52 protein-coding genes, 1 tRNA gene and 1 pseudogene (1 of these 54 running past the window's edge) are annotated in these 56,138 nt (G+C 66.2%); 20 read left to right on the forward strand and 34 right to left on the reverse strand.

Annotated elements, in window-relative coordinates; translation table 11 throughout:
• Positions 1-111: 111 nt before the first annotated feature.
• A pseudogene (gene tnpC / locus AC13CR_RS01520) lies at positions 112-1,616 on the reverse strand (IS66 family transposase).
• Between the two features lie 60 nt (positions 1,617-1,676).
• Positions 1,677-1,970, reverse strand: coding sequence for an IS66 family insertion sequence element accessory protein TnpB (gene tnpB / locus AC13CR_RS01525; RefSeq protein ID WP_292958045.1), 294 nt, complete (start codon positions 1,968-1,970; stop codon positions 1,677-1,679).
• Between tnpB and AC13CR_RS01530 the strand changes: the two genes are divergently transcribed.
• Complete coding sequence (locus AC13CR_RS01530; RefSeq protein WP_292958047.1) at positions 1,969-2,262, forward strand: hypothetical protein; 294 nt, start codon at positions 1,969-1,971, stop codon at positions 2,260-2,262. The two genes, tnpB and AC13CR_RS01530, sit on opposite strands and share 2 nt — an antisense overlap.
• Here AC13CR_RS01530 and AC13CR_RS01535 read toward each other — a convergent pair.
• A tRNA-Gln gene (locus tag AC13CR_RS01535) sits at positions 2,248-2,322 on the reverse strand. The genes AC13CR_RS01530 and AC13CR_RS01535 overlap by 15 nt on opposite strands.
• 94 nt (positions 2,323-2,416) lie before the next feature.
• Between AC13CR_RS01535 and AC13CR_RS01540 the strand changes: the two genes are divergently transcribed.
• Positions 2,417-3,601, forward strand: a complete 1,185-nt coding sequence (locus tag AC13CR_RS01540) for a BaiN/RdsA family NAD(P)/FAD-dependent oxidoreductase (protein ID WP_292958049.1) — start codon at positions 2,417-2,419, stop codon at positions 3,599-3,601.
• A 3-nt stretch (positions 3,602-3,604) separates the two neighbouring features.
• On the opposite strand, the gene AC13CR_RS01545 is transcribed toward AC13CR_RS01540, so the two are convergent.
• The 4 genes from AC13CR_RS01545 to AC13CR_RS01560 are packed head-to-tail and all read right to left on the reverse strand — an operon-like array spanning position 3,605 to position 8,241.
• Complete coding sequence (locus tag AC13CR_RS01545) at positions 3,605-4,918, reverse strand: mechanosensitive ion channel family protein (RefSeq protein ID WP_292958051.1); 1,314 nt, start codon at positions 4,916-4,918, stop codon at positions 3,605-3,607.
• A complete protein-coding gene (gene kdsA / locus AC13CR_RS01550; RefSeq protein ID WP_292958053.1) occupies positions 4,915-5,757 on the reverse strand; it encodes a 3-deoxy-8-phosphooctulonate synthase in 843 nt (280 codons plus the stop codon). Before kdsA ends, AC13CR_RS01545 begins: the two co-directional genes overlap by 4 nt.
• Complete coding sequence (locus tag AC13CR_RS01555; protein WP_482900383.1) at positions 5,754-7,604, reverse strand: KpsE/RkpR family capsule polysaccharide export protein; 1,851 nt, start codon at positions 7,602-7,604, stop codon at positions 5,754-5,756. The genes kdsA and AC13CR_RS01555 overlap by 4 nt, the downstream gene beginning before the upstream one ends.
• Positions 7,588-8,241 (reverse strand): ABC transporter ATP-binding protein, encoded by a 654-nt coding sequence (locus AC13CR_RS01560; protein WP_292958057.1) that lies wholly within the window; start codon positions 8,239-8,241, stop codon positions 7,588-7,590. The genes AC13CR_RS01555 and AC13CR_RS01560 overlap by 17 nt, the downstream gene beginning before the upstream one ends.
• A 160-nt stretch (positions 8,242-8,401) precedes the next feature.
• On the opposite strand from AC13CR_RS01560, the gene AC13CR_RS01565 reads away from it, so the two are divergent.
• The 6 genes from AC13CR_RS01565 (at position 8,402) to AC13CR_RS01590 (ending at position 16,630) form a co-directional block, all read left to right on the forward strand.
• Positions 8,402-8,986 (forward strand): uracil-DNA glycosylase family protein, encoded by a 585-nt coding sequence (locus AC13CR_RS01565; protein ID WP_292958059.1) that lies wholly within the window; start codon positions 8,402-8,404, stop codon positions 8,984-8,986.
• A gap of 30 nt (positions 8,987-9,016) precedes the next feature.
• Entirely contained in the window at positions 9,017-10,342 is a 1,326-nt protein-coding gene (locus AC13CR_RS01570; protein WP_446232756.1) for an aspartate aminotransferase family protein, read from the forward strand.
• A gap of 255 nt (positions 10,343-10,597) precedes the next feature.
• A complete protein-coding gene (locus tag AC13CR_RS01575) occupies positions 10,598-11,569 on the forward strand; it encodes a TAXI family TRAP transporter solute-binding subunit (protein ID WP_292958063.1) in 972 nt (323 codons plus the stop codon).
• An 89-nt stretch (positions 11,570-11,658) separates the two neighbouring features.
• The gene (locus AC13CR_RS01580; RefSeq protein ID WP_482900384.1) at positions 11,659-14,487 is read left to right on the forward strand and encodes a TRAP transporter permease; all 2,829 of its coding nucleotides are present in this window, start codon (positions 11,659-11,661) and stop codon (positions 14,485-14,487) included.
• Positions 14,480-14,902: a universal stress protein gene (locus AC13CR_RS01585; RefSeq protein WP_293767502.1), complete on the forward strand. Its 423-nt coding sequence runs from the start codon at positions 14,480-14,482 to the stop codon at positions 14,900-14,902. Before AC13CR_RS01580 ends, AC13CR_RS01585 begins: the two co-directional genes overlap by 8 nt.
• A 57-nt stretch (positions 14,903-14,959) precedes the next feature.
• Entirely contained in the window at positions 14,960-16,630 is a 1,671-nt protein-coding gene (locus AC13CR_RS01590; protein ID WP_292958071.1) for a formate--tetrahydrofolate ligase, read from the forward strand.
• A gap of 4 nt (positions 16,631-16,634) precedes the next feature.
• Here AC13CR_RS01590 and AC13CR_RS01595 read toward each other — a convergent pair whose 3' ends face one another.
• Positions 16,635-17,498, reverse strand: coding sequence for a hypothetical protein (locus AC13CR_RS01595; protein ID WP_292978390.1), 864 nt, complete (start codon positions 17,496-17,498; stop codon positions 16,635-16,637).
• Between the two features lie 284 nt (positions 17,499-17,782).
• Between AC13CR_RS01595 and AC13CR_RS01600 the strand changes: the two genes are divergently transcribed.
• The gene (locus AC13CR_RS01600; RefSeq protein ID WP_414692185.1) at positions 17,783-19,387 is read left to right on the forward strand and encodes a peptide chain release factor 3; all 1,605 of its coding nucleotides are present in this window, start codon (positions 17,783-17,785) and stop codon (positions 19,385-19,387) included.
• 98 nt (positions 19,388-19,485) lie between these two features.
• Here AC13CR_RS01600 and AC13CR_RS01605 read toward each other — a convergent pair whose 3' ends face one another.
• Positions 19,486-20,328 carry a transglutaminase-like domain-containing protein gene (locus AC13CR_RS01605; RefSeq protein WP_292958077.1) on the reverse strand — a complete coding sequence of 281 codons (843 nt, stop codon included), beginning with the start codon at positions 20,326-20,328 and terminating at the stop codon, positions 19,486-19,488.
• Positions 20,328-20,750, reverse strand: coding sequence for an OsmC family protein (locus tag AC13CR_RS01610; RefSeq protein WP_292958079.1), 423 nt, complete (start codon positions 20,748-20,750; stop codon positions 20,328-20,330). Before AC13CR_RS01610 ends, AC13CR_RS01605 begins: the two co-directional genes overlap by 1 nt.
• 197 nt (positions 20,751-20,947) lie before the next feature.
• Here AC13CR_RS01610 and AC13CR_RS01615 point away from each other — a divergent pair, with 197 nt between their 5' ends.
• Positions 20,948-21,826: a bifunctional helix-turn-helix transcriptional regulator/GNAT family N-acetyltransferase gene (locus tag AC13CR_RS01615; RefSeq protein ID WP_292958081.1), complete on the forward strand. Its 879-nt coding sequence runs from the start codon at positions 20,948-20,950 to the stop codon at positions 21,824-21,826.
• A 3-nt stretch (positions 21,827-21,829) separates the two neighbouring features.
• Here AC13CR_RS01615 and AC13CR_RS01620 read toward each other — a convergent pair whose 3' ends face one another.
• The gene (locus AC13CR_RS01620; protein ID WP_292958083.1) at positions 21,830-23,281 is read right to left on the reverse strand and encodes a TrkH family potassium uptake protein; all 1,452 of its coding nucleotides are present in this window, start codon (positions 23,279-23,281) and stop codon (positions 21,830-21,832) included.
• Between the two features lie 283 nt (positions 23,282-23,564).
• On the opposite strand from AC13CR_RS01620, the gene AC13CR_RS01625 reads away from it, so the two are divergent.
• Both AC13CR_RS01625 and AC13CR_RS01630 read left to right on the forward strand, forming a co-directional pair.
• A complete protein-coding gene (locus AC13CR_RS01625) occupies positions 23,565-25,208 on the forward strand; it encodes an ABC transporter ATP-binding protein/permease (RefSeq protein WP_292958085.1) in 1,644 nt (547 codons plus the stop codon).
• Positions 25,205-26,806, forward strand: coding sequence for an amino acid ABC transporter ATP-binding/permease protein (locus AC13CR_RS01630; RefSeq protein WP_293767497.1), 1,602 nt, complete (start codon positions 25,205-25,207; stop codon positions 26,804-26,806). Before AC13CR_RS01625 ends, AC13CR_RS01630 begins: the two co-directional genes overlap by 4 nt.
• 65 nt (positions 26,807-26,871) lie before the next feature.
• Here the strand turns inward: AC13CR_RS01630 and ggt are convergent, their stop codons facing one another.
• From ggt to AC13CR_RS01685, 11 genes are all read right to left on the reverse strand, one after another.
• Entirely contained in the window at positions 26,872-28,692 is a 1,821-nt protein-coding gene (gene ggt / locus AC13CR_RS01635; RefSeq protein ID WP_482900385.1) for a gamma-glutamyltransferase, read from the reverse strand.
• A 164-nt stretch (positions 28,693-28,856) separates the two neighbouring features.
• Positions 28,857-29,399, reverse strand: coding sequence for a DsbE family thiol:disulfide interchange protein (locus AC13CR_RS01640; protein WP_292958091.1), 543 nt, complete (start codon positions 29,397-29,399; stop codon positions 28,857-28,859).
• Positions 29,392-29,535 carry a heme exporter protein CcmD gene (gene ccmD / locus AC13CR_RS01645; protein ID WP_292958093.1) on the reverse strand — a complete coding sequence of 48 codons (144 nt, stop codon included), beginning with the start codon at positions 29,533-29,535 and terminating at the stop codon, positions 29,392-29,394. The genes AC13CR_RS01640 and ccmD overlap by 8 nt, the downstream gene beginning before the upstream one ends.
• Positions 29,532-30,257 carry a heme ABC transporter permease CcmC gene (ccmC, locus tag AC13CR_RS01650; protein WP_292958095.1) on the reverse strand — a complete coding sequence of 242 codons (726 nt, stop codon included), beginning with the start codon at positions 30,255-30,257 and terminating at the stop codon, positions 29,532-29,534. The genes ccmD and ccmC overlap by 4 nt, the downstream gene beginning before the upstream one ends.
• Positions 30,258-30,298: 41 nt before the next feature.
• Positions 30,299-30,955, reverse strand: a complete 657-nt coding sequence (gene ccmB, locus AC13CR_RS01655; RefSeq protein ID WP_292958097.1) for a heme exporter protein CcmB — start codon at positions 30,953-30,955, stop codon at positions 30,299-30,301.
• Between the two features lie 127 nt (positions 30,956-31,082).
• The gene (gene ccmA / locus AC13CR_RS01660) at positions 31,083-31,712 is read right to left on the reverse strand and encodes a heme ABC exporter ATP-binding protein CcmA (protein ID WP_292958099.1); all 630 of its coding nucleotides are present in this window, start codon (positions 31,710-31,712) and stop codon (positions 31,083-31,085) included.
• On the reverse strand, positions 31,709-32,062 hold the full coding sequence (locus AC13CR_RS01665; protein ID WP_335661875.1) for an Mth938-like domain-containing protein: 354 nt from the start codon (positions 32,060-32,062) through the stop codon (positions 31,709-31,711). The genes ccmA and AC13CR_RS01665 overlap by 4 nt, the downstream gene beginning before the upstream one ends.
• Entirely contained in the window at positions 32,062-33,042 is a 981-nt protein-coding gene (secF, locus tag AC13CR_RS01670; RefSeq protein WP_292958103.1) for a protein translocase subunit SecF, read from the reverse strand. Before secF ends, AC13CR_RS01665 begins: the two co-directional genes overlap by 1 nt.
• Before the next feature lies 1 nt (position 33,043).
• Positions 33,044-34,708, reverse strand: coding sequence for a protein translocase subunit SecD (gene secD / locus AC13CR_RS01675; RefSeq protein WP_446236522.1), 1,665 nt, complete (start codon positions 34,706-34,708; stop codon positions 33,044-33,046).
• A 29-nt stretch (positions 34,709-34,737) separates the two neighbouring features.
• Positions 34,738-35,070 (reverse strand): preprotein translocase subunit YajC, encoded by a 333-nt coding sequence (yajC, locus tag AC13CR_RS01680; protein WP_292958107.1) that lies wholly within the window; start codon positions 35,068-35,070, stop codon positions 34,738-34,740.
• Positions 35,071-35,436: 366 nt separating this feature from the next.
• On the reverse strand, positions 35,437-36,603 hold the full coding sequence (locus tag AC13CR_RS01685) for a M20 aminoacylase family protein (protein ID WP_292979062.1): 1,167 nt from the start codon (positions 36,601-36,603) through the stop codon (positions 35,437-35,439).
• Positions 36,604-36,665: 62 nt separating this feature from the next.
• Between AC13CR_RS01685 and mazG the strand changes: the two genes are divergently transcribed.
• Entirely contained in the window at positions 36,666-37,508 is an 843-nt protein-coding gene (gene mazG, locus AC13CR_RS01690; protein ID WP_292950591.1) for a nucleoside triphosphate pyrophosphohydrolase, read from the forward strand.
• Positions 37,509-37,656: 148 nt separating this feature from the next.
• On the opposite strand, the gene AC13CR_RS01695 is transcribed toward mazG, so the two are convergent.
• From AC13CR_RS01695 to AC13CR_RS01745, 11 genes are all read right to left on the reverse strand, one after another.
• Positions 37,657-38,583, reverse strand: a complete 927-nt coding sequence (locus AC13CR_RS01695; RefSeq protein ID WP_292950593.1) for a carbohydrate kinase family protein — start codon at positions 38,581-38,583, stop codon at positions 37,657-37,659.
• A gap of 51 nt (positions 38,584-38,634) precedes the next feature.
• Entirely contained in the window at positions 38,635-39,846 is a 1,212-nt protein-coding gene (locus AC13CR_RS01700) for a TFIIB-type zinc ribbon-containing protein (RefSeq protein ID WP_335661878.1), read from the reverse strand.
• 11 nt (positions 39,847-39,857) lie between these two features.
• Positions 39,858-40,982 (reverse strand): SPFH domain-containing protein, encoded by a 1,125-nt coding sequence (locus tag AC13CR_RS01705; RefSeq protein WP_292950597.1) that lies wholly within the window; start codon positions 40,980-40,982, stop codon positions 39,858-39,860.
• 79 nt (positions 40,983-41,061) lie between these two features.
• Positions 41,062-42,063, reverse strand: a complete 1,002-nt coding sequence (locus AC13CR_RS01710; protein WP_292950599.1) for a DUF2927 domain-containing protein — start codon at positions 42,061-42,063, stop codon at positions 41,062-41,064.
• A gap of 35 nt (positions 42,064-42,098) precedes the next feature.
• Positions 42,099-43,292, reverse strand: coding sequence for a toxic anion resistance protein (locus AC13CR_RS01715; RefSeq protein ID WP_292950601.1), 1,194 nt, complete (start codon positions 43,290-43,292; stop codon positions 42,099-42,101).
• 287 nt (positions 43,293-43,579) lie between these two features.
• Positions 43,580-45,766 carry a 3-hydroxyacyl-CoA dehydrogenase NAD-binding domain-containing protein gene (locus AC13CR_RS01720; RefSeq protein WP_482900386.1) on the reverse strand — a complete coding sequence of 729 codons (2,187 nt, stop codon included), beginning with the start codon at positions 45,764-45,766 and terminating at the stop codon, positions 43,580-43,582.
• Between the two features lie 11 nt (positions 45,767-45,777).
• Complete coding sequence (locus tag AC13CR_RS01725; RefSeq protein WP_292950605.1) at positions 45,778-46,989, reverse strand: acetyl-CoA C-acetyltransferase; 1,212 nt, start codon at positions 46,987-46,989, stop codon at positions 45,778-45,780.
• The gene (locus tag AC13CR_RS01730; RefSeq protein ID WP_292950607.1) at positions 46,986-47,627 is read right to left on the reverse strand and encodes a glutathione S-transferase family protein; all 642 of its coding nucleotides are present in this window, start codon (positions 47,625-47,627) and stop codon (positions 46,986-46,988) included. Before AC13CR_RS01730 ends, AC13CR_RS01725 begins: the two co-directional genes overlap by 4 nt.
• Positions 47,628-47,916: 289 nt before the next feature.
• The gene (locus AC13CR_RS01735) at positions 47,917-49,686 is read right to left on the reverse strand and encodes an acyl-CoA dehydrogenase C-terminal domain-containing protein (protein WP_292950609.1); all 1,770 of its coding nucleotides are present in this window, start codon (positions 49,684-49,686) and stop codon (positions 47,917-47,919) included.
• A 4-nt stretch (positions 49,687-49,690) separates the two neighbouring features.
• Entirely contained in the window at positions 49,691-50,089 is a 399-nt protein-coding gene (locus AC13CR_RS01740) for a MerR family transcriptional regulator (RefSeq protein ID WP_292950611.1), read from the reverse strand.
• Positions 50,090-50,177: 88 nt separating this feature from the next.
• A complete protein-coding gene (locus AC13CR_RS01745; protein WP_292950613.1) occupies positions 50,178-50,558 on the reverse strand; it encodes a MerR family transcriptional regulator in 381 nt (126 codons plus the stop codon).
• 142 nt (positions 50,559-50,700) lie between these two features.
• Between AC13CR_RS01745 and AC13CR_RS01750 the strand changes: the two genes are divergently transcribed.
• The 3 genes from AC13CR_RS01750 to AC13CR_RS01760 are packed head-to-tail and all read left to right on the forward strand — an operon-like array spanning position 50,701 to position 52,979.
• The gene (locus tag AC13CR_RS01750) at positions 50,701-51,153 is read left to right on the forward strand and encodes a PaaI family thioesterase (RefSeq protein WP_292950615.1); all 453 of its coding nucleotides are present in this window, start codon (positions 50,701-50,703) and stop codon (positions 51,151-51,153) included.
• The gene (locus AC13CR_RS01755) at positions 51,150-51,650 is read left to right on the forward strand and encodes a PaaI family thioesterase (protein WP_292950617.1); all 501 of its coding nucleotides are present in this window, start codon (positions 51,150-51,152) and stop codon (positions 51,648-51,650) included. Before AC13CR_RS01750 ends, AC13CR_RS01755 begins: the two co-directional genes overlap by 4 nt.
• Before the next feature lie 3 nt (positions 51,651-51,653).
• The gene (locus AC13CR_RS01760; protein ID WP_446233280.1) at positions 51,654-52,979 is read left to right on the forward strand and encodes an MATE family efflux transporter; all 1,326 of its coding nucleotides are present in this window, start codon (positions 51,654-51,656) and stop codon (positions 52,977-52,979) included.
• 210 nt (positions 52,980-53,189) lie between these two features.
• Here AC13CR_RS01760 and AC13CR_RS01765 read toward each other — a convergent pair whose 3' ends face one another.
• Positions 53,190-53,507 carry a DUF1476 domain-containing protein gene (locus AC13CR_RS01765; RefSeq protein ID WP_292950621.1) on the reverse strand — a complete coding sequence of 106 codons (318 nt, stop codon included), beginning with the start codon at positions 53,505-53,507 and terminating at the stop codon, positions 53,190-53,192.
• A 131-nt stretch (positions 53,508-53,638) separates the two neighbouring features.
• Here AC13CR_RS01765 and purC point away from each other — a divergent pair, with 131 nt between their 5' ends.
• From purC to AC13CR_RS01785, 4 genes are all read left to right on the forward strand, one after another.
• The gene (gene purC, locus AC13CR_RS01770) at positions 53,639-54,400 is read left to right on the forward strand and encodes a phosphoribosylaminoimidazolesuccinocarboxamide synthase (protein WP_292950623.1); all 762 of its coding nucleotides are present in this window, start codon (positions 53,639-53,641) and stop codon (positions 54,398-54,400) included.
• An 11-nt stretch (positions 54,401-54,411) separates the two neighbouring features.
• Positions 54,412-54,651, forward strand: a complete 240-nt coding sequence (gene purS / locus AC13CR_RS01775) for a phosphoribosylformylglycinamidine synthase subunit PurS (protein WP_292950625.1) — start codon at positions 54,412-54,414, stop codon at positions 54,649-54,651.
• 84 nt (positions 54,652-54,735) lie between these two features.
• Positions 54,736-55,533 carry an ABC transporter ATP-binding protein gene (locus tag AC13CR_RS01780; RefSeq protein ID WP_292950627.1) on the forward strand — a complete coding sequence of 266 codons (798 nt, stop codon included), beginning with the start codon at positions 54,736-54,738 and terminating at the stop codon, positions 55,531-55,533.
• A 48-nt stretch (positions 55,534-55,581) separates the two neighbouring features.
• Positions 55,582-56,138: the 5' portion of a transporter substrate-binding domain-containing protein gene (locus AC13CR_RS01785; protein WP_292950629.1), read on the forward strand. Its footprint extends 169 nt past the window's final position; 557 of the gene's 726 nt are visible here — the first part of the coding sequence; its start codon is at positions 55,582-55,584; its stop codon lies beyond the right edge, outside the window.

Below are 56,138 nucleotides of genomic sequence, written 5' to 3' on the forward strand. Positions count from 1 at the left end.
TCAACAACAGACGCTTGCTGGAACCCATCGGTAACATCCCGCCAGCAGAGGCCGAGGCAAACTTCTATGCCGCTCTGGAAAGATCAGACATGGCCGCGTAACTAAGACAAATCAGCCTCCGGAAAACCCGGCGCGGTTCAGGAGATCGTCCACGCGGGTGATCTTGTAGTCTGGGATGCAGGCCAGCGTATCGGCGAGCCATCCCTGCGGGTCCACACCATTCAGCTTGGCGGTCTCGATCAGGGTATAGGCGATGGCGGCGGCGCGGCCGCCGGTCTGCGAGCCGACGAACAGGTAGTTCTTCCGTCCGACGGCTACGGATCGCATGGCGCGCTCGGCCGTGTTGTTGTCGAGTTCGAGGAAGCCGTGGTCGAGACAGGGCCGAAGCCGCTTCATGCGCGTCAGGCCACATCGGATCGCCATGGCCAATGGTGACTTGCCGGAGATCGTCGGCAGTTGGTCGTGAAGCCAGCTCTCCAACCCGTCGAAGATGGGCACCGCCTTCGCCTGGCGGATCTCGACGCGCCGGTCCGGCGGTGATCCCCGCGCCTCTTTCTCTACCGCGTAGAGCTGTGCGACCCGCCGGATGGCCTCGTTGGCGATGGCCGACCCCTGGGCCCTGTGGACGTCGACGAACTTGCGCCGGACATGGGCCATGCAGGCAACCTCGCGGATGTCGCCAGACCGGTAGATGTCCTCGAACCCGGCGTAACCGTCGGCGTGCATCCAGCCGCAATATCCTGACAGGTGATCCTTCGGGTGCTGGCCCTTTCGATCCGGCGAGAAGCGATACCAGTTGGCGGGCGGGGCGTCGCCGCCCCAGGGCCGCTCGTCCCGCCCGTATGTCCACAGTCGCGCCGTTGCGGTCTTCCCGGTGCCGGGCGCCAGCATCCTGACCGGGGTGTCATCCGCGAAGATCGCCTTTCCGGCCAGCACATGCCGCCCGATGGCATCAGCGAGCGGTTCCAGAAGTGCAGTGGATTTGCCGACCCAATCCGCCAGCGTCGAGCGGTCAAGGTCGAGCCCGTCGCGCTCGAAGATCCGGCTCTGGCGATAAAGGGGCAGATGGTCGGCGTATTTGGAGACCAGAACATGCGCCAGCAGGCCGGGGCCGGGACGACCGCGCTCGATCGGGCGGGATGGCAGAGAGGCCTGTGTGAATGCCTCACAGCCGGAACAGGCCAGGCGGGGACGGACGATCCGGTTCACGATGAACCGGCCGGGAACATATTCCAGTTCTTCGGTCACATCCTCGCCGAGGCGGCGAAGGGTTCCGCCGCAGCGGGCACAGTCCTCATCGCCGGTGGTCAGTTCTATCTCCTGGCGCGGGATGTGATCGGGGATGGGACGGCGCTTCGGCTGGTCCTTCCCTTCCTCGTCCGGCAGGCGCAGCTTCGCAGTCATCCTGGCGATAGAGATCTCGTTGCCTCAAGCGCCAGTTGAAGCTGCTCGACGGTCTCCGACGACGTGCCAAAGCGATGGCTGCGGCGACCGGCCAACTGGTGGCGCAGCTTCTCCATCAGCATTGCCTGCGACTTCACTTCGGCCAGCAAAAGCGCCGTGAACCGTCGCAGTTCCTCGGGGTCTTCGGGCAGGGATTTGGCCACATCGAGCATGGCCAATCATAGCAAAACATGGGCGAAACAGGAAATCCCGACGTGCTGTCGCGCCCGGTTTCATCCCGCCTTCAGCGGCGTCCAGCTGCGCCGCGGCAGCCGCCAGTCGATTCCTTCCAGCAGCATCGCCAGCTGTGCCGGCGTCAGAGCGATCTTGCCCTCCTTCGCCGACGGCCACACGAAGCGGCCCTTCTCCAGGCGCTTGCTGAACAGGCATGCGCCCTGGCCATCCCACCAGATGATCTTGATCAGATCTCCGCGCCGACCGCGGAAGACGAACATGTGCCCGGCGAACGGGTCCAGCTTCAGCACTGTCTCCGCCTGGGCCGCGAGCGTGGTGAACCCGCGCCGCATGCAGCACGATATCGACCGCCACGAGGAGGCCGAGCAGTCCTACATGGACGAGGGCGTGCGGATTCTCGAACTCGCCCGCAATGCACAGGCGCTGTTCGAACGCCAGCCCGCCCGTGAAAAGCGCCGCCTGCTCAACTTCGTACTTTCGAACTGCTCTTGGGAAGATGGTGAGGTGGTCGCCACCTTCCGCCAACCCTTTGATCTCTTGGCGGAAACGACGGCCATCGCCGCTCGTTCAAGCGCCGAAAACAACGGCAATTCATCGAAAAACGAGATTTGGCTGGGGCGGTAGGATTCGAACCTACGGTACACGGTACCAAAAACCGTTGCCTTACCACTTGGCCACGCCCCAACCGTGCGGGCGTGAATAGCCAAGACCTCCGTAGGCTGCAAGTCGAAAATCGGGAAAACTTGTGTGTTCCGGGGCGGGCCGCTATGGCGCGCGGATGGAGCAGGTGGACATTCTCATTCTGGGCGGCGGGGCGGCCGGATTATTCTGCGCGGGGTCCGCCTTGGCGCCGGGCAGGCGGATTCTGGTTCTGGATCACGCCGCCCGCCCGGCCGAAAAGATCCGGATCTCGGGTGGGGGGCGGTGCAATTTCACCAATCTCGCCAGCGTGCCCGAAAGGTTCCTGTCGGGCAATCCGCGTTTTTCGGCCAGCGCGCTGGCGCGCTATCGCCCCGAGGATTTCGTCGGGCTGGTGGATCGCGCGGGAATCGGCTGGCACGAGAAGTCGCAGGGTCAGCTTTTCTGTGACGGCAAGGCCACGCAGATCACCGACCTGTTGCTGCAGCGGATGCGCGGCGCGGATCTGCGGCTGAGGACCGGGATCGGCGCGGTGGAGCGCACCCCTGATGGTTTCGTCGTCGAAACCGACACTGGGCCTGTCGCCGCGCGCCGGCTGGTGGTGGCGACAGGCGGCCGGTCGATCCCGAAAATGGGCGCGACCGGGCTGGCCCATGACCTGGCGCGACAATTCGGTCTGCGCCTCTCGGAGCCGCGTCCCGGTCTTGTGCCGATGACCTTTGCCGATCAGGATCTGGCCCTGTGCCGTCCACTTGCGGGTGTTTCGGTCGAGGCGAGGATCGTGCATGGCGACGGCGCGTTCCGGGATGCGCTGCTGTTTACCCATCGCGGGCTCAGCGGACCGGTCATCCTGCAGATCTCCAGTTTCTGGCGCCCCGGCGAGACGTTGCAGATCGATCTTGCGCCTGATCACGACGTCGCCGCGGCGCTGAAATCCGCGCGGGGGCGGGCGGGCCGCGTGGAGGTGGCGACCGCGCTTGGGCGGTTTCTGCCCGAGCGGCTGGCTTCGGCAGTGGCGGCTGAAGCCGGGCTGACGGATGCCAGGCTGGCCGATCAGGGCAATCGCGTGCTGGATTCGGTTGGCGCGCGCATCAATCGCTGGCAGGTCCGGCCGGTCGGGACCGAAGGCTATCGCACGGCCGAGGTCACGCTGGGCGGCGTCGATACCCGCGACCTGGATGCCCGCAGCCTGCAGGCGCGGCGGGTGCCGGGATTGTTCTTCATCGGCGAATGCGTCGATGTGACGGGCTGGCTGGGCGGATACAATTTCCAATGGGCCTGGGCGTCGGCCGATGCGGCAGCCCGGGGCATGGAACGGGGTTGATCGTCACTCGCCGACCGGCGTCAGCAGATTGCGGCCATCACCCCTTTCGCGATCCAGAAGTTCCTCGAAAGTCGCGTCGGGGCTGAGATCGGGAGGCTTTTCACGACGCGTGGCCGCGGGCCTGGGCACCGGCTGGGCGGCAGGGGACGGATCGGCCCCCTCGACATGGATGCGATGAATCGGCTCGGGCAGACCGAACCCCTCGGCGTCCATGGCCCGGCGCAGCAGCCGAAAGGCCTCGCCGCGGGCCAGATCGAAATCGGTTCCGTCCTGAGAGACCCAGCCGCCAGCCCGGATGACGAGGGTTTCGGGGCTGGTCGCCTCGACCCAGGCGACGGGTTCGGGGCGTTGCAGCACGAAGCTCATTCCCGCCAGCACCCTCAGGGCCAGATCGCGGGCGCGGCCGAGATCCGAGACCGGGTCGATCACGAGATCGACTAGGAAGCGACGCTCGGGGTTGCGGGTATAGTTGGTCAGCACTGCCTTGTAGATGATCTGGTTCGGGATTCGGATATGATTGCCATCCAGCGTCAGCAGCGTGGTGCCTCGGCTGGTCATGCGGATGACGCGGCCGCGCTGGTCGTTTACCTCGATCAGATCGTTGGGACCGAAGGGCTGGCGCAGCGATAGCAGGATGGTTGCGACAAGGCCCTCGATCGTGTCGCGGGCCGCGAAGCTGAGCGACAGGCCGAAAATCCCTGCCGCGCCCAGCAGCGTGCCCAGAAGTGCGGTCGCGCCCATCAGATCCAGTGCCACCACCAGCGCCACGATCCAGGCGATCAGGCGGATGACCTGGGCCAGAAAGCCGGCGATGAAGGGGTTCGGCGCGACCCGCGCCAAGGTTCGTTCGCGGCGCGAGATCCAGCTGCCGACCAGCAGGATCAGCGCACCGACGACCAGTCCCAGGGCAACGAAGGGCAGGCCGGCGATCACCTGGTTCAACCGTTGCAGGAAACGGTCGCGGACGGTGCCCAGCCGCAACCCGATATCGGTGGTCAGGATCACGTCGTTCTGAATCGCCACGACCCCGTCCACGCGCGCCATCAGTGCATTCAGGCGATCGATCTGCACCTGCTCGGTCACCTCGCCGGTCAGCCGAACGATGCCCGCATCGACCCTCGCGCGCACCTTGTCGAAGGCGCTGACCTGCGACAGGATGCTGTCGATCCGGGTCCGGATCGCTGCGTCTGACGCCGCGTTGTCTCCGACCGGAATCGTCCCCGAAGGCGCGGTGATCACGCCGCCATCCTCCCGCGCCTGCGAAACCGCGGCAAACGGCAGGACAAGAAGAATCGACAGCAGCAGCGCCCGAATCATGATGTCAGCGGATCGGCCTTGGCCAAGCGGTCGAACGCCATCAGCGAGGCGATCAGGGCAGGCATCTGCTGAAGCGGGACCATGTTGGGACCGTCCGAGGGCGCGTTGTCGGGATCCTCGTGCGTCTCGATGAAGACGCCGGCCACGCCCAGCGACACCGCGGCGCGCGCCATGACCGGTGCGAATTCCCGCTGGCCGCCGGACGAGCCGCCCTGGCCGCCCGGCTGCTGCACCGAATGGGTGGCGTCCATGATCACCGGGTAGCCGCTGCGCGCCATGATCGGCAGCGACCGCATGTCGGCAACCAGGGTGTTGTAGCCGAAGCTGACGCCGCGTTCGGTCAGCAGGATGCTGTCGTTGCCGGTCGAGGCGACTTTCTGCGCCACGTTGGCCATGTCCCAGGGCGCAAGGAACTGGCCCTTCTTGACATTCACGACAGCGCCGGTCCGCCCGGCGGCCAGAAGCAGGTCGGTCTGGCGGCACAGAAAGGCGGGGATCTGGATCACATCGACCGATCGCGCCGCGCGGACCGCCTGCGCCGCGTCATGCACGTCGGTCAGGACCGGGCAGCCGATCCGGTCGCGGACCGTTTCCAGAATCGCCAGTCCCTCCTCGATCCCCAACCCGCGCCTGCCGCTCAGCGAGGTGCGATTGGCCTTGTCGTAGCTGGCCTTGAAGACGAAGCCCGCACCCGCCGCGCGGCAAGCCTCGGCCATGCTTTCGGCGATCATGAGCGCGTGTTCCAGGCTTTCCAGCTGGCAGGGCCCCGCGATCAACGTCAGCGGAAGATCGTTGCCGCAGGTCACGGGGCCGATGCGGATGTGGCGTGATGTGGTCATGTGGAAACCTGCTCTCTCAGGATGGATACGGTCAGCGACAGCATCAGGTAGATACCCGAAAAGATCAGAAAGGCCACGATGGTGTTCTGGACCGCCTTTGGATAGGTGGCCTCGTCGGGCGGAACCGGGGCGACCGAGAGCGACAGATAGCGGACCTGCTTGTTGGCCTCGATCCGGGCGCCTTCCATCTGCGCCGCCGCCGCGGCCAGCAATTCCTGGCGTGTCGCCAGATCGCTTTCGGCAATGCGCAGCTCGCCGGTGATCGCCGCCAGAGAGGCGCGCTGTTCGTTGCCCTGGGTCAGTTGCTGGCGGGTATCGGCGATCATCTTTTCCAGCCGCGAGATGTCGCCGCGCGCGGCGTCCACGCGGCTTTGCTGGGGGCGCGGATTGGCCAGCAACTGACCCAGTTCCAGCCGCTTCTGGCTCAGTTGCCCTTCCAGCGTGGCAATCTGGTTCATCACCACCGTGCCTTCGGCGGCCGGATCCAGCACACCCAGGTCCTGTTGCAATTCCTGGACCCGCCGCTGCGCGTCGAGAACCTTGGTCTCGGCGTCGCGATAAGATTCGGCGGCGCCCTCCATCTGGTCCGATCGCAGGCGGGCGGTCATCCTGTCCACCTGTTCCTCGGCATATCGGATCAGTGCCAGCGAAAACTGCTCGCTCAGGGCGGGATCGGGGGCGATCACCTCCATGTCGATGACGCCTTCGGTCGGATCGTAGCCTATCCTGACCGAATTCCTGTAGGTGGCATAGGCGTCTTCATTGCTGGCATCGAGGGGAAGCCGTTTGATCGGATCGATGCCCGGCTGCTGGAAGGCGGCCTTGAAGCCCTTGTCGGCGTCCAGCCGCAGCATCGCATCGCGCGAATTCAGATAGCTTTGCACAGCCACGGAATCGGGATTGGTGGCAAGCTGCGAACCGGCCAGAAGACCGCCGGCGCCCCCCGCCGAGGCGGATTCGGCCCGTTGTATCTGGAATTGCGAGAAGGTGGCGTAAAGCGGTGTCGCAACGCGGAAATAATACCAGCCCGCCAGCGCCGTGGGCAGCGCCACGAACAGCAGCAGGCGCAGGGTCAGCATGAACAGACGGCGGCGGCGGCGGCGCGCGATATCGCGCTGGATCCGATAAATTTCGGCCGCCCGCCGTTTCTCGGTCAGCGCCTCGCGAGAGGGCATCTGCGGCCGCACGGGGCCGACCTCGGTGCCCGGTTTTCGGGGCGTGGGAACGGCCACGGGCGACGGTTGCGGCATGATCGCCGGCGCATTGGCCGAAGGCGCGGCCTGCGCCCGGCTCCCTTCGCTTGACAGGATCTGGCCCAGAGCCGCCCGGTGCGAGGGATCGATGCCCCGTTCGCGCAGCCGCAACACCGCCTCCTGGTCCGATGAAACCGGGATCTGGTGCAGCAGGGCGATGCGCCGGGCGATCCGAAGCTGGCGGTCGGTCAGCTGTTCCTCCTGGATCAGCTGCAACTTGGCCTTCAGGTCCGGCTCATCGTCGCTGCGGACGGATTGGGCAGGCTTGTCATCGAGTTGCGACGCCCCGAGCGCCGGAAAACCGTCATCGACCGGTTCGGTGCGCATGAATCTTTCGCGCTCCGCCTCGGACCCGGGTTCGGGAGAGGCGGGCGGATCCGTTGCGGGGTTGGAGCCGGTGCCGCCCGCGACCGGGCTTTCGCTGTGGCGCGTCGGCATCGCGACCTTTCTTTGCAACTCGACCCGAACATTCTCGATTCCCTTGGCCGGCGCGGCCTTGGCCGCATCGCTGCGCCCGTCCGAACCGGTCGCGGCGGTCCGCAGCGATTGCGAAGGAGAGGCGTGATAGCGCCGGGCCTTAGGCGGTGTAGTCATAATATTGCTTCGCCTCGTCGAGGGATTCGAACATGTAGAGCCTGCCGTCACGCAGGATCGCGGCCGAACGGCAGAATTTCTCGATCGTCGCGGGCTGGTGGGAAACGATCACGACGGTCGCGCTGCGCAGCCTTTCGAAAAGCACCGACCCGGCCTTGCGGTTGAATTCGACATCGGTCGTCTGGGGCATCCCTTCATCGATCAGGTAGATGTCGAATTCCAGCGCGAGAAGCAGCGAAAAGGTGAAGCGCTGGCGCATCCCGGCGGAATAGGTTCCCACCGGCATGTCGAAATATTCGTCGATATCGGTCAGCCAGCGGGTGAAGGCGGCCACGTAATCGGGATCCAGTCCATAGATGCGCGCAATATAGCGGGCATTCTCGTTGGCCGAATGCTTGGTGACGACCCCGCCCATGAATCCCAGCGGAAACGAGATCCGCGAGGTTGATCGGATCGTGCCCTCATCGGGTTTTTCCAGCCCGCACATCATGTTGACCAACGTCGTCTTGCCGGTGCCGTTGGGCGCCAGGATGCCCAGCGAATGCCCCGGCTCGACACGGAAGGAGGCACGATCCAGGATCACCTTGCGCTGCGTGCCGGTCCAGAAGGATTTCGAGACATTGTCGAATTCCAGCATGGCTTTGCGTCGCGATCCTTCCTGCGGTGGTGATCCGGCCCGGCCGGACCTGCCCAGACCATATGTCTGCGTCGTTATGCTGTCCAGTTGACGCGGTCGGCGTTGAGAAATCGTTAAGGCACAGGGTGTTTTCGCGCGGCATTTTCACTAGATCGGTCGGATGAGCGATCTTTCGCACCGGATTTCCGCCTGCCGCCTCTGCGCGCCGCGCTTTGCGGCGACCGCGACGCGCCACGCGCCGCGTCCCGTGACCTGGTTCGCGCCGGGCGCGCGAATCCTGGTCGTCGGGCAGGCACCGGGGATGCGGGTGCACCAAAGCGGACGCCCCTTCACCGATCGTTCGGGCGACAGGTTGCGCGACTGGATGGGCGTGGACCAGGCCACCTTCTATGACCGCGCCCGGATCGCCATCGTGCCGATGGCCTTCTGTTTTCCGGGTTATGACGGCAAGGGGGCCGACCTGCCGCCGCCGCCGATCTGCGCCGCGACCTGGCGGGCGCAGGTTCTGGACCTGCTGCAACCCGATCTGACGCTGCTGGTGGGCGGTCACGCAATGCGCTGGCATCTGGGCGCCGGCAATGTCACGCAAACCGTGGCCGCTTGGCGCGATCACGCGCCGGCGATCTTTCCGCTGCCGCATCCTTCGTGGCGCAATACCGGCTGGCTGAAGCGCAATCCCTGGTTTCACGCCGATCTGCTGCCCGCCCTGCGCGAAGCGGTGGCGGCGCGGCTGGATGCGGGTTAGAAATCCCCTGGCCGAGAACAGGAGCCCTCGATGTCGCATGTCTTTCCCCGCCATTGCCAGTCCCAGCCCCCGGTCGCCATCGGCGGCGAGGGCGTCTGGCTGATCGACGCCGAGGGCAATCGATATCTGGATGGCTCGGGCGGCGCGGCGGTGTCCTGCCTTGGCCATGGCGATGCCGGGGTGACGCGCGCGATCAAGGATCAGCTTGACCGGCTTGCCTTCGCGCATACGGGCTTTCTGACCAGCGAACCCGCCGAGGCGCTGGCCGATCTGCTGATCGCCCATGCGCCCGGCGACCTGGACCGGGTCTATTTCGTGTCGGGCGGGTCCGAGGCGACCGAGGCCGCGATCAAGCTGGCCCGGCAATACTGGGTGGAAAAGGGGCAGCCACAGCGCTCGCGCCTGATCGCGCGGCGGCAAAGCTATCACGGCAACACGATCGGTGCGCTGTCGGCGGGCGGCAACGAATGGCGACGGCAGCAATTCGGCCCGCTGCTGCTGGATGTCAGCCATATCGCGCCCTGCTATGAATATCGCGACCGGGCCGGGGGCGAGACGCCCGAGGAATACGGCCTGAGCGCCGCCGAGGCGCTGCGCGATGAGATCGAACGCCTTGGCCCCGAAACGGTGATGGCCTTCATGGCCGAGCCGGTCGTGGGCGCGACGGCCGGCGCAGTGCCGCCCGCACCGGGCTATTTCAGGCGCATCCGCGAGATCTGCGACGAATACGGCATCCTGCTGATCCTGGACGAAGTGATGTGCGGGATGGGACGCACCGGCACCTTGTTCGCCTGCGAGCAGGACGGGATCGCGCCCGATATCCTGTGCATCGCCAAGGGCTTGGGGGCCGGATATCAACCGATCGGTGCGATGCTGTGCAGCAAGATCGTCTATCGGGCGATCGCAGATGGCAGCGGCTTTTTCCAGCACGGGCACACCTATATCGGCCATCCCGTCGCCACGGCGGCGGGGCTGGCGGTGGTGCGCGCCATTCTGGATCGCGGGCTGCTGCCGCAGGTCCGGCAGAAGGGCGAAGCCTTGCAAGAGGCGCTGGTCGCACGGCTGGGGCAGCACCCGCATGTGGGCGACATTCGCGGGCGCGGCCTGTTTCGCGGGATCGAACTGGTCGCGGACCGGGCCACGAAAGAGCCTTTCGACCCGTCGCTGAAGGTCGCGGCGCGACTGAAGAAGGCGGCCTTCCAGAACGGGCTGATCTGCTATCCCATGTCAGGCACGATCGACGGCCGACGCGGCGATCACGTTCTGCTGGCTCCGCCCTTCATCATCTCTGATGACGAGACGGCGATGCTGGTGGACAGGCTGGCCGGCGCGCTGGAACTGGTCTGCCCTGCCTGACGCCGGGGACAGTGCGGTTCTGCCTGGCCCGCCGCCGCCGCTATCGGAATTCCTTCCCGTCGGGCGATGGGACGTCCGGCGAATCAAGCGATGGCTGAAATTTCCTTGGCAAGCCTTCGGAAACAAACAAAAACCTTCCTGTTCAGGCATTAGGGATTGCCAAAGCGCAGGACTGCGTTACCGTATTCACGAACCCGCGCCAAAGCTGCGGGAGGGGACGGGTCTCGTCCCGGACCATCAAAGGGAGCAAGCTCTATGACCAAATTCGGACCGTTTCTGCTAACCGCCGCCCTCGCCCTGGGCGTGGGCGCTGCCCAGGCGCAGGAGGAAAAATTCATCACCATCGGCACCGGCGGACAGACCGGCGTCTATTATGTCGTCGGCCAGTCGATCTGCCGTCTGGTCAACCGTGACACCGCCAAGACCGGTATCAAGTGCACCGCGCCCTCGACCGGCGGATCCGTCGCCAATGTCAATGCGATCAAGAATGGCGACATGACCATGGGCGTCGCCCAGTCCGATATCCAGTATCACGCCTATAACGGCGATGTTCCCGATTTCGAGGGCGACAAGAAGGTCGACAAGCTGCGGGCCGTGTTCTCGGTCCATCCCGAGCCGTTCACCGTCGTCGCCCGCAAGGATGCCAATATCCAGACCTTCGACGATCTGAAGGGCAAGCGGGTCAACGTGGGCAATCCCGGTTCGGGACAATTGGCCACGATGGAGGTCGTGCTGAAGGCCAAGGGCTGGACGATGAACGACTTCGCGCTGGCCTCGCAATTGAAGCCGGCGGAACAATCCGCGGCGTTGGGCGACAACAAGGTCGATGCGATCGTCTATACCGTCGGCCATCCGAATGGCTCGATCCAGGAGGCGACCTCGACCGTGGACGCCAATCTGGTCCCGGTCGAGGGCCCCGAGATCGACAAGCTGGTCAAGGAGAACCCCTATTACGCCAAGGCGACCATTCCGGGTGGCATGTATCCGGGAACCGACAACGATACCAACACCTTCGGCGTCAAGGCGACCTTCGTGACCTCGGCCGACGTGCCCGAAGACGTGGTCTACGAGGTGGTGAAGGCGGTCTTCGACAATTTCGACCGATTCAAGAAGCTGCATCCGGCCTTCGCCAATCTCGATCCCAAGGAGATGGTCACGGAAGGCAACAGCGCGCCGCTGCATCCGGGGGCCGAGAAATATTACAGGGAACAGGGCTGGATCCAGTAATTCCGGCGCAAGTCACGGGCGGCCCTGCCGGGGCCGCCCATCGCTCTTGACCATAACGACAACAAGCCCAGACAACGGGGGATGCTGCGATGAGCGAGACGGATCGGGACAAGTCCCACAAGGACGACCAGTTCGAGGCCAGCGCCGTCGAGATGGCCGCCTCGGGCCATGGCGGCCTGTCGCAGCAGGAAATCGACGAGCTCGTCGCATCCTCCGATACCGGGGCACGGACGCCGCCCGGCTTCGTGGGCAAGCTGATCCTGATGACCGCGCTGGCCTGGTCGCTGTTCCAGCTGTGGATCGCCTCGCCAATTCCGTTCATGGTGGGTTTCGGGGTTCTGAACGACACCGAGACGCGATCGATCCACCTCGCCTTCGCGCTGTTTCTGGCCTATATGGCCTATCCGGCAGAGCGCACGCCGTTCCAGTTGATCCTGGGCGTCGGCGTGCCGGCGCTGATGGTCGTCCTGTTCATCATGGGATCCAAGACCGGCGTGCCGGTCTGGTGGATCCCCATCGTCGGCGCCGCCGTCATCGCCGCGATCCTGCTGGGCAGTCCCAAGTCGTGGGTGCCGCCCTGGGAATGGGCGCTGGCCATCGTCGCGGCCATTGCCGCGCTTTACATCTATTTCGCCTATGACGGGATTTCGTCCCGCGTGGGCGCGCCGATCATGCAGGATTACGTGATTTCCGTCATCGGGATCATTCTGCTGCTGGAGGCCACCCGACGCAGCCTGGGTCCGGCGCTGATGATCGTGGCGTCGGTGTTTCTGGTCTATACCTTTCTTGGCCCCTACATGCCGGACATCATCGCCCACAAGGGCAATTCGCTGGCGGAAGTGGTCAATCACCAATGGATCACGACCGAGGGCGTGTTCGGCATCGCGCTTGGCGTTTCGACCAGTTTCGTGTTCCTGTTCGTGCTGTTCGGGGCGCTGCTGGACAAGGCCGGGGCGGGCAACTACTTCATCCAGGTGGCATTCTCGCTGATGGGCCACATGCGCGGCGGCCCCGCCAAGGCCGCCGTCGTCAGTTCGGCGATGACCGGCCTGATTTCCGGCTCGTCCATCGCCAATGTCGTCACGACCGGCACCTTTACCATTCCGCTGATGAAGAAGGTGGGCTTTTCATCCGAAAAGGCCGGCGCGGTCGAGGTCGCCTCGTCGGTGAACGGTCAGATCATGCCGCCTGTGATGGGTGCCGCCGCCTTCCTGATGGTCGAATATGTCGGAATTCCCTATTTCGATGTGGTCAAGAACGCCTTCATCCCGGCCACGATCAGCTATATCGCATTGGTCTATATCGTCCATCTCGAGGCGATGAAGGCGGGCATGAAGGGTCTGCCGCGCGCCTATACGCCGGGGCCGCTGATGCGTCGCCTGATCGGTTTCCTGTTCGGCATCGTCGCGGTCGGCATCCTCGGGTTCCTGCTGAAGGTGACGATGGGCTGGATCCGCCCCACCTTCGGTTCCGATGCGATCTGGGTGGTCTTCGCGCTGCTGGTCGCGGCCTATCTGGGCCTGCTCTACATCGCCTCGCGCGAGGAGCCGTTGCAGATGGATGATCCCAACGCGCCGGTCACCCAGCTTCCGCTGCCGGGGCCGACGGTGCGGTCGGGGCTGCATTTCATCCTGCCGATCGTGGTGCTGGTCTGGGCGCTGATGGTCGATCGCCTCTCGCCGGGGCTGTCGGCCTTCTGGGCCACCGCCTTCATGATCTTCATCCTTCTGACGCAGCGGCCGCTGATGGTGATGATGCGCGGCACCGACCGGACCGGAAACGCCGCCATCGGGTCGGCCATGCGATCGGGCGTCGACGATCTGGTGGACGGGCTGATTTCCGGCGCACGCAACATGATCGGCATCGGCATCGCGACGGCGACGGCGGGCATCATCGTCGGCGCGGTCAGTCAGACCGGCGTCGGTTCGGCGCTGGCCGATGTGGTCGAGGTGCTTTCGGGCGGCAACCTGATGGCGATCCTGCTGCTGACGGCCGTGCTGTCGCTGATCCTGGGCATGGGCCTGCCGACGACGGCGAACTACATTGTCGTCTCGGCGCTGCTGGCACCGGTCATCGTCACGCTGGGCCAGCAGAACGGACTGATCGTGCCGCTGATCGCGGTGCATCTGTTCGTGTTCTACTTCGGCATCATGGCCGACGTGACCCCGCCCGTGGGGCTGGCCTCGTTCGCAGCCGCCGCGGTGTCAGGCGGCGATCCGATCAAGACCGGGGTCATCGCCTTCTTCTACAGCCTGCGCACCGCGGCGCTGCCTTTCCTGTTCATCTTCAACACCGACCTTCTGCTGATCAACGTGGACTGGATCCACGGCATCTTCGTCTTCATCACGGCGACGGTGGCGATGCTGCTGTTCGCGGCCGCGACGCAGGGCTGGTTCCTGGTTCGCAACAGGATCTGGGAGACGGTGCTGCTGCTGCTGGTCGCCTTCGCGATCTTCCGGCCCGGCTTTTTCATGGATTACATCTATCCGCCCTATGACGACCTGCCGCCCACGGAATTCGCGCAGGCGTTGCAGGATTCGCCCGTGGGCGATCCGTTGCGGCTGCGGGTGGCCGGCTTGAACGATGTCGGAGACCCTGTCGAGTTCACCGCGCTGCTGGAGGTGCCCCAAGGCGCCACCGGAGAAGAGCGGATGCAGGCCCTGGGCATCGAGACGATCCGGAACGGCGACGAGGTGGTGATCGACAACGTGGCCTTCGACAGCCCGGCTCAGGCGGCGGGTCTGGACTGGGATCAAAAGATCCTGCTGGTCCGCGCACCGGCGCCCGCCCCGTCGAAATACTGGATCTACATTCCCGCCTTGCTGATCCTGGCGCTGGTGGTCTGGCTGCAGCGGCGCCGGATCGAACCGGATGAATCCACGCCGCGGCGCCGGGAAAAGGGGCTGAGCCATGCCTGACACGATCCTGCTGCCCATCGACCTGCAACATCCCGAAAGCTGGGAAAAGGCGCTTCCCGCCGCGCGCGCGCAGGCGGGCGCGACCGGCACGATCCATCTGCTGGGAATCGTTCTGGACATCGGATCCTCCATGGTTGCAACCTATCTGCCAAAAGGGTTCGAGAAACAGGCGCTGGAGGCGATGAAGGATGCGCTGGACAATTTCGCCGAACAGCAGATGCCGGGCGAGAAGGTCGTGACCCATGTGGGACATGGCCATGTCGCCGAAACCATCCTGCGCAGCGCCGACAGGATCGGCGCCGACCTGATCGTCATGGCCAGCCACCAGCCGGACGAGCTGCGCAGCATCCTGATCAGCAGCCATGCCAATGCGGTCGTGCGCCATGCGCCGATCTCGGTCCTTGTCGTGCGCTAGGCGGACGGGGGCCGGCTTGCGCGTTGACAGGGGCGCAGCCTCGGGCATTCTGGTGCCATGACATCCGATATCCAGATCGCCCGCGCCGCGCAGAAGCTGCCCATTCAGGACATCGCCGCCCGGCTTGGGCTGGGCGCGCGAGACATCCTTCCCCATGGCCATGACAAGGCCAAGATCACCCATGACGCGCTTGCCCGGCTGCCTGTCCACAAGGCGGGGCGGCTGATCCTTGTCACTGCGATCAACCCGACGCCCGCGGGCGAGGGCAAGACCACGACCACTGTCGGACTTGGCGATGCGCTGAACCGGATCGGCAAGCGCACGACGATCTGCATCCGCGAGGCCAGCCTGGGGCCGAATTTCGGCATGAAGGGCGGCGCCGCCGGCGGGGGCCGGGCCCAGATCGTGCCGATGGAAGAGATGAACCTGCATTTCACCGGCGATTTCCACGCGATCACAAGCGCCCACAACCTGCTGTCGGCGATGATCGACAATCACGTCTACTGGGGCAATGCGCTGGATCTCGACACGCGCCGGATCACCTGGCGGCGGGTCATGGACATGAACGACCGCGCGCTGCGCGAGATGGCGCTTGGGCTGGGAGGGATTGCAAATGGCTTTCCGCGCCAGACCGGCTTCGACATCACCGTGGCGTCCGAGGTGATGGCGATCCTGTGCCTGGCCACCGATCTGGCCGATCTCCAGTCCCGGCTGGGCCGCATCGTCATCGGCTATACGCGCGATCGCCGGGCTGTCACGGCGCGTGATCTGAAGGCCGATGGCGCGATGACCGTGCTTCTGAAGGACGCGCTGCAACCCAATCTGGTGCAGACGCTGGAAAACAATCCGGCGCTGGTCCATGGCGGTCCCTTCGCCAATATCGCCCATGGCTGCAACAGCGCCATCGCCACCCGCGCGGCGCTGGCGCTGTCCGACTATGTGGTGACCGAGGCGGGTTTCGGCGCCGATCTGGGGGCCGAGAAGTTTCTGGACATCAAATGCCGCATCGCGAATCTGGCGCCCTCGGCGGTCGTGCTGGTCGCGACGATCCGGGCGTTGAAGATGAATGGCGGCGTGGCGAGGGCCGATCTTTCGACCCGGGATCCCGCCGCCGTCCGGCGCGGCTGCGCCAATCTGGGCCGGCATATCGAAAACCTGCGTGGCTACGGGCTGCCCGTCGTCGTGGCCCTGAACCATTTCGATGGCGATGCCGAGGCCGAGATCGCGGTCTTGCAGGATTATTGCGCCCATCACGATGTCCGGGCCGTGCTGGCCCGGCACTGGGCCGAGGGCGGGGCAGGGGCCGAGGATCTGGCCCGCGAGGTGGTGGCGCTGGCCGAAAGCGGCAAGGCCGATTTCCACACGCTCTATCCATCCTCGATGCCGCTGTGGCAGAAGATCGAGACGATCTGCGCCCGCATCTATCGCGCGGCCCACGTCGAGGCCGCGCCGGGCATCCGCGCACAACTGGAAGCCTGGGAAGAGGCGGGCCACGGTGCGATGCCGGTCTGCATCGCCAAGACGCAATATTCCTTTACCACCGATCCCAACCAGCGTGGCGCGCCCGATGGCCACACGATCCCGGTTCGCGAGGTGCGGCTGAACGCGGGCGCGGGTTTCGTCGTGGCGATCTGCGGCGAAATCATGACCATGCCCGGTCTTCCGCGGCACCCGTCAGCCGAGACCATCGGGCTGGACGCCAGCGGTCAGGTCGAGGGATTGTTCTGACCGATCAGGCCGCCATCCGGTCGGGCGGCGGTTTGTGCCAGCGGCGATAGCGCACCATGTGCAACGCCGCGACAGCCGCGATCGTGGACCGTCCGGCGACCGCGAAATCCTGATCTTGCGTGCCAAATCCGGTCCGGTCCGGGAATGAGCCGTCGGGACGCTGGCTTGCGACGATGTCGGACAGCCATGGGCCGACATCGTGATCGGGGTCGATCAGGCAGATGCAATAGATGATCCGGGCCAGCACCGTCAGATCCTTTCGACGCAGCGCCCAATCCGCGATCCGCAGACAATTCTCGAAGATCTCGCCATAGGCACGCGCGGTGCTGAGTTTCGGGCGCTGTGCGCCAAAGCCGTAGATCTGCATCACCAGGCGCCCGAACAGGTCGGCCCGATCCGCGGTCAGAGCGGCGGCGGATAGCGGCCGGCGCAACCATTCCTCGGCCGCGGTCAGCAAGGGCGGCGCGGGTCTGGTCTGCAAGGCCAATTGCGCCGCCAGATCCAGATCGTCGCGGTCGCAGAAATCCCTGATCGCGCGATAAAGCGCGCCGCCGCCAAGCCCCAGCCCCTGCGCCGCCGCCAGCGTGTCACAGATTTCGGGCTCGGCCCCCTTGCGGCGTATCAGATCGCAGACCTCCGCAACCAGCCGATCATCCAGACGCCGCCGCACGAATATCTCCAGTGGCGAGACACTGCCGCGCAACCCGGAACAGACCGGCGCGAGGCGCGCGGCCTGGGACAACGGCGCCACGGCGTCATGTCCGGCCGGCAGGGGATCGGGCAGCGCGTCGACATGGCGCCGGACCCATTCCAGCCCTCGTGCCGAGAGGATATGCATCATCTGATCGTAAGAAGTGTCGAGCGTCATGTGATACACTTTCCTGAGATCGTTAACCATCACCATGTACCGGCCGGAAATGCGCGCGAACGCGCCAGGATCATTCTCGGCATTTATATGCAAGAAAGAGCGATCCAGAAACAACCTTTTGATATTGGTAATCTGATTAACATACTGTCAATACTTAAGCCAAATTGTCGCGATCACGATTTGCATTCATCTATTATTGCGCAGTTTCCCTGCATGTTCTGCAATGGTTCGGCCGTCCTGTGCGGCCCTGATGCGCGATTGCGCTTTCCCCTCTGTCGCGCTAGATGCGCGCCATGCAGAACCGCCCCGATCTTCCCGCCGACATCGCCCGCCGCCGGACCTTCGCGATCATTTCGCATCCGGATGCAGGCAAGACTACGCTGACCGAGAAGTTCCTGCTCTATGGCGGCGCGATCCAGATGGCCGGACAGGTCCGCGCCAAGGGCGAGGCGCGCCGGACGCGATCGGATTTCATGAAGATGGAACAGGATCGCGGCATTTCTGTGTCGGCCTCGGCGATGTCCTTCGACTATGACGGGCACCGTTTCAACCTGGTCGATACGCCGGGCCACAGCGATTTTTCCGAGGATACCTACCGGACGCTGACGGCTGTCGATGCGGCGATCATGGTTATCGACGGGGCGAAAGGCGTGGAAAGCCAGACCCGGAAATTGTTCGAGGTGTGCCGTCTGCGTGATCTTCCGATCCTGACCTTCTGCAACAAGATGGACCGGGAAAGCCGCGATGTTTTCGAGATCATCGACGAGATCCAGGAAAACCTTGCGATCGACGTGTCCCCCGCGTCCTGGCCCATCGGGCAGGGCCGCGATTTCCTGGGCTGCTATGATCTGCTGCACGACCGCCTGGATCTGATGGACCGGGCCGATCGCAACCGGGTGGCGGAATCGATCCGCATCGCGGGTCTGGACGATCCCGAACTGGCCCGGCACCTGCCCGACGAGCTTCTTTCCAGATTGCGCGAAGAGGTCGAGATGGCGCGCGAATTGCTGCCCGCCTTCGATCGCAAATCCTTTCTGGAAGGCCATCTGACGCCGATCTGGTTCGGCAGCGCGATCAATTCCTTCGGCGTGCGCGAATTGATGAACGGGATCCGTGCCTACGGCCCCCCGCCGCAGCCGCAGAACAGCGCCAACCGCGAGATCGCGCCCGAGGAAAAGGCCGTTACCGGTTTCGTCTTCAAGGTGCAGGCCAACATGGACCCCAGGCATCGCGACCGGGTTGCCTTCGTTCGCCTTGCATCGGGTCATTTCGAACGCGGCATGAAGCTGACCCATGTGCGCACGAAGAAACCCATGGCCGTGTCCAATCCGGTGCTGTTCCTGGCCGCGGACCGTGAACTGGCCGACGAGGCCTGGGCCGGCGACATCATCGGGATTCCGAACCACGGCCAGTTGCGCATCGGCGATGCGCTGACCGAGGGCGAGGCGCTGCGTTTCACCGGCATCCCGTCCTTCGCGCCCGAATTGCTGCAATCGGTGCGCGCGACCGATCCGATGAAGGCCAAGCATCTGGAAAAGGCCCTGATGCAATTCGCCGAGGAAGGCGCGGCCAAGGTCTTCAAGCCCATGATCGGGTCGGGATTCATCGTCGGCGTCGTCGGCGCGTTGCAATTCGATGTCCTGGCCAGCCGGATCGAACTGGAATACGGCATTCCGGTCCGGTTCGCGGCCTCGCAATTCACCTCGGCCCGCTGGGTGACGGGACCGAAGGACAAGGTTGAGGCTTTCGCCAATGCCAACAAGGGCCAGATGGCGCAGGACCATGACGGTGATCTGGTCTATCTCACGCGCCTGCAATGGGACATCGACCGCGTCGAACGCGATCATCCCGATCTGGGACTGACCGCCACGAAGGAAATGATGGTCTGATCCCAGCCGGGCTCCGCGCCCTTCCAGACCGCTTTCAGCATGCCAAGGCGACGGAGATCGCCGGCCATCAGGGCGGCGACCATCCTCGAGACTCCAAATCATGCGAACAGCATCCCGTCCAGTTCCCTTCCGGACCCGTCGACGGGATGGCACCAGACGCGAAAGCTTTCCAGCACATGCTGGCCGAAACTGTTCATCAGCGGCACGTCGGCCGCATCATGGCCGCGGGCGACCACGACCCGGCCGATCCGGCGCTGGTTGTTGCGTGGATCGAAGGTCCACCACCGGCCGCCCAGGAAAACCTCGATCCAGGCCGCGAAATCCATCGCAGCGGAATCCGCCGGAACGCCGATGTCGCCGACATATCCGTTGACATAGCGGGCGGGGATGTTCAGCGCCCTCAGATAGGCCAGCGCCAGATGGGCAAAGTCGCGGCAGACCCCGACGCATTCGCTGTTGGCCTGGGTGGCCGTGCGGGTGGCGCGGGCCTGCTGGTAGTCGAACCGGATCCGGCCGTGGACGTGATCGACGATCGCCTGCACCCGGCCCCAGCCGGGTTTCATGCCGCCGAACCGGTCCCAGGCCTCCTGACTGATCAGGTCGGTCTCGACATATCGGGAGCCGCCAAGAAAGGACAGGGCCTCGTCGGGCAGCCCCTCGACCGGCCATTCCTCGGCGCTTTCGTCCACCGGATCGCGCAAGCCGTTATCATGCAGCGTGACGTCGCTCGACAGCACGAAGCGTCCCGCCGGCGCGGTCATGCGCCGGCAGATATTGCCGTATCTGTCAAAATAATCGTGAACCGGAACCTGCGGCGCGGTGTGAACCGCCTCGGGCGCGACGAAATCGGCATGCCGCGCCACATGGGGCGCGGTCATGCAGATGAGCGGCGTGTCCTGCGCCGTCTTGATGACGAATTCGTGCCCGATCCGGATCAGCATCAGCGAACGGATGCCTCCATGGTGATCTCGGCGTTGAGCAGCTTGGAGATCGGGCAGCCTTCCTTGGCCTTCTGCGCCACCTCCAGCACCTTCGATTCATCGCCGTCGGCGCCGATCGTCGTCACCAGATGGGCGGTCTTGACCGCGAACCCCTCGCCTTCCTTGTCCAGGCCGATCTTCGAACTGGTCTCGATGCTCACGCCGGAGATGCCTTCCTGTTCCAGCATCATCGCCAGCGCCATGGAAAAGCAGGCGGCATGGGCCGCGCCGATCAATTCCTCGGGATTGGTGCCCGGCTTGTCCTCGAACCGGGTGCCGAAGCCATAGGGCTGATCGGACAATGCGCCGGACTGGGTCGAGACCAGGCCCTTGCCATCCTTCAGCCCACCGTCCCATTTGGCCGATCCTTTGCGGGTAATCATGCGTCGTCCTCCGTGATGATGTCTGTCGTGACAACGCGGGGGCCCTGCGGTAGTTCGGCGGACAAGGAAATATTAACGGCGGGGCGTTTCCTCACCGCAGCCTCCGCTGCGGCCGACCGATCGGCAACATCCAGGCTTGCGCGGCATCGCGATCGGATTTAGCTGACCAAGGTCAGGTAAGGATCGCGAGGCTTGCGATGTATGATGATCCCGTTCTGCGCCTGCGCCGGTTCCAGCGCGCCGTGACGACCGAGACCGGGGCGCTGGATGGGTCGTTTCTGGGGCGGGGCCGGCCGCTTGGCGCGGCGAGGGTTCTGAATGCGATCGGCCGGGGCCGGCAGGACGTGGCCGCGATCCGCGCCGATCTGGAACTGGACAGCGGTCTGCTGAGCCGGCTTCTGCGCGGGCTGGAGGCCGAGGGGCTGATCGCGATGACGGCCGATCCGGGCGATGCACGGCGGCGGCGGGCGAGGCTGACCGAGGCCGGGCGGGCCGAATTCGACGCCTACGAGGCGATCGCCGATGATCGCGCCCGGGCCTTGCTGGACCGCCATCCCCAGAGGCAAGCCCTGCTGGAGGCAATGGACCTGATCGCGACGGCTTTCGGGCGTGACCGGATCGCGCTGCGCGAGGTCGATCCGCGCGATCCGGCGGCGCTGCATTGTCTGCGGCAATATTACGGCGAACTTGCCAGACGGTTCGCGCGCGGCTTCGACGTGTCGCTGTCCTGCGATCCCGAGGCGGCGGACATGATGCCGCCGCGCGGGGTGTTTCTGGTGGCGGTCGCCGAGGACATGCCGATCGGCTGCGCCGGCCTGAAGGGCCGTCCGGACGGCACAAGCGCCGAGGTCAAGCGCGTCTGGGTCGCGCCCTCGGCGCGCGGGTTGGGGCTGGCGCGGCGGATGATGGACCGGATCGAGGACTGTGCCCGCGCACAGGGCAGGGCGCGTCTGCTGCTGGACACCAACAGCGCGCTGCGCGAGGCCGTGGCCCTGTATCGGCGCCTCGGCTGGACCGCGATCCCGCGGTTCAACGACGATCCCTATCCCGATCTGTTCTTCGAGAAACGGCTCTGACGGTCATCGTTGCCAGAAGCGCGGCAAGAACAGGACCAGGACCGAGATCAGTTCCAGCCGCCCCAGAAACATGCCGAAGATCATCATCCACTTGGCCGCCAAGGGAAAATCCGCGATCGAGCCGTTTTCCGACACCTCCGGCCCCCAGGCCGGGCCGACATTGGCGATCGCCGTCCAGGCCGCGGTCAGCGCCGTCTTCGGATGCAGACCCGTCAGCGACAGTCCGACGATCAGCAGACCGAAGGACAGCATGAAAAGCGTGAAGAAGGCCATGACCGAATCGACCACATCCTTGTCCAGCGGCCGGCCCTCGTAGCGCAGGGCATAGATGCGGTGCGGCGAATGCATCCGGCGGACCTGCACGCGCACGGCCTCGAACAGGACCAGATAGCGGAAAACCTTGACCGAACAGCCGGTCGAGCCGGTACAGCCGCCGATCAGCCCGCAGACGATCAGGATCGCGAAGGGCAGGTGCCCCCACTGGGTGATGTCGGTCGAGGAAAATCCCGTCCCCGAAAAGGTCGAGATCGTGTTGAAGACGGTTTCGCGGATGACCTCGGCCGGGCGCGCGTCCTGCTGAACGTAAAGCAGACGATAGACGACGATGATCGCGCAGGCATAGAAGATCCAGCGCAGATAGGCGCGGATCTGGACATCGCGCCAAAAGGGCACGAAATTTCCGCGCATCGCCTGCACCATGCGGATGAAGGGGATCGAGGCCAGGATCATGAACACCGACGCCGCCCATTCCGGCGCGCCCAGATAGCGGCCGAAACTGGCATCATAGTTGGAGAATCCGCCGGTCGAAACGGTGCTGAAAGCGTGCATCACCGCATCGAATCCGGTCATGCCCAGCAACAGGTAGGTAACGATGCAGGCGGCGGTGAGAAACAGGTAGAGCCGGGTCATCTCGGCCGCGATCTGTCCGGCGCGGGGCAGGATCTTGCCCAGGGTGTCGAACCCTTCCGAGCGGAAGAACTGCATGCCGCCGATCTTCATCACAGGCAGAAAGACCATCGCCACCACCACGATCCCCAGCCCGCCGCTCCAGTGCAGGATGCCGCGCCACAGATGCACGCCCCTGGGCAGGTCATCCAGCGCCGGAAACGCCGTTGTCCCGGTGGTGGTGACGCCGGACATGGCTTCGAAATAGGCGTCGGTCAGGCTGGCCTCGGGCTGACCCAGGATGAAGGGAAGCGCGCCGAAGATCGGCAGGACCGCCCACAGCCCGGAGGTGACCAGGAACGCCTGCTGGATGGTGAGCGAGCGTTCCTCGCCTCCGGTGGCCACCATCGTCAGCAGACCCGCGACCATGGTCAGCAGGCTGCATTGCAGAAAGATGGTCCAGTTCGGATTGCCGTCCCACCAATCCAGCGCCATTGGCAGGGTCATGCCCGCGCCCAGCACGATCAGGATCTTTCCGATGGGATGGGCCACGGGGCGCAGGTCGATCATTCCGCCTGCTTGCCGCGCGCCCCGTCAGGCGTCAAGCGCGCATCCATGCCCTGTGCCACGGGGCGCGGGACCTGTGGCCCGGCTGCGCGGCCCAAGCCGGTTGGCGAGTCCGGACGCCGCGGCGGAAGGGCAAAAAAAGGGGGGTCGGACCGGGCAGGCCCGGTCCGGTCGCTGCCGCTGGGCGTCAGGCGCGTGTTGCGCGTGACAGCCCGTCGCCGGCCGCGCGGTCGCCGCGACGCAGCGGCGCATTGACGGCCCGCCCCGTCCGCGCGAGACCGGCGGCATGGCTCGCGAACCCGCTCCTATCCCCGCCGAACTGGTCCGCATGGCGGCTTCGCAGCAACGCGCCCTGCGTCTGTCCGCATCCCTGAGCACACTGGCAGAGGCGCTGTGGCTGCCGCAGGCCGCGCTGCTGGCCTGGGCGCTGGCCGGGCTGGCCACCGGGCGCGTCGTGGCCCTGAGCTGGTGCGCCGGCGGCGTGGCCGCGATCGGCATCCTGCGCGCCGTTTCGGGCCTCTGGGCGGCAGGCCGGGCCGAGGCGGCCGCCGATGCGGTGATCGCCGATACCCGTTCCGCGCTTTTGTGCCGCGCCGATCGCCGCGCGCCCGAGGCCGCCGCGCCCTCGTCCGCGGCAACCGCCGCCTTGCTGGTGGACAAGATCGAGATGCTGCGACCCTATCTGCTGCGCTGGCACCCGGTTCGTGCCCGCGTGGCGGTGATGCCCTTGCTGATCCTGTCGGTCAGCACCGGCCTGTCCTGGGCGGCGGGGCTGATCCTGGCCATCAGCGGGCCGGTGATCCCGATGTTCATGGCGCTGATCGGTCTGGCGGCGCGGGATGCCGCGAAACGGCAGATGGACGAGATCTCGGATCTGAATGCGCTGATGCTGGACCGGATCGGCGCGCTGGTGGATATCCGCCTGCTGGGCGCGCGGCGGGCGATGCTGGCGGATTTCACGTTGCGCGCCGACCGGCTGCGGGCGCGCACGATGGCCGTCCTGCGCGTCGCCTTCCTGTCCGGTGCGGTGCTGGAACTGTTCGCGGCGCTTGGTGTGGCGATGATGGCCGTCTTCGTGGGCTTCACGCTGCTGGGCGCGCTGGATTTCGGCACCTGGGGCCGCGATCTTGGGCTGGCCGAGGCGATATTCCTGCTGCTGATGGCCCCGGCCTATTTTCAGCCCCTGCGCGACATGGCCGCCGCCTGGCACGACCGGATCGCGGCCCAGGCCGTCGCCCGCGATCTGCTGGCCGATGCCGCCGTGCCCGTGCCCGCGATTCTGGGCGCGGGCCATGCGGGCAGGGCGCTTGCCGGCACCGTCACCACGCATGGGCTGGTGCTGCGCGGCCATGCGCTGCCCGACCTGATCATCGCGCCGGGCGAGGGGGTGGCGCTGACCGGTCCCTCGGGCGCGGGCAAATCGGCGCTTCTGCTGGCGATTGCCGGGCTGTTGCCGGGCTATGGCGCGCTGCGGATCGACGGGGTGCCGCTTGGTCAAAGCAACGCCGACGACTGGCGCGCGGCACTGGCGCTGATCCCGCAAAAGCCGCATTTCCGCGATGTAAGCCTGCGGGAGGAACTGACCTCCGGCCGGCCCGCAACTCCCGGTGCCATCGCCGATGCGCTGCGCCTGGCCGACGCCCAGGGCATTGTCGCGCGTTTGCCAGACGGGTTGGAGACGCGCCTGGGGGAAAGCGGCGCCGGTGTCTCGGGCGGCGAGGCGCGGCGGCTGACCATCGCCCGCGCCGCCCTGCGCAGGCCGGCGCTGATCCTGGCCGACGAGCCGACGGCCGATCTGGACGATGGCACCGCCGAGGCCGTCATCGCCGGGCTTCTGGAAATGCACCGCAAGGGTGCCACGCTGGTCGCGGCCAGCCATGATGCGCGGCTCATCAAGGCGCTGCCGCGCCGGATCGAGGTTGGACGATGACACCGCTGCTGACGATCGCGACGCTGTTCTGGCGCGACCAGCGCCGCGCGATCCTGCGCGGCTTCGCGCTGTCGGCCGCCGTGGCTCTCAGCGGTATCATGCTTCTGGCGCTGTCGGGCTGGTTCATCCTGGCCGCGGGCATGGCCGGGCTGGCCGGGCTGGGGACGGTGTTCGACGTGTTCCGTCCCTCGGCCGGGATCCGGTTCCTCGCCATTGCCCGCACCGGCAGCCGATACGGCGAACGCCTGGCCACGCATGACGCCACGCTGAAGGTTCTGGCCGGGTTGCGGGTGCGGTTGCTGGACGGGCTGTCACGGGCCGACTTCACGCTGCAATCGCGGCTCAGGGGCGGGCAGGCGCTGAATCGGCTGACGGCGGATGTCGATGCGCTGGATGGCCTGGCGATCCGGCTGGTCTTTCCGCTGCTGGCCCTGCTGATCGCGGCGCTTGCGGTCCTCACCGGTCTGTGGCTGCTGGTCGCACCCTCGGTCGCGCTGTGGGTCGCGGGGGCGACTTTTTCCGGCGCGGTCGCGGTGCTGGCATGGGCCGGCAAGGCGGCTTTCGGTCCCTCGTCCGAGGCCGAAGCGCGACGACAGGCGCTGCGCTCGGCCACGGTCGATCATTTGCGCGGTCGCGACTGGCTGGCCGTGGCGGGCCGGCTGACTGCTGCGCGCGAAACCGTTCTGTCGCAGGATCGCAGGGCACGCGCCGCGGCCTTGGCACAGGCGCGGATCGAACATCGCGCCACCGCGGCCTTGCAGGCCGCCGGTGCCATGACGCTGGCGGGAACATTGTGGCTGGCGGGACGCCTGGCAATGCAGGCGCAGATCACGGCCCCGCAGGCCGCCCTGGCGGTTTTCGCGGCCCTCGCGATGGGCGAACTGGCCCTGGCGCTGCAGCGCGGCATCGCCGAACTGGGTCGGATGCGCGGCGCCGCCGCCCGCATCGCGCCGCTGCTGGAACCGCGATCCGCGCCCGCCGCCCCGGACGTGGCGGGGCCGGCCGGGCTGGCCCTGACGTGTCTTGCCGTGGCCGCCGCGCCCGGTCTGCCGCCGGTCGTGACCGGGCTGGACCTGTCTGTCGCACCGGGCGAGACGGTCGCGCTGAAAGGCGTCAGCGGGCGGGGCAAGACCAGTCTTCTGAACGCTGTCGCGGGGCTGGTTCCCCCCGTGCAGGGCGAAATCCGTCGCGGGGGAACCATCGGCTACCTGACCCAGAGGCCCGCCCTCGTGGCCGGCAGTCTGCGGGACACGCTGCGGATGGCCGCGCCCGCGGCGTCCGAGACGGATCTGCGCGCCGTGCTGGATTGCTGCCGGCTCGATCTGCCGCTGGATCACGTTCTGGGCGAGGGCGGCGCCGGGCTTTCGGGCGGGCAGGCGCGCCGGCTGGCTCTGGCACGGGTGTTGATCCAGCGCCCCGGCATCCTGCTGCTGGATGAGCCGACCGAGGGGCTGGACGCCCGCACCGCCGCGCGAGTTCTGCACGGCATCCGCGACTGGCTGCCCGACGCCGCCATCCTGATCGCCGCCCATCGCCTGGCCGAGATCCGGTTCGCCGGAAGGACCCTCGATCTGGATCTGCAGGACAGCGCAGCCTAGGCCCCGCCCATTCCCGTCCCGGCGGGTGGGCGCGGCCGGAACCAGCCGCGCCGTGTCAGTTCCTGCTAGCCGCCGATGGCGATGCCTTCGCGGCGCGGATCGGCCCCGCCCTCGAGGCCGTCGGGCGTGACCGCGATGCCATGCAGGCCGGAATTCAGCTCTGTCTCATTCACCTCGAAGCCCAGTTCGGTCAGCGGTTGAACCAGGGCGGCCGCATCGGTGCCCGCCTCGACATCCATCGTGCCGAAGCGGTTCACGATATTGGGCAACGCCACTGCCTGCTGCACGTCCAGACCCCAATCGACGTAACCGATGATCGCCTTGGCGACGTAGCCGATGATCCGGCTGCCGCCGGGCGAGCCGATGACCAGAACCGGCTTGCCGTCCTTCATCACGATGCTGGGTGACATCGACGAACGCGGCCGCTTGCCCGGTTCGACGCGGTTGGCGATCGGATAACCCGCCTCGTCACGGGTTTCGAAGCTGAAATCGGTCAATTCGTTGTTCAGCAGGAAGCCCTGCGTGAACAGGCGCGAACCGAAGCCGTTCTCGATCGTGGTGGTCATCGACAGCGCATTGCCGTCCCCGTCCACGATCGAGATCTGAGAGGTCGAGGGAAACTCGATCGCGCTGTCCTGCCCCCAGAGCCAGGCATGGCTCCAGCCCGGCGATCCGGCGCTGACCTCGGGCAGCGCGTCGTCGCCCGACAGAAGCTGGCCGCGCCCGGCCAGATAATCGGGATCCAGCAGACCCTCGGTCGGCATCGGCACGAAGTCGCTGTCGGCCATGTAGCGGCCGCGATCGGCGAAGGCCAGGCGCGAGGCATCGCCGATCAGCCGCCAGCTTTCCGGGTTGTCGGCCCCCAGGCCGGCCAGATCATAGCCGCCAAGCGCGCCCAGAATCTGCCCTACGGTCAGCCCGCCCGACGAAGGGGGGCCCATGCCGCAGACTTCGTTGTCGCGGTATTCGACGCAGACCGCAGGACGTTCGATCACCTTGTAGCGCGCCAGATCCTCGGTCGACAGGACGCCCGGATTGCCCTCGGCGTTGCGGATCGTGGCAACGATGTCTTGTGCGATTTCGCCGGTATAGAAGGCACGGCTGCCGTCGGCGGCGATGCGGCGCAGGGTCTTGGCATAGGCGGGGTTCTTCAAGGTATCGCCGGCCGCGATGGCAGTGCCGCCGGGAAAGAAGTAATCGGCGGTCGCGCCAAAGCGTTGCAGCGCCTCGCCTTCCTCGGCGACCAGCGAGGCCAGGCGCGGCGACACGTCAAAGCCATTCTCGGCCAGATCGATGGCGGGATCGAACAGCCCGCGCCAATTGGCCTTGCCCCAACGGCGATGCGCCTCTTCCAGCAGCGCCGGCGTGCCCGGCGTGCCGACCGACCGTCCGCCGACCACCGCCTCCATGAATTTCAGCGGCTCGCCGTTCTGGTCCTGAAACAGCGTCGGCGTGGCCTCGGCGGGGGCGGTTTCGCGGGCATCCAGCGTCGTGACCTCGCCGCTTTCGGCGTCATACCAGACCAGGAAGGCCCCACCGCCGAGGCCCGAGCTTTGCGGTTCGACCAGACCCAGCACCGTCTGGACCGCGATCATGGCGTCGGCGGCGCTGCCGCCGGCCTCCAGCACCTTGGCGCCGGCCTCCACCGCCAGCGGGTTGGCGGCCGCCACCATCCAGTTCGGCGCCGAGACGGGCTTGCCCGCCTGTTTCGCATCCATCGCGGCGCGGGCGGCCTCGCCAAGACCGGCAAAGGCTTCGGGGGTGGCCTGCGCCCGGGCTGCGGTCGCGGCTTCGGGATCGACGCTGTCGGCGGCCTGCTGGGCCATCGCGGGCATGGTCCAGACGCTGCCCGCCAGAAGCGTCATGAGAATTCCGGTGCGTGTCATCGCTGACCTCCCTGATTGTCGTTGGATTGAGATCAGTTTGTCGCGCGCAACCCTCGCGCGCAAGCCGCATCGGTTCCGACCGGCACCCGCCCCCGGTCCGGGACTGCCTGAAGGGCCGTCGGAAACGGGCGCGGGGCTTGCTGTTGGCGACAGGGGCGCCCCGTCTAGTTCGCGGCCTGTCGTGCCTTTTCCAGTTCGGGCAGGAACCGGTTGGTGTAGTCCTCGCGCAGCAAGGGGCCGGCAAAGCGGAACAGCACCGTGCCCTTGCCGTCGATGATGAAGGTTTGGGGCGGGCCGGTCACACCCCAATCCAGCGCGGCGCGACCGGCGGGATCGGCGGCGATGGCGCGGAATGGATCGCCGTATCTGTCCAGGAACGCGGCCGCATCGGCCGGCGAATCCTTCAGATCGACGCCATAGACCGGCAATTGCTTTGACAGGGTTGTCAGCGTCGCATGTTCGGCACGGCAGGGCGGGCACCAGCTGGCCCAGAAATTCACCAGCTTCAGGCCCGGCTGGCGCAGCATCGGGTCGGTCAGTCCGGGCTTTCCCGCCAGCACCGTCGCCGGCAGGGGCGGGGCCTTTTTGCCGATCAGGGCCGGGGACGGGCCTGTGGGGTTGACGCGATCCATGTTCCACAGCAACAGCGCCGCCAGCGCCGCCAAAACCAGCGCCGCAATCGCGACAAGGCGGCAAACCCTAGCCATGGCCCTGGTGCTTTTCCAGCGCGCGGCGGGCGCGGGCATTGGCGGCCGCGCTTTGCCAGACGATGCCGATCAGCAGCGCGGCGGTGACGCCATAGGCGGCCAGCACGGTGACCGCGTATTTGCCAAGGTCGATCATGCGCGCGTCTCCCGGGCTTGCAGCGCGGCCAGGCGCCGGCGGCGGATCTCGGTCCGGGTGCGGATCAGCAGCAGCGCCAGAAACAGCAGGAAAAAGCCCAGCATCGACAGATACAGCGGATAGCGATAGACCGCGCTCATCCGTTCGCCCGGCGCGACCGAGAGCGAGGCGCCCTGGTGCAGGCCCTGGTTCCAGAACAGAACCGCATAGCGCGACAGCAGCGCGAAGACCGATCCGACAAGGCAGAGAACGCCGGTCAGGTCGGCGGCGCTGTCGGGATCCTCGATCGCGGACCACAGCGCGATATAGCCGATATAGAACAGGAACAGCACCAGAAAAGAGGTCAGGCGCGGATCCCATTCCCACCAGGTTCCCCACATCGGCTGGCCCCAGATCGCGCCGGTGGCCAGCGCGATCAGGGTCATCACGGCGCCGACCGGGGCAGCCGCCTTGGCGGCCAGCGCACTGACATGGTGGCGGCGGATCAGCCAGATCAGGGACGTGACCAGCATCATCACCCAGATGTTGATCGCCATCATCGCCGAGGGCACGTGCAGGAAGATGATCTTGACCGTCGCGCCCTGCCTGTAGTCCTGTGGCGTCAGGAACCCCCACAGGACGCCGCCGATCGTGAAGATCGCCGCGCCGGCCACCGTCCATGGCAGGATCGCGTCGGACAGGCGCATGAACTTGACGGGGTTTGCATATTCCCAGATCGACATGGACATTCCCTAGCGGCGGCGCGGACGGGGCTCAAGTCACATCAGCGAAGGTTGATGCGAAGGGCGGCGGCGGCGGCAAAGGGGACCAGCGCCAGAACCGCCAGGGTGATGCCGGCGAGAAACAGGATCGGCGTGCCCGGATCGCCGCCGTCGGCGCCGCGGCGCACGATTTCGGTCCCGAAGATCAGCGTGGGAATATACAGCGGCAGGACCAGAAGCGACAGCAGAAGCCCGCCCCGGCGCAGGCCCATGGTGATCGCGGCGCCGAAGGCGCCCAGCATCGACAGCGCGGGCGTGCCGATCAGCAGCGAGATGATCAGCCAGGGCATTGCCTGACCCGGCAGGTGCAGCAGGATGCCGAACAGGGGCGATGCCGCGACCAGCGGCAGGCCGGTGGTGATCCAGTGCGCCAGCGCCTTGACGGCGACGGCGCCTTCCAGCGGGACCGGGGCGGTGGCCAGCAGATCGAGGCTGCCGTCTTCATGGTCCAGTGCGAAGATGCGGTCCAGCGAGAGAAGGCAGGACAGCAGCGCCCCAAGCCAGAGGATGCCTGCGGCGATGGGACGCAGGGCCGCCACGCCCGGTCCGACGCCAAAAGGCACCAGCGCACTGATGATCAGGAAGAACGCCACCGCAAGGCCGAAGCCGCCGCCTGCGCGGACAGCCAGCACGAGATCGCGTCTCAGCAGGGCAAGCATGGATGTTTCCGCCCCTCTGCCGGCGCCGCGCCGCCGGCGGCGGACCCGCGCCCGCGGCCCGCCTCCGGCCCGGATCGGCATCGCCGGGTCCGGAAGGCCGGGCGGCGCGCGGCTTCGGCGTCGACGCTCATGCGAATGCCTCGTTGAAACTGGCGGGTCGTCGCGGGCTGCCGGGCCGGGCGCGGAACGGCGTCAGGTCCAGTTCGCGCGCCTCGTTCAGCCCAAGGTCGGTATGGCTGGCCATCAGCGCCGCGCCTCCCGTTGCCAGATGCGCGCGGATGACGGCGCCGAAACGTTCGACCGAGGCGCTATCCAGCGAGACGGTGGGTTCGTCCAGCACCCAGAGCGGGCGGCCGGTCACCAGCAGCCGCGCCAGCCCCAGCCGGCGTTTCTGGCCCGCCGACAGCGCCGCGGCCGGCCGCTCTGCCAGGGCTTTCAGGTTCATCGCCTCAAGCGCGTCGCGGGTTCCGCCGCCGCCGAAGACCCGCGCCCAGAAGCGCAGGTTCTCGGCCACGCTGAGTTGCCCCTTCAGGCCATCGGCATGGGCGGCATAGGCCACGGCATCCTCGGCCAGGTCGATGCGCCCCCCGACAGCCGGTTGCAGCCCGGCGATCGTGCGCAGAAGCGTCGTCTTGCCGATCCCGTTGGGACCGCGCAGGATCAGTGCCCTGCCCGCCGCCAGGGTGAACGAGACGCCCTCGACCGCCCGCAATCCGCCGCGCGACACGGCCAGATCATGGACGGACAGCAGATTCATACCGGCAGCAGCGCACAGGCGACCCGGCGGCCTTCGCCCAGGGTGACGTTGTAGGTTCGCGCCGCGGTGGGCGAGGCCATCGCCTCGACCATCACGCCGGCCTGTTCCAGGGCCTCGACCAGATCGCGCGGCGGATGGGCGATCTGGTCGCCCATCCCCAGGAACAGCACGTCCACGCGGCCCGACAATGCCAGCAGCGCATCGGTATCGTCCAGCCCGCCCCAACCCTGGCCACCGCCATCGGTGACAAGGACGGGGCCGTGAAAGACCTCGCCGCCGACGCGGAAAAAGCCGGGGCCATAGCCGTCGACCGCCACCGCGCCGCCGAAATCGGTCGGCCGCATCGCCATCAGGGGGCCTCGGCGCCCGACACGGGCGAACCGTCCTGACCGGGATCCTTCTTCGTCCAGTCGCGCTTGACACCCAGCCAGAGAACCACGTTCTTGGCCACATAGATCGAGGAATAGGTGCCGATCACGATCCCGAAGGTGATCGCGAAGACGAAGCCGCGGATCACGTCGCCGCCCAGCACCAGCAGCGCGATCAGCGCCACCAGCGTCGTGCCCGAGGTCATCACCGTCCGCGACAGGGTCTCGTTGACCGACAGGTTCATCAGATCGCGCAGCGGCCGCTTCTTGTATTTCATCAGGTTTTCGCGCAGGCGGTCGAAGACGACGACGGTGTCGTTGATCGAATAGCCGACGATGGTCAGAAGCGCCGCGATCGTGGTCAGGTCGAACTTGATCTGGAAAACCGCGAAAACGCCCATCGTGATCAGCACGTCATGGACCAGCGAGACGATCGCCCCAAGTGCGAACTGCCATTCGAAGCGCAGCCAGATATAGACCGAAATCGCCACCAGCGCCGTCAGGACCGAATAGACCGCCGTCCGGATCAGCTCGGCCGAGACCTTCGGGCCGACCGATTCGACCGACGGGAAGGTGATCGGCGGATCGACCTGTTTCAGCGCGCCCTGGACCGCCTCGATGGTCTGCGGCGTGACCGCTTCCGCGCCGCTCTGGGCGCCGATGCGGACCTGGGCCACGTATTGATCCGCACGGAAGCCGGGATCATAGACCTGGGTGATGGACACGTCGCCCAGATTCAGCGGCTGCAGGGCCTGGCGATAGACCCCGACATCGATCGGCTGGGTCGATTCGGTGCGGATCGTGGTCCCGCCCTTGAAGTCGATGCCGAAATTCAGCCCGAAGATCAGCAACGCCACGACCGACAGCAGCGCCAGGGCCGACGAGATGCCGAAGGTCAGCACCTGCCAGCGGAAAAAGTCGATCTTCGTCTCGTCAGGAACCAGTTTCAGACGGAAAGCCATGTCACACCTCGATCTGGCGGGGGCGGGCGCGTTCGAACCAGGCGACGGTCATCAGCCGGGTGACGTAGAGCGCGGTAAAGACCGAGGTGACGATGCCGATGCTCAGCGTCACCGCAAAGCCCTTGACCGGCCCGGACCCCAGCACGAACAGGATCGCCGCGATGATCAGCGTCGTGATGTTGGCGTCCACGATGGCCGACATCGCCCGTTCATAGCCCAATTCGATCGCGCGCGCGGGGCCGCGTGCGGTTTTCATCTCTTCGCGGATGCGTTCGAAGACCAGCACGTTGGCGTCCACCGCCATGCCGATGGTCAGCACGATGCCCGCGATGCCGGGCAGCGTCAGCGTTGCCCCGATCATCGACAGCACGCCGAAGATCAGGCCCATGTTGATCGCAAGGGCCAGCGACGCGAACACCCCGAACAGCCCGTAAGAGGCGATCATCAGCACGATCACCGCGACAAACCCCACGGCCGAGGCGATCCTGCCCGCGTCGATGCTGTCCTGTCCCAGTTCGGGGCCGACGGTGCGTTCTTCCAGAAAGGTCAGTTTGGCCGGCAGGGCGCCGGCGCGCAGCAGCACCGCCAGGCGGTTCGCCTCGTCGAAATTCATCGACCCGGAAATCTGCCCCGAACCGGTAGTGATCGGCTGCCGGATCACCGGGGCCGAGATCACCTGATTGTCCAGAACGATGGCGAAGGGCTGGCCGACATTGGCGCTGGTATAGGCGCCGAACTTGCGCGCGCCACCGGGGTTGAAGCGGAAATCGACCGAGGGCAGCCCGTTCTGGTCGGTCGAGAGCAGGGCGTCGTTCAGCTCTTCACCGGTCACGACGGGGCTTTCCTCGAGCGTGTAATAGACACCCTCGCGTTCGGCATCCGGCAGCACGATCTGCCCCGGATCGGTCGGCGCGTCAGCATTGCCGCCTGTCGCCACGACCGAATTGAAGGTCAGTTTCGCCGTGGTCCCGATCAGCGCCTTCAGTTCCGCCGCCGAGCCGATGCCCGGCACCTGGATCAGGATCCGATCCTCGCCCTGTCGGGTGATGGTGGGTTCGCGGGTGCCGACCTCATCGACGCGGCGGCGGATGATTTCCAGCGATTGCTGGATCGTGCGGTCATCGGTGACGGCCTTTTCGGCATCCGACAACCGGATCGTCATCGCGCCGCCCTCGGCGGTGATGGCAAGGCTTTGCTGCCCGGCGCCGCTGATCGTGGTGACCGGATCGGAAAAGCCGCGCGCGATCTCTGTCGCGCGGGCCATCTGGTCGGGATTTCCGATCGAGACCTTCAGCGTGCCATCGGGCGAATCCAGGCGGCGAACCGCGCCGATGGTGGCGCGCTCGTCGGCCAGCGCGCGGCGCAGTTCGGGCCACAGCGCGTCCATGCGGGCCTTGTAGACCTGGGCCACCTCGACCTCGCCCAGAAGATACGCACCGCCGCGCAGATCGAGCCCCAGATTGACCAGCCCGCTGGGCAGCCAGCCCGGCCAGCCGGCGCGGGCCGCATCCAGTTCCGGAGTGCTGGCACCGGTCTTCTCGATGGTGGTGATGGCGTCGTTATGGGCCTCGACGCGCTTGTAGAACAGGTTGGGCATGGCATAGGCCAGTCCCAGAAGGCAGATCCCGATGATCAGGATGCGCTTCCATCGGTCGATCTGAAGCATTGCGGCTTACGCCTTTCGCGTCTGGCGGATCATTTGTTTGCGGCGACCGGTTCGGTCTTGCCCAGCACCTGCGAGATGGTCGAGCGGACCACGCGCACCTTCACGCCCGGGGCGATCTCGACTTCCAGATCGTCGTCGCGGATGCTGGCGACCTTGCCGATGATGCCGCCCTGGGTGACGATCTGATCGCCTTTCTTCAGCGCCTCGACCATGGCGCGGTGCTGTTTCACGCGCTTCTGCTGCGGACGGATCATCAGGAAATACATGATCGCGAAGATCAGGATCAGCGGGATGAACTGCGCGAAGGCGGCGCCCGAACCGGCGGCGCCGGAAGCCTGAGCGAAAGCGGGGGTTGCGAACATGTGTCGTCCTTACATTGGTGTCAGCGATCGGAAGGCCGGCCCGGAAATCCCGGACCCCGCCCTTGCGAATTGGCGCGCAACCTATCCGCGCCGCCTGCCCTTGGCAAGAAACTGCCTCGGGCGCCGCTGTCGCGGCCGGTCAGATCCCGTCACACTGCCGTGCGCCGTCTCCCGCGCGGCACGCGCGGCGCAAGGCCCAGCGGCAGCGACCGGGCCGGGCCCCGCCCGGCCCGCCTTCCGTTCCGGCTCGACGCGATGGCGGGCATCTGCCGGGCCGATCCTGCCCGGTCATCATTCCTGTCCGGACATCGCGGTGCGGTCCGCCGCCCTCCGCCGCGCGGCCCCGGCCGACGAACGCGGCTCCGATCAGCGCGCCGGCGGCTGCGCCCGCTCGACCAGCCGGGCGAAGAAGCTGGCGCCGACCGGCGCGATCTCGTCGTTGAAATCATAGCCGGGATTGTGCACCCCCGGCCCCTCGCCCTGGCCCAGAAACAGATAGCATCCGGGACGGGCGTTCAGCATGTAGCTGAAATCCTCGGCCCCCATCTCGCGGCCAGCATCGGCGATGACCCTGGCCTCTCCGGCGATCTCGCGCGCGACCGCGACGGCGAAATCGGTCTCGCGCGGATCGTTCACCGTGGCCGGATAGCCCTGCTGATAGTCCAGCGTCACCGAAACGTCATAGGCCGCGCCCTGACCATCGCAGATCTGCGCCATACGGCGGCGCACCATGTCGCGGACATGCGGCTCGAAGCTGCGCACGGTTCCGCAGATCCAGGCGCCGTCGGGCACGACGTTATCCGCGCTGCCGGTATGAATCTGCGTCACCGACAGCGCCAGGTCGTCCAGCGCGTAATGGTTGCGGCTTGAAATCGTCTGGATCGCGCTGACGATGGCCACAGCCGCGACGACCGGATCGGCGGTCAGATGCGGCATCGCACCATGGCCGCCCTGTCCCTTCACATGGATGTCGAAGCGGTCCACCGCGGCCATGATCGGGCCCGGCGTGGTCTGGAAGCTGCCGGTTTCCTGTCCGGGGCTGTTATGCATCGCAAAGACGCGGCTGATCCCGAAGCGATCCATCATGCCCTCGCGGACCATGGCGTCGCCGCCGCCGCCATCCTCTTCGGCCGGCTGAAAGATCAGCGCCACCCGGCCGCCGAAATTGCGGGTCTCGGCCAGATATTTCGCCGCCCCCAGCAGCATCGTCGTATGGCCGTCATGGCCACAGGCATGCATCCGCCCGGCGACCTGCGAGGCGTGGGGCAAGCCGGTCGTCTCATCCATCGGCAGCGCGTCCATGTCGGCGCGCAATCCGATGGTCGGCCCGTCGCCCCGGCCTTCGATGATGGCCACGATGCCGCTCCGGCCGATGCCCTCGTGGATCTGGTCCACGCCGAATTCGCGCAGTCGCGCGGCCACGAAAGCGGCGGTCATGTGGCAGTCGAAGCCCAGTTCGGGATGCTGATGAAGGTGGCGGCGCCACGCGGTCATCTGGTCTGCGAAATCGGCGATGCGGTTCAGCACGGGCATGTGGACTTGCGCCTTTCTCTGTGGCAGTCGGGGCATCTGCACCGCTCGGACCGGGAAAAGCAATGGCCGATACCAGTTCCTCCTCGCGACGTCGCGATCCCCAGGCCGAGATCCTGCGCCTGCTGCGGATCATGGCCGCGCTGCGCGATCCCGAAACCGGATGCCCCTGGGATATCCAGCAGGATTTCGCCTCGATCGCGCCCTATACGATCGAAGAGGCGCACGAGGTCGAGGATGCGATCCAGCGCGAGGCCTGGGACGAATTGCCGGGCGAACTGGGCGACCTGCTGCTGCAGGTCGTCTTTCACGCCCGGATGGCGGAAGAGGCGGGATTGTTCGATTTCGCCGATTGCGCGGCCGCCATCTCGGACAAGCTGGTGTTCCGCCATCCGCATGTTTTCGGCGACGAATCCCGCGACAAGTCGGCCGAACAGCAGGTCCAGGACTGGGAGGCGATCAAGGCCGCCGAGCGGGCCGGCAAGGCCGAAGGCGGGACGCTGGACGGCGTAGCCCTGGGGTTGCCGGCGCTGACCCGCGCGATCAAGTTGCAGAACCGGGCCGCGCGGGTGGGTTTCGACTGGCCCGGTCCGGGCGACGTTCTGGCCAAGATCGCCGAGGAGACCGCCGAACTGGTCGAGGCGCAAGAGTTGTCGGACCCGGGGGCGATGGAGGAAGAATTCGGCGATCTTCTGTTCGTCATGGCCAATCTGGCGCGGCATCTGAAGATCGACCCCGAACGGACCCTGCGCCGCGCCAATGCGAAATTCACCCGCCGTTTCCGCGCCATCGAGGCCGCCCTGGCCGCCGAGGGCCGCCGCCCCGAGGACAGCGATCTGGCCGAGATGGACCGGCTCTGGAACCGCGCCAAGCTTGCCGAGAAGTCTGGCCGCGTGATTGGCGGCTGATCTTTTCGCGATCGGCTCTGCCGCCGCGCGAAGATGGGGAACGGCGGGAACGGGGATCGCCCGAAAGCCGTCAGATGAAAATGCGCGACGCGCCGCTTCTGCCCTTGGCGGAAACGGCGCGTGAGCCGTCGGGCATCGCAAGCCCCGGCTAGGGGTAGGTGACCTCGGCAGGCATTTCATGTGCCCAGGGCGGATTCGCGCCGGCGCGCGAGACGGTGATCGCGGCGGCCTGCGCGCCAAGGCTCAGCGCGCCGCGGATCTGGCCGGGGCCGATCGATGCCAGGCCCTGCTTCGTCAGCACACCCTGGCGGCGCAGGCTGGCCAGAACGCCCGCGTTGAAAGTGTCGCCCGCGCCGATCGTGTCGGCGACATTGGTGCGCACGGCCGGGGCACTGACGGTCTCGCCGGCCCAGAAAGCGCGCGCCCCCGAAGCGCCGCCGGTTTGCAGCACGATGCCGGTTCCGCCTCGCAGAACCTCGCGCGCGGCATCTTCGGACGAAAGGCCGGGATGAAGCCATTCCAGATCATCCGAGGACAATTTCACGATATCGGCGAGGGGCAGCAGGCGGGACAGGCGATCGCGAAAGGCAGCCGCATCCTGGATGAAGAACGGGCGGATATTCGGGTCGATCATCACCGGCAGATCGTGGTGATTGGCCGCCACCAGCGCCTCGATCGCGGCGCCGCAGGGATCGGGAACAAGGCTGATCCCGCCCACGAAGATCGCCTCGATATCGGCGGGCAGGGCGGGAATGTCTTCGGGCGCCAGCATCCGGCCGGCGGAACCCTCGTCGTAGAAGGCGTAATGCGCATCGCCGCCGATCAGCGTGACCAGCGCCAGCGTCGTCAGCCGGTCGGTGCGCGGGCACAGATCGACATTGACCCCGGCCTCCAGCAGCGGACGCAGCAGCACCTCGCCGAAGGGATCGCGGCTGATCGGCCACAGATAGGCGGTGGGTTCACCCAGACGGCCAAGCGCGACCGTGGTGTTATAGACCGCCCCGCCCGCCAGCGGGCGGAAATTGCCGTTCTCGGGCACCATGTCGATCAGCGATTCGCCCGCGCACAGGATCATTCCAGCCCCCTCACCATCCCGGTATGACAATCCGTCCGCACCCCGGCCGAACTACACATAACCGCCTGCCTGACCGAGATACAGGAAAACCGCCAGAGCAACCAGAGCGGCAAGAATCGCGGCCGCGATCTTCCAGACCGACCAGGGCCGCTGACCCATCACCCGCCCGGACTGGCCGTTGACCACGAAGCGGAAGCTGCGGCCGTTATAGCGATAGGCGGCGGCCCAGACCGGCAGCAGGATATGCTTGAAGGTCTCGGCCGCGTAATCGGTCTGGATCCGGTCGACGCGCTGTTCATCGCCACCGATATCGCGGCGGGCGTCGTTCAGGATGACCCCTGCCATGTCCTGGCGCGCGATGGCATGGCCGTCCGCCAGCGGGATCGTATAGCCCTCGGCCTCGAAACCGGCCAGATATTCGGGGCTGTAGGGACGCAGATGCGACAGATCCCAGGGCGTCATCCCGTCCGAGAAACGGCGCGGAAGCGAGGCGGAGGCCAGCACCAGAACATCGTTGAAGCGCCGCGTCACGCGGCCCCCAACCGGGCGCCAGCGGATGCGGCGGACCTGACGGGGCACGCGCTGCTGGCGGCCGTCAATCTCTTGCGTGACATGGATCGTTTCGTAATAGGCGTCGCCGCGCTGGCCGGAATAGGCCGAAACGGTATCGGCGTCGAATGTCCAGAAGGGCTGATAGACGCCCCGCATCCGGCGACCGCGCCGGGCATAGGCGGTCAGACCGGAGGGCGCGAACCACAGCCCGCCCAGCCAGTCCTCCATCGCCTTGCGCGCCTGTGTCTCGGTCAGCGCGAAGGGCAGGACGCCCTGCGGCTTGATCCTGCGGCTGGTGCCGGTATCGGTGACCACCGGCGTGGCGCAGAAGGGGCAGACGGCGGCATGGCTGTCGCCCGAGATCTCGAACCGGGCGCCGCAATTGGGACAGGACAGGGTGCGCACGTCTTGCGCGATGGCGGAATCCGCGTCCAGTCGCAGACCCCGATCCAGCGGCACTTCCTGAAGATCGGGGGATTTGTGCGCCGCGTCCCATTGCAGCGCGCGGCCGGTTTCGGGATTGGCGAGGATCGCGGCCTCGGCCTCGGCCCCGCCTTTCGGCTGGCGCGCCGGCGCGCGCGCGGCGCCGCCACCGATGCGCTGTTCGTAGCCGCAATAATCGCAGACAAGCACCTGCTGTCCGGGACGGAATCGCAGGCTGGCGCCGCAATTTTCGCAGGGATAGCGATATTCGGTCTGCGGGGTCGGCATCGGCGCCCGGATCAGCCCGGCAACGGCGGCGGCATCATGGTAAAGAGCTGTGCCAGTTCAGGCACCTCGTCGGCGGGCAGCCAGCCGTCCTGACCGGGCGTCCAGACCAGCGTGTCGCGGCCGAACCGGCCTTCCGAGACCAGCCGGCCCAGATGGCCGCGCCCATAGGGGCCCTGCGCCTGCCCGCCCTCGGCGATGTGCCAGACCGTTTCGACCTGCCTGTCGGGCAGGGGCGGCGGCACGGCGGCGGCGGCGGGTTGCGGCGCGGGCTGCGGCTGCGGCCCCCAAGGGCCGGGCCGGGCCATGCCCATGCCCATCGCGGCCCCCATCGCCGCGCCCATTCCCGCCCCCGCGCCGCCCGGATTGCGGCTGGCGTTCAGCATCGCCTCGGAGGCCGCATATTGGCCGAACCGGTCCAGATCGCCGATGATCCCCATCGAGGTGCGCTTGTCCAGCATCGCTTCGACCGCCTCGGGCAGGCTGATATTCTCGATGTAGAATTCCGGGATCGACAGGCCGTAGGCGGTGATCACCGGTTCGATCGCGCGGGCAACCATCTTGCCCAACTGGCCGGTATTGGCCGCCAGATCCAGCACCGGGATCCCTGATCCCGCGATCATGCGCGAAAACTCCTGCGCGATCACGTTGCGGATCTGAAAGCTGATCTCGTCACGGGTGAATTCGCCGTCCGTGCCGACGATTTCGGACATGAAGCGCGCAGGCTGGGTCACGCGCATGGAATAGGTGCCGAAGGCGCGCAGCCGGACCGGGCCGAATTCCGGGTCGCGGGCGATGACCGGGTTCCGTGTGCCCCATTTCAGATCGTTGAAGCGGGTCGTGTTGACGAAATAGATCTCGGACTTGAAGGGGCTGCGGAAGCCATGGTCCCAGTGCTGAAGCCGCGTCAGCACCGGCATGTTGTTGGTTTCCAGCAGATAAAGCCCGGGTCCGAAGACATCCGCAAGCTGGCCTTCATGCACGAAGACGGCGGACTGCCCCTCGCGGACGGTCAGCTTCGCGCCGTATTTGATCGCCTTGCCGACGGTCGGAAAGCGATAGACCATGGTGTCGCGGCTGTCGTCGGTCCATTCGATGATCTCGATGAATTCGCCGCCGAGGATGTCGAAAAGCGCCATCATATGCCTCCTGGCGGCGCTGCGCCGCTGTCAATCATGGGCCAAAGCGCCTGTTCCGCGCAAGCGCGGCACCGCCCTGTCAGGCGCTTTCGCCAAGCAATTCACCGGCGATCCGGCGGACGATGGGGGCGGCTTCGGCCTCGGTCATGCCGGGCCTGAGCCGGCGGTCATAGAGAATCTGCAACAGCAATTCGTCGTGTCGGGTCAGCAGCGCGAATTCCTCGTCGTCGTTGAAGATCGAGGGCCGCGCATCGGGGCTGTCATTGGACAGGCCCATGCCCTGCGCCAGTTCCTCGTGGAGGCAGGAATCGCGCAGAAGCGGCGGCAATTCAGCGCGGATCAGCACAACGGCGCGGGAATAATCGGCGGCCGCGCCCTGGGCATAGGCGAAAGCGGTGCAGAAATTGTCGTCATCCAGATTTTCGATGATCCGGATATCCCGTTCGGGAATGCCGGGCACCAGACGCGCCAGGCGCGGGCCGATGCGGCGACGCTCGTCGTCGCTGAGCACGAGGACGATGAAATTGCCGCCGCTGGCCGTCAGCCGCACCGGATGGCCGCTGATACGGGACAGTCGCGCGGCATAGCGGCCGATCTCGGTGCGATACAGGCTGCGGGTCGCAGCATCGGCCGAGGCACCGAATTCGACCTGCATCGCCACCGGTTCCTGCCATCGCCGCAGCGGCGCGATGCGGGCGCTGGCCACCAGGTTGCCGCCATCGCGGCTGTATTCGTCACGTAGCGCGATCGCAAGAAAATCGCGGGTCAGGCTTTCGGCGTCGATCGGCGCGTCTTGCGGGATGCGGTCGCGGCGCAGCCGGCCCTGGGACAGCAGCCGCGCCTCGGTCTCGGCGTAGGCCAGGCGCTGCTGCCGGCTGTTGCGGCCGCTGGTCTGGACGGCCTGACCCGCAGCCTCGTTCGCGGCGCGGTTCCGCTGGGCACGGGCCTTGCGCAGCCTTGCCTGATCGGCGCTTTCGGCGGCGTGATGAATGTTATCGGGCCTTGGCGGGGGCGGGGCCGGACCGATCGCCGGGCCCTTGGCGCAGGCGGCCAGGACCGCCAGCGCCACAAGGCCTGGCACGGGCCGCAGGCGCGGCAGGAGGCGGCCTGCATCAATCATGACCTTGGGCTCCGGGCCGGGGGCGCGGTCTCGTCGGAGCGCCGTGCCGCGCTGGCCTGCGACAGGGCATCGCGCAATTCGCCCTCCATCCGGGTCAGATCCTCTTCGGCGGCGGCCCGGCGGGCGCGGCCCTCGTCGGCGATGCGAAGACTGTCCTCGATGGTCGAGATCAGCTGGGCATTGGCGGTCTTGACCGCATCAATGTCGAAGACGCCGCGCTCGGTCTCGGTCCGGATCGCCGCGTTGGCGCTGCGCAGGTTTTCGGCATTGCGGGTCAGCAGGTCGTTGGTCAGGTCGCTGGCTTCCTTGACCGCGCGGGCGGCCTCGGCGCTGCGCTGGATGGTAACGGCCTGGGCAAGCTGGGTTTCCCAAAGCGGCACCGTGTTCACCAGGGTCGAGTTGATCTTGGTGACCAGCGACTTGTCGTTTTCCTGCACCAGCCGGATCGAGGGCAGGGACTGCATCGTCACCTGGCGGGTCAGTTTCAGATCGTGGACGCGGCGTTCCAGATCGTCGCGGATCGCACGCAGATCGCGCAATTCCTGCGCCTCCATCACCTGATCGGCCTCGCCCGCCGCGTTCATCTCGGCATCTTTGGCCGGGATCACCCGGCTGTCCAGTTCGCGCAGCTTTTCTTCGCCGGCCGCGATATACAGCGCCAATTCGTCATAGAATTTCAGCGTCCGGTCATAAAGCAGGTCCAGCCCCTTGATGTCTTTCAGCAAACGCTGCTCGTGCCCTTCCAGGTCCGAGGTCACGCGGTCGATCTGGGTCTGGACGTTTTCGTAGTTGGCCACGAATTTCGCGAAGGGCGCCGAACGGCCCAGCAGCTTTTCCCACCACGACCGGGACCGCCGCACATCCAGTTCCGAGGTCGAGAATCCACGGATCGTGGTCACGATCTCGCGCAGGCTTTCCCCGGCCGGACCCACATCCTTGTTGCGCACATCCGACAGCATGTTCTGGCTGATTTCCTGAAGACCCGATTGCGCGGTGGTGCCAAAGCGCACGATGGAACCGGAATCGGTCAGATCGATCTCGTCCATGCGTTTGCGGATCTCGGCCGAGGTCTGCGCATCGGCCTGTTCGAGGCCGACGGGTTCGGCGCCGGGTTCGGGCAGCATGACCGAGGTCACGTCCTCGATATCCTTGCGGGCGGCCTCGGCGCGGCGGCGCGTGTCTTCGGTCATCGGCAGATCCTTTCGTGATGCTGCAGGCGGCGATGTCTGTTGCGGCGCAGCATACGGGCTTTGCGTCGCGGTTCAACAAAGCAGGGGCGCGAAAGGTTCGCCGGATTCCGGGGTGCTGTTGCCTGGCGGACACAATCGCGCGCAGATCCGGCGCTGAACCTGCGCCGCGACCGCGTTCCCGGCCGTGTGGCGCCGCGGCGGCGTTTGCAGGACCGGGCCTTCGCCGGCGGAATTTCCATCGGATTCCGCGCCGCCGGTCCAGACCGGGGCCGGCGGCGCAGGGTGGTTCAGGCAGCCTGTTTCTGCTGGCCGAATCGGCCATAGAAGGTCTGGTCCTTGGCGGCCATGTCGCGCAACAGTGCGGGGCAGGCGAACCGCGCGCCATGGCGTTCGGCCAGATCCTCGCAGATCTCGACCGCGCGGGCCGCACCCAGCATGTCGAGCCAGCCGAAGGGCCCGCCCGTCCAGGGCGCGAAGCCCCAGCCCAGGATCGCGCCGACATCGCCTTCGCGGATATCCTCCAGCACGCCATCCTCCAGCGCGCGGACGGCCTCCAGCGTCTGGGCGAACATCAGCCGGTGCTGCACATCGGTCAGGCCGGGCTGCTCATCGGCGCGCGGGTATCGCGCCGCCAGACCGTCCCACAGGCCCTGCCGCTTGCCCGTGTCGTCATAGGCGTAGAAACCCGCATTCGACTTGCGCCCCAGCCGGCCCTCATCGGCCATCCGGAACAGCACCTCGTCCACCGCCGCATCGGGATAGGCGTCGCCCATCGCGGCGCGGGTGGCCTTGGCGATCTTGACGCCCAGATCGATCGAGGTCTCATCGACCAGTTGCAGCGGTCCCAGCGGCATTCCCATCATCTTGGCGGCGTTTTCCACCAGGACCGGGTTCACGCCCTCGGCCACCATGCGGATGCCCTCGTTGATATAGGGGATGATGCAGCGGTTGGCATAGAAGAAGCGGGCATCGTTGACGACGATCGGCGTCTTGCGGATCTGGCGCACGAAATCCAGCGCCTTGGCGACGGCACGCGGGCCGGTGGCGCGGCCCTTGATGATCTCGACCAGCATCATCTTGTCCACGGGGCTGAAGAAATGGATGCCGATGAACTGTTCGGGCCGGGCGCTGGCTTTCGCCAGATCGCTGATCGGCAGGGTCGAGGTGTTGGTGGCGAAAATCGCGTCCTTGCCGATCACGGCCTCGGCCTTCTTCGTGACCTCGGCCTTGATCTGCGGATCCTCGAACACGGCCTCCACGATCAGGTCGCAGCCGTCCAGCGCCGCGTAATCCGTGGTGGCGTTGATCCGGGCCAGCACCTCGGACTTCTTCTCCTCGGTCGCCTTCTTGCGGCTGATCGCCTTGTCCAGCAGCCCCTCGGAATAGGATTTGCCCCTGTCGGCGGCGTCCTGTTTCGCGTCGATGAGGACGACCTCGATCCCGGCCATGGCGCTGACATGGGCGATGCCCGCGCCCATCATGCCGGCGCCGAGAATGCCGACCTTCGCGACCTTCTGATCGGGCTGATCGGGACGGTTCGCACCCTTTTCCAGTGCTTCCTTGTTGATGAACAGGCTGCGGATCATGGCGCCGCTGCTGGGATTCATCAGCACGTTCGTAAACCAGCGCGCCTCGATTCGCAGTGCCTGGTCAAAGGGCACCATTGCCCCCTCATAGACCGCCGACAACAACGCCCTGGCGGCCGGATAGACCCCCATGGTCCTGCCATGCACCATGGCCGAGGCGCCGACGAAGGTCATGAAGCCGGCCGGGTGGAACGGCTCGCCGCCGGGCATCTTGTAACCCTTCTGGTCCCAGGGCTTGACCAGATCTGCGTCGCTGGCACGCAGAACCCAGTCCTTCGCGGCGGCAACGGGGTCGTCCACCACCTCGTCGATCAGGCCGGCGGCCTGGGCTTTCCCGGGATCGCAAAGCTTGCCTTCCAGCAGGAAGGGCGCGGCGGCCATCGCCCCCAGCCTGCGCGCCAGCCGGGTCGTGCCGCCACCGCCGGGAAAGATGCCGACCATGATCTCGGGCAGGCCGATCTTGGCGCGGGCGTTGTCGGCCGCGAAGATGCGATGGGTTGCCAGCGGCAGTTCCAACCCGATTCCAAGTGCCATGCCGGGCAGGGCGGCGGCGATGGGTTTGCCGCCCTTGAGCGACTTCGGATCCATGCCCGCCCGTTCGATCTTGCGCAGCAGGTGATGCAGTTTCATCACCCCGTCAAAGACGCCCTGCGCGCCGCCCTGTTCCTTCATCCCGGCGATGACGTTCAGATCCATCCCGGCCGCGAAATCCTGCTTGCCCGAGGTGATGACGATGCCCTTGACGGCCTCGTCCGCCAGCGCCTCGTCGATCAGCGCGTCCAGTTCCGCCGCGCCGTCCATCGACAGCACGTTCATCGACTTTCCGGGCACGTCCCAGGTAACGATTGCGACGCCGTCGGCGCCTTTCTCCATGGTGAAATCGGTCATGTCCTTCGCCCTCACACGCGCTCGATGATGGTGGCCGCGCCCATGCCGGACGCGATGCACAGGGTTGCCAGACCCAGGGTCTTGTCCTGTCGTTCCAGTTCGTCCAGAAGGGTGCCGATGATGATCGCTCCGGTCGCGCCCAGCGGGTGGCCCATGGCAATGGCGCCGCCGTTGACGTTCACCCTGTCGGGGCTGATCTGGAACGCCTGCATGAAGCGCAGGACAACGGCCGAGAAGGCCTCGTTCACCTCGAACAGGTCGATATCGCCGATCGACAGGCCGCTGTCGCGCAGGATCTTTTCGGTCACCGGCACCGGCCCGGTCAGCATGATCGTGGGATCGGTGCCGACCTTGGCGGTGGCACGAATGCGGGCGCGGGGTTTCAGGCCCCATGCCTTGCCGAAATCCTCGTTTCCGATCAGCACCGCGGCGGCGCCGTCCACGATGCCGCTGCTGTTTCCGGCATGGTGAATATGCTCGATATGATCCAGATGCGGATATTTCAGCATCGCCACCCGGTCGAAGCCGGGCATCGTCTCGCCCATGTCCTTGAAACTGGGTTTCAGCCTGGCCAGATCCTCGGCCTTGGTCCCGGGCCGCATGTATTCGTCGCGATCCAGGATGGTCAGCCCGTTCTGATCCAGAACCGGCACGATCGAGCGGTCGAACCGGCCCTCCTCCCACGCCCGTGACGCGCGGCGCTGGCTTTCGGCGGCCAGTGCGTCGGCATCCTCGCGGGTAAAGCCGTATTCGGTGGCGATGATATCGGCACTGATGCCTTGCGGGACGAAATAGCTTTTCATGGCCAGGCCGGGATCGACCGCGATGGCGGCACCATCGCTGCCCATGCCCACGCGGCCCATCATTTCCACGCCACCGGCGAGATACCCGCTGCCCGCGCCGCCGCGGATCTGGTTGGCGGCCAGGTTCACCGCCTCCATGCCGCTGGCGCAGAAGCGATTGATCGACAGGCCGGGGATGGATTCGTCCAGATCCGAGGCCAGAACGACGCTTCGGGCCAGACAGCCCCCCTGCTCCTTGACCTGCGTGACATTGCCCCAGATCAGGTCCTCGACCGCGTGGCCTTCCAGGTTGTTGCGCTGCTTGACGGCGTTCAGCAGCCGCGCGGACAAGGCCAGCGAGGTGACCTCGTGCAGGCTGCCATCGGCTCGACCCTTGCCGCGCGGGGTGCGGGCGGCATCATAGATGAATGCGTCGGTCATGTATCCTCCTTGGGCGCCCGGTCCGAAGGGTTTCCGGGCATCAGGTCATAGGGGCTTTTCCAGCCGGGCAGGGCGGAGATGCCGTCCAGCCAGCGGTCGATATTTGGCCAGTCGCCGCGCACGAAGCCAAAAGGCTCGGGGTAGAACAGATAGCCGCAGCAGGCGAAATCGGCGATGGTCGGGGTGTCATCAGCGACCCAGGCACGGTCGGACAGATGATCGTTCAGGATCGTCAGGGCGGCGTTCAGACGCCCCCTCAGCCAGTCGATGCCGCCCTGAGGGCGCTTCTCGGCTGGCAGGAAATTCATCAGGAACCGCAACGGTCCGGCCTGCGCCGACAGCTTGTGGTTGTCGAACATCAACCAGCGCAAGGTTTCGTTGCGGTCGCTGCCCATGAACCGCCCGGTTTTCTCGGCGACATGCATCTGGATCACGGCCGATTGCGTCAGCGTCAGGTCGCCCTCGCGAAAGACCGGCACCTCGCCCATCTTGTTGAGGGCGCGGAATTCCGGGCCGCGCGTCTCGCCATTGAAGAAATCGACGTAGACGGGTCGCCAGCCATAGCCCGCCAGTTCCATCGTCAGCGCCGCCTTGTAGGCATTGCCCGATTCGCCAAAGCACCAGAGTATTGCCGTCATCATTCCTCCTTCACCGCGGGGGCTTCGCGCCCCCGCACCCCCGCGGGGTATTTCCACAACGAAGAAGGGCACCGATTAACCCTTCTTCAACCCTGCCCTGCTAGATCCCCGATTGCGGTACAGGCTGGGGAGCCGATGACCGCCAACGGAGAAGCCGCCCCGGTTTCTGGGCCGATAACGCCTGATCCGCCGGAAGGGGGAAGAGGCCGGGGCGCACCTTCCGGTGCACATTCATTGTGCATCTTCGTTGCACAAATACCCATGCGGCCTCTCTGCCCTGAGTGCCGGATCAGAAGGCTTCCGCATCCAGTGCCATGACGGGATCGGCACCCGACTGGATACGCGCCAGATGCGTTGCCGTCATCGGCAATTGCCGCTGCATGTAATAGCGTCCGGTGGCCAGCTTGGTGGTCGCGAAGGACGCATCGCCGCCGGCCGCCAAAGCCGCGTGGGCCGCGACCGCCATCTGCGCCCACATGAAGCCAAGCGCGACATGGCCGAGCAGGTGCATGAAGTCATAGCTGCCCGCCAGCGCGTCGTCAGGGTTCTTCATGCCGCGTTCCATGAAGAACATTGCGGCCGTCTGAAGATCCTTCGAGGCGGCTTTCAGCGGCGCAATGAAATCATCCGCAAGGGGGCCTTCGGCATGGTCCTTGCAGAAGGATTTTATCATCTCGAAGAAGCCCGTGATCGGCTTGCCGCCCGCGGCCGCCAGCTTGCGACCCACCAGATCCAGTGCCTGCACGCCGTTGGCGCCTTCGTAGATCATCGTGATCCGGGCGTCGCGGACGAACTGGCTCATGCCATGTTCCTCGATATAGCCGTGGCCGCCGTAGATCTGCTGCGCCAGAACCGTCGTCTCGAACCCCTTGTCGGTCAGAAAGCCCTTGATGACCGGGGTCAGCAGCGAGATCAGCCCTTCGGCTTCCGCGTCGCCCTGATGGGCCTTGTCGATCAGATGTGCCCCCCACAGCGACAGCATTCGCGCGCCTTCCAGAAAGCTTTTCTGGTCCATCAGGCTGCGACGGATATCAGGATGCACGATCAGCGGATCGGCCGGGCCCGAGGGGTTTTTTGCCCCTGTCACGGCCCGGCCCTGCAGCCGGTCCTTTGCATAATCCACCGCGCTTTGATAGGCGGCGACTGCGCTGGCATAGCCTTGCAGGCCTACGCCCATCCGCGCCTCGTTCATCATCGTGAACATGGCCCGCATTCCCTTGTGCAGATCGCCCAGCAGCCAGCCTTTGGCACCGTCGTAATTCATCACGCAGGTGGCGTTGCCGTGAATGCCCATCTTTTCTTCGAGATTGCCGACCGAGACGCCGTTGCGATCGCCCAGCGAGCCGTCCTCGTTGACGAGGAACTTGGGCACGATGAACAGCGAGATGCCCCTGGTGCCCTCGCCGCCGCCCGGCGCCTTGGCCAGCACCAGATGGATCACGTTCTCGGCCATGTCGTGATCGCCGGCCGAGATGAAGATCTTCTGCCCGGTGATCAGATAGCTGCCGTCATCCTGCGGTTCGGCCCTGGTGCGCAGCAAGCCCAGGTCGGTGCCGCAATGCGGCTCGGTCAGGTTCATCGTGCCGGTCCAGTCGCAGCTGACCATCCTGGGCAGCCAGGTCTGCTTCTGTTCATCGGTGCCATGGGCGTGGATGGCGGAATAGGCGCCGTGGGTCAGGCCCTGATACATGTTGAAGGCCATGTTGGCGCTGACGAACAATTCGCCCGTGGCCAGGCCCAGGACATAGGGCATCCCCTGACCGCCATATTCGGGGTCGCAATCCAGCGCGGTCCAGCCGCCTTCCTTCATCTGCTCGAAAGCCGCCTTGAACCCGTCCGGGGTGCGCACCACGCCGTTTTCCAGCCGGCAGCCCTGCCGGTCGCCAACCATGTTCAGCGGCGCCAGAACCTCGGTCGACAGCTTGCCCGCCGCGTCCAGCACGGCCTCGGTGAAATCGCGATCCAGCTCGTCATGGCCGGGCAGGCCGGATTGCTGGATTTTCAGCACGTCGTGCAGACCGAATTGCAGGTCGCGGACGGGGGGGGTGTAGATCGGCATGGCTCTATCCTCTCGAGGTGTCGCGCGGGGCAGCGGCCAGCCGGTCTTCCGCATCCGCCAGTTGCTGCCTGAGATCGGCGATCGCCTCGCTCAGTTCGGCATACTGGGTTTCCATGTCCGACAGGCGTTCGCGCGCGATCCCGATGGTCGCGGCGATCTGCGTCCTGTTGGCTCCGCCCGGCTGGTACAGCTCCAGAAGCTGGCGGATCTGTTCCAGGCTGAAACCGAACCGCTTGCCGCGCAGGATCAGCGTCAGCCGCGCGCGATCCCTGCGATCATACAGCCGGTGCTGGCCGCGACGTTCGGGAAAGATCAGTTCGCGCGCCTCGTAAAAGCGCAGCGTGCGCGGGGTGACGCCGAACGCCTCGCACATCTGGCGGATCGTCATCAGCTTTTCGGACATGGGGTGCGGTTCCTCCTCGTTCACCGGCTGCCCTTCTGTGGCCACCGATAGCGCGAAGTTGACGCGAACGTAAAGATGGAACGCTGCGTCACTTCATGGTCTTCAGTTCGGCAGCGGCCGTTTCGCGCAATTCCGCCAGATCCTGCCGCGCCGCCTGAAGGTCGGCAATCTGGCGGTCCAGCACCCCCAGCTGCCGGTCGGCCAGATCCAGCCAGACCTCGTATTGCTGGCGCGAGCCCTTCTGTTCGTAGATCAGCAGCCATTGCCGGATGTCTTCCAGCGAGAATCCGAAACGCCGCCCGCGCAGGATCAGCGTCATCCGCGCGATCTCGCGCGCGCCATAGAATCGCGCCCGGCCTTCCTTTCGGGGGCTCAGCAGTTCGATATATTCGTAATAGCGCAGGGTGCGGGGCGTCACGTCGAAACGGGCGCACATGTCCTTGAAAGAGATTGTCTGCTCCTCGGCCATCCCGATCTCCCTGCCGCTGGCTCAAAGGCTAGCGTTTCGGCGCGCGCATCTCAACCGGAACGCGCATTCGGCCGGGCAGGGGTTGAGCAGCCGGGGCGGGCGCGGGTAAGCCTTGCGCGGGGCCAGGTGGCAGGAGAACGCGATGACGGACGAATCGGGCGGCTTGGACAGCGGCGATCGGGCACGGATCGCGCAGCAATTCATCGACAGCATTCCCCACGCGCGGGCCCTGGGAATGCGCGTCGACGATCTGGGCGAGGGGCGGGCCACCATCAGCATGCCCTGGTCCGAACATCTGGTCGGCGATCCGCGGACGGGGATCGTTCATGGCGGGGTCGTCTCGGCGCTGATGGACACCTGCTGCGGCGCGGCGGTGATGTCGCATCCCTCAAGCCCGCGATCCACCGCGACCATCGATCTGCGCATCGACTACATGCGCGGGGCGGCGCCGGGACAGCGGATCACCGCGCGGGCGGAATGCTATCACATGACCCGCAGCGTCGCCTTTCTTCGCGCGGTGGCGCTGGACGAGGACGGCGACAACCCGGTCGCCACCGCCGCCGGCACCTTCACCGCGGAAAGGCAGGCGCGATGATGGACCGCAACGAACCGCTGGACCAGATCAAGACGCGCCGCGATTCGGCGCTGCGGGCGCTGGCGACGGGGGTGCCCTACATGACATGGCTGGGCATCCGCTTTGATCGCAGGGGCGACGAGCTGACCGCGATCCTGCCCTTCGATGACAAGCTGATCGGCAACCCCGCGCTGCCCGCGATCCATGGCGGCGTGACGGCCGCCTTTCTGGAGGTGACCGCGATCATCGAATTGTCATGGTCCGCGATGTGGGAGGATCTGGAATCCGGCCGCATCGCGCCGGATGCGGCGGTTCCCGACAGCCTGCCGCGCCTGCCCAAGACGATCGGCTTCACGGTGGATTACCTGCGATCGGGCCTGCCACGCGATGCCTATGCCCGCGCCCGTGTGGTACGGTCGGGCCGGCGCTATGCCAGCGTCCATGTCGAGGCCTGGCAGGATAACCGCGCCCGCCTTATGGCACAGGCGACCGGCCATTTCCTGATGCCGCAGCCCTGAGCGATGGCCGCGCCCGAGATCGGCCCGCTGAGTCATCGGCGGGTGCTGAACATCGCCTTGCCGATCGTGCTGTCGAACGCGACCGTGCCGCTCTTGGGGCTGGTCGATACCGGCGTAGTGGGCCAGCTTGGTCAAGCCGAACCCATCGGCGCGGTTGGCATCGGCGCGGTCATCCTGACCTCGATCTACTGGGTCTTCGGCTTCTTGCGGATGGGCACCTCGGGGCTTGTCGCGCAAAGCCACGGCGCGGGCGACGGCGCGCAGGTCGGCGCCCATCTGCTGCGTGCGCTGACCATCGCCGGTGCGGTCGGGCTGGCGATGATACTGGCTCGGGCGCCGCTCTTCTGGGCCGCCTTCCGCCTGGCCCCGGCCTCGGCCGAGGTCGAGGCGCTGGCCCGTGATTATCTGACGATCCGCATCTGGGGCGCGCCCGCGACCATCGCGCTTTACGCACTGACCGGCTGGCTGATCGCGATCGAGCGCACGCGCGCCGTGCTGGCCTTGCAGGTCTTGCAGAACGGGCTGAACGTGATGCTGGATCTGTGGTTCGTGCTGGGCCTGGGACTGGGCGTCGCGGGGGTCGCCTGGGCCACGCTGATCTCGGAATGGGGTGGGGTGGTTCTGGGGCTGTATTTCGCCCGCCACGCCCTGCGCGCTGCGGTCGGCGCGGCGCGGCGGCTGACCACGCTGTTTGCCCGCGACAAGCTGAACCGGCTTTTGCGCGTGAACGTCGACATCATGATCCGGTCCGTGCTGTTGCAGGCCAGCTTCACCTCGTTCCTGTTTCTGGGCGCGGCGCAAGGGGATGTGACGCTGGCGGCCAATCAGGTGCTGGTGCAGTTCCTGTCGCTGACCGCCTTCGCGCTGGACGGTTTCGCCTTTGCGGCCGAAAGCCTGGTGGGACAGGCGGTGGGGGCGCGGCGGCCCGACCGGTTGCGCCGCGCCGCGATCCTGACCTCGCAATGGGGGATCGGCGGGGCGCTGGTTCTGGGTCTTGCCTTCTGGGTCGCGGGCGGCGCGATCATCGATCTGCTGACGACGGCGCCGGCGGTCCGGACCGAGGCGCGCCTTTACCTGTTCTGGATGGGCGCCGCACCGCTGATCGGCATTGCAAGCTGGATGTTCGACGGCATCTTCATCGGCGCGACGATGACCCGCGACATGCGCATCGCGATGATCCAGTCCGTGGCGCTGTATGGGCTGGCCGTCGTCACGCTGCCGCCGATCTTCGGCAATCACGGACTGTGGGCGGCGCTGATGATCCTGAATGCGGCGCGCGGGATCACCATGGCCCTGCGCTATCCCCGCGCCGAGGCGGCCGCCGCCTGAACAGGGCTTCGCGCCCTTTCGTGCGGCTTCCTGCCCGGATCGCCGTCATGGCGCCCCAAGGAATGCCGGGTCTCGTCGGGACATCGACCTGGGCCCTTCGGTCATCGCCCGCCGCGTGCCGGGCCTTGTCCCTGCATCGGTCGGCAAGGCGCCCGCAACGCAAATGCAGCCTGCAATGTCGCCTGTCCTGCGGCGCCCGGCGGCGGGATCCTACTTGCCCTCTTCCAGGATTTGCCGGCGCGCCTCGAGCGTCAGCTCGGCCATCTTCGCGCGGATCGTCGCGCTGTCGGCCTTGCCCTCCAGGTCGGATGCGACCTTGCGATAGACATCCTCTTCGCCCGGTTCCTCGAAATCCGAGGTCACGACCGTCATCGCATAGGTCCGCGCATCCTCGCCGGTCTTGCCCAGAACACCGGCGGCCCATTCGCCCAGCAGCCGGTTTCGCCGCGCCTCGGCCCGGAATTGCAGATCCGCGTCATGCGCGAATTTCGATTCATATCCACGCTCGCGGTCGTCAAAGGTGGTCATCTCGTGGCCTCCTGCTATCGGTCCGTCCCGTTATCCCTGCTGGAAGGCCGCGCTGCAAGCCTTCGTATTGCCCCCGAGGACGGTTCTGCGATAAGCCGCAGGACGAGCGACAGGCGAAAGGACGGCCCCAGATGGCACCGCGGCGCAAGAAAGTCTATGAAGGCAAGGCCAAGATCCTTTACGAAGGCACCGAGCCGGGCACGCTGGTCCAGTATTTCAAGGACGACGCCACCGCCTTCAACGCCCAGAAGCGCGCCACCATCGAGGGCAAGGGCGTGCTGAACAACCGTCTGTCTGAATTCTTCATGAACGGGTTGACCAATATCGGTGTGCCAAACCACTTCATCCGCCGCATCAACATGCGCGAGCAGCTGATCCGCCAGGTCGAGATCGTGCCGCTGGAGGTGATCGTGCGCAATTTCGCCGCGGGCTCGCTGTCCAAGCGGCTGGGCCTGGAAGAGGGCACCCTGCTGCCGCGCCCGATCGTCGAATACAGCTTCAAGAACGACGAACTGGGCGATCCGATGGTTTCCGAGGAATATATCATCGCTTTCGGCTGGGCCACGCAACAGGATCTGGACGACATCGTCAGCCTGGCCCTGCGGGTGAACGATTTCCTGTCTGGGGTCTTCTACGGCGTCGGCATCAAGCTGATCGATTTCAAGATCGAGATCGGCCGGGTCTGGGACAACGATTTCATGCGCCTGATCGTCGCCGACGAGATCAGCCCCGATTCGTGCCGCCTGTGGGACGTGAAAACCGGGCAGAAACTGGACAAGGACGTGTTCCGCCGCGATCTGGGCAATCTGACCGATGCCTATACCGAGGTCGCCCGCCGGCTGGGCCTGATGCCGGCCAACACGACCAGCCTGAAGCCGACCGCGATCAATTGAAGGACAAAGCGATGAAAGCCCGTGTTACCATCATGCTGAAGGACGGCGTTCTGGACCCGCAGGGCGAGGCGATCCGCCACGCGCTTGGCGGGCTGGGCCATCGCGGGGTCGGCAGCGTTCGTCAGGGCAAGCTGATCGAACTGGATCTGGACGCCGCCGATCCCGATACCGCCCGCGCCGAGGTGGCGCGGATGTGCGAGGGTTTGCTGGCAAACACGGTGATCGAGAAATATTCGATCGAGATCGCCTGACGTTGCGGCACTTGCCGCTTTCCCTGCCGGACGCGCGTGAGACCCGTTGCAAAACCGGCCCGATTGTCGCCCAATGCGCGGATCATGACTGACAAGACGCCCGACATGACCCAGGACCAGCCGGTGATCCGCATCACCGATCTGCACAAGGCCTATGGCCAGCTCGAGGTGCTGAAGGGCGTCTCGATGAGCGCGCCGCGCGGGCATGTGCTCAGCCTCATCGGTTCGTCCGGCTCGGGCAAGTCCACGCTGCTGCGCTGCTGCAATCTTCTGGAAAACAGCCAGCAGGGCGAGATCGTCTTTGACGGCGAGGCGGTGCGCTGGAAGGGCCAGGGCCCGCATCGCGCGCCGGCCGACCGGGCGCAGGTCACGCGGTTCCGAACCAACCTGTCGATGGTCTTCCAGCAGTTCAACCTGTGGTCGCACATGACGGTGCTGCAAAACGTCATGGAGGCACCGCTTACGGTGCTTGGCCAGCCTCGCACCGAGGTCGAGCGTCGCGCCCGCGATCTGCTGGACAAGGTCGGCATCGGCGACAAGTGCGATGCCTGGCCGGCGCAGCTGTCGGGCGGTCAGCAACAGCGCGCCGCCATAGCCCGTGCCTTGTGCATGCAGCCGCGCGCGCTGCTGTTCGACGAGCCGACCAGCGCGCTGGATCCGGAATTGCAGCAGGAAGTCGTCAAGGTGATCAAGGATCTTGCGGCGGAACACCGCACGATGATCCTTGTCACCCACGACATGCGGCTGGCCGCCGATGTCAGCGACCATGTCGTTTTCCTGCATCAGGGCGTGATCTGCGAGGAAGGACCGCCGGACCGGCTGTTCAACGATCCGCAGACCCAGCGGTTGCGCCAGTTCCTCAGCGCGACGATGGCCGCCTAAGGTTCACCAGACTCGGAATTCACAAGAGACGACCAACAGGAGAGAAAAATGAAAAAACTGATCCTTGCCGCCGCCGCCCTCGCGCTGACCGCGGGCATGGGCATGGCCCAGACGATCCGCATGGGCACCGAGGGCGCCTATCCTCCGTATAACTTCATCAACGATGCGGGCGAGGTCGATGGCTTCGAACGCGAACTGGGCGATGAATTGTGCAAACGCGCCAAGCTGGATTGCACCTGGGTCACGAATGATTGGGATTCGATCATTCCGAACCTCGTTTCGGGCAATTACGACACGATCATGGCCGGGATGAGCATCACCCCCGAGCGCGAGCAGGTGATCGCCTTCAGCCAGAACTATACGCCGCCCGCCGATAGCGCCTATGCGGCGCTGTCTGCGGATGCCGACATCGAAGCCGGCGTGATCGCCGCGCAGACCGGCACGATCCAGGCCGCCCATGTGGCCGAAACCGGTGCGACGCTGCTGGAATTCGCGACCGGAGACGAAACCATCGCCGCCGTCAAGAACGGCGAGGCCGACGCCGTCTTCGCCGACAAGGATTTCCTGGCACCCTCGGTCGCGGAATCGAATGGCGAACTGGTCTG

It is taken from the genome of Paracoccus sp. L-17 (assembly GCF_056857655.1).

Coding starts and splice junctions, on each gene's coding strand:
- secF (WP_292958103.1), bottom strand. CDS start 33,042: ATGGCTTTCCGTCTGAAACTGGTTCCTGACGAGACGAAGATCGACTTT.
- AC13CR_RS01555 (WP_482900383.1), bottom strand. CDS start 7,604: ATGACTACACCGCCTAAGGCCCGGCGCTATCACGCCTCTCCTTCGCAA.
- AC13CR_RS01570 (WP_446232756.1), top strand. CDS start 9,017: ATGTCGCATGTCTTTCCCCGCCATTGCCAGTCCCAGCCCCCGGTCGCC.
- ccmD (WP_292958093.1), bottom strand. CDS start 29,535: ATGATCGACCTTGGCAAATACGCGGTCACCGTGCTGGCCGCCTATGGC.
- AC13CR_RS01685 (WP_292979062.1), bottom strand. CDS start 36,603: ATGCCCGTGCTGAACCGCATCGCCGATTTCGCAGACCAGATGACCGCG.
- yajC (WP_292958107.1), bottom strand. CDS start 35,070: ATGTTCGCAACCCCCGCTTTCGCTCAGGCTTCCGGCGCCGCCGGTTCG.
- tnpB (WP_292958045.1), bottom strand. CDS start 1,970: ATGCGGCGCGGGTTCACCACGCTCGCGGCCCAGGCGGAGACAGTGCTG.
- AC13CR_RS01605 (WP_292958077.1), bottom strand. CDS start 20,328: ATGCTGATCCGGATCGGGCACGAATTCGTCATCAAGACGGCGCAGGAC.
- AC13CR_RS01725 (WP_292950605.1), bottom strand. CDS start 46,989: ATGACCGACGCATTCATCTATGATGCCGCCCGCACCCCGCGCGGCAAG.
- AC13CR_RS01720 (WP_482900386.1), bottom strand. CDS start 45,766: ATGACCGATTTCACCATGGAGAAAGGCGCCGACGGCGTCGCAATCGTT.
- AC13CR_RS01755 (WP_292950617.1), top strand. CDS start 51,150: ATGATGGACCGCAACGAACCGCTGGACCAGATCAAGACGCGCCGCGAT.
- purS (WP_292950625.1), top strand. CDS start 54,412: ATGAAAGCCCGTGTTACCATCATGCTGAAGGACGGCGTTCTGGACCCG.
- AC13CR_RS01590 (WP_292958071.1), top strand. CDS start 14,960: ATGACATCCGATATCCAGATCGCCCGCGCCGCGCAGAAGCTGCCCATT.
- AC13CR_RS01545 (WP_292958051.1), bottom strand. CDS start 4,918: ATGATTCGGGCGCTGCTGCTGTCGATTCTTCTTGTCCTGCCGTTTGCC.
- AC13CR_RS01760 (WP_446233280.1), top strand. CDS start 51,654: ATGGCCGCGCCCGAGATCGGCCCGCTGAGTCATCGGCGGGTGCTGAAC.
- ggt (WP_482900385.1), bottom strand. CDS start 28,692: ATGACACGCACCGGAATTCTCATGACGCTTCTGGCGGGCAGCGTCTGG.
- AC13CR_RS01630 (WP_293767497.1), top strand. CDS start 25,205: ATGACACCGCTGCTGACGATCGCGACGCTGTTCTGGCGCGACCAGCGC.
- AC13CR_RS01740 (WP_292950611.1), bottom strand. CDS start 50,089: ATGTCCGAAAAGCTGATGACGATCCGCCAGATGTGCGAGGCGTTCGGC.
- AC13CR_RS01730 (WP_292950607.1), bottom strand. CDS start 47,627: ATGACGGCAATACTCTGGTGCTTTGGCGAATCGGGCAATGCCTACAAG.
- AC13CR_RS01540 (WP_292958049.1), top strand. CDS start 2,417: ATGGAGCAGGTGGACATTCTCATTCTGGGCGGCGGGGCGGCCGGATTA.
- AC13CR_RS01780 (WP_292950627.1), top strand. CDS start 54,736: ATGACTGACAAGACGCCCGACATGACCCAGGACCAGCCGGTGATCCGC.
- AC13CR_RS01575 (WP_292958063.1), top strand. CDS start 10,598: ATGACCAAATTCGGACCGTTTCTGCTAACCGCCGCCCTCGCCCTGGGC.
- AC13CR_RS01615 (WP_292958081.1), top strand. CDS start 20,948: ATGTATGATGATCCCGTTCTGCGCCTGCGCCGGTTCCAGCGCGCCGTG.
- kdsA (WP_292958053.1), bottom strand. CDS start 5,757: ATGACCACATCACGCCACATCCGCATCGGCCCCGTGACCTGCGGCAAC.
- ccmB (WP_292958097.1), bottom strand. CDS start 30,955: ATGCTTGCCCTGCTGAGACGCGATCTCGTGCTGGCTGTCCGCGCAGGC.
- AC13CR_RS01565 (WP_292958059.1), top strand. CDS start 8,402: ATGAGCGATCTTTCGCACCGGATTTCCGCCTGCCGCCTCTGCGCGCCG.
- AC13CR_RS01610 (WP_292958079.1), bottom strand. CDS start 20,750: ATGATTACCCGCAAAGGATCGGCCAAATGGGACGGTGGGCTGAAGGAT.
- secD (WP_446236522.1), bottom strand. CDS start 34,708: ATGCTTCAGATCGACCGATGGAAGCGCATCCTGATCATCGGGATCTGC.
- AC13CR_RS01585 (WP_293767502.1), top strand. CDS start 14,480: ATGCCTGACACGATCCTGCTGCCCATCGACCTGCAACATCCCGAAAGC.
- AC13CR_RS01695 (WP_292950593.1), bottom strand. CDS start 38,583: ATGATCCTGTGCGCGGGCGAATCGCTGATCGACATGGTGCCCGAGAAC.
- ccmC (WP_292958095.1), bottom strand. CDS start 30,257: ATGTCGATCTGGGAATATGCAAACCCCGTCAAGTTCATGCGCCTGTCC.
- AC13CR_RS01625 (WP_292958085.1), top strand. CDS start 23,565: ATGGCTCGCGAACCCGCTCCTATCCCCGCCGAACTGGTCCGCATGGCG.
- AC13CR_RS01705 (WP_292950597.1), bottom strand. CDS start 40,982: ATGGCGCTTTTCGACATCCTCGGCGGCGAATTCATCGAGATCATCGAA.
- mazG (WP_292950591.1), top strand. CDS start 36,666: ATGGCCGATACCAGTTCCTCCTCGCGACGTCGCGATCCCCAGGCCGAG.
- AC13CR_RS01665 (WP_335661875.1), bottom strand. CDS start 32,062: ATGGCGATGCGGCCGACCGATTTCGGCGGCGCGGTGGCGGTCGACGGC.
- AC13CR_RS01765 (WP_292950621.1), bottom strand. CDS start 53,507: ATGACCACCTTTGACGACCGCGAGCGTGGATATGAATCGAAATTCGCG.
- ccmA (WP_292958099.1), bottom strand. CDS start 31,712: ATGAATCTGCTGTCCGTCCATGATCTGGCCGTGTCGCGCGGCGGATTG.
- AC13CR_RS01580 (WP_482900384.1), top strand. CDS start 11,659: ATGAGCGAGACGGATCGGGACAAGTCCCACAAGGACGACCAGTTCGAG.
- AC13CR_RS01560 (WP_292958057.1), bottom strand. CDS start 8,241: ATGCTGGAATTCGACAATGTCTCGAAATCCTTCTGGACCGGCACGCAG.
- AC13CR_RS01750 (WP_292950615.1), top strand. CDS start 50,701: ATGACGGACGAATCGGGCGGCTTGGACAGCGGCGATCGGGCACGGATC.
- AC13CR_RS01700 (WP_335661878.1), bottom strand. CDS start 39,846: ATGCCGACCCCGCAGACCGAATATCGCTATCCCTGCGAAAATTGCGGC.
- AC13CR_RS01600 (WP_414692185.1), top strand. CDS start 17,783: ATGCGCGCCATGCAGAACCGCCCCGATCTTCCCGCCGACATCGCCCGC.
- AC13CR_RS01715 (WP_292950601.1), bottom strand. CDS start 43,292: ATGACCGAAGACACGCGCCGCCGCGCCGAGGCCGCCCGCAAGGATATC.
- AC13CR_RS01745 (WP_292950613.1), bottom strand. CDS start 50,558: ATGGCCGAGGAGCAGACAATCTCTTTCAAGGACATGTGCGCCCGTTTC.
- AC13CR_RS01530 (WP_292958047.1), top strand. CDS start 1,969: ATGCAGCACGATATCGACCGCCACGAGGAGGCCGAGCAGTCCTACATG.
- purC (WP_292950623.1), top strand. CDS start 53,639: ATGGCACCGCGGCGCAAGAAAGTCTATGAAGGCAAGGCCAAGATCCTT.
- AC13CR_RS01595 (WP_292978390.1), bottom strand. CDS start 17,498: ATGACGCTCGACACTTCTTACGATCAGATGATGCATATCCTCTCGGCA.
- AC13CR_RS01620 (WP_292958083.1), bottom strand. CDS start 23,281: ATGATCGACCTGCGCCCCGTGGCCCATCCCATCGGAAAGATCCTGATC.
- AC13CR_RS01735 (WP_292950609.1), bottom strand. CDS start 49,686: ATGCCGATCTACACCCCCCCCGTCCGCGACCTGCAATTCGGTCTGCAC.
- AC13CR_RS01640 (WP_292958091.1), bottom strand. CDS start 29,399: ATGGCTAGGGTTTGCCGCCTTGTCGCGATTGCGGCGCTGGTTTTGGCG.